At 58.3% G+C, this 57671-nt stretch carries 52 protein-coding genes (2 of these 52 running past the window's edge); 22 read left to right on the top strand and 30 right to left on the bottom strand.

Annotated features, from left to right (window positions below; all coding sequences use genetic code 11):
• Together tilS and accA are read right to left on the bottom strand one after the other, a co-directional pair.
• Positions 1 to 1134 carry the 5' portion of a tRNA lysidine(34) synthetase TilS gene (tilS, locus tag BUQ81_RS04820; protein WP_074201248.1) on the bottom strand. The gene continues 147 nt to the left of window position 1, outside the view, so 1134 of the gene's 1281 nt are visible here — the first part of the coding sequence; it begins with the start codon at positions 1132 to 1134; its stop codon lies off the left edge, out of view.
• Positions 1109 to 2065, bottom strand: coding sequence for an acetyl-CoA carboxylase carboxyl transferase subunit alpha (gene accA / locus BUQ81_RS04815; protein ID WP_074201247.1), 957 nt, complete (start codon positions 2063 to 2065; stop codon positions 1109 to 1111). The genes tilS and accA overlap by 26 nt, the downstream gene beginning before the upstream one ends.
• Positions 2066 to 2237: 172 nt before the next feature.
• On the opposite strand from accA, the gene BUQ81_RS04810 reads away from it, so the two are divergent.
• The gene (locus tag BUQ81_RS04810; RefSeq protein WP_074201246.1) at positions 2238 to 2939 is read left to right on the top strand and encodes a DUF481 domain-containing protein; all 702 of its coding nucleotides are present in this window, start codon (positions 2238 to 2240) and stop codon (positions 2937 to 2939) included.
• Between the two features lie 92 nt (positions 2940 to 3031).
• On the opposite strand, the gene BUQ81_RS04805 is transcribed toward BUQ81_RS04810, so the two are convergent.
• The gene (locus BUQ81_RS04805) at positions 3032 to 4720 is read right to left on the bottom strand and encodes a YcaO-like family protein (protein WP_074201245.1); all 1689 of its coding nucleotides are present in this window, start codon (positions 4718 to 4720) and stop codon (positions 3032 to 3034) included.
• 82 nt (positions 4721 to 4802) lie between these two features.
• Here BUQ81_RS04805 and BUQ81_RS04800 point away from each other — a divergent pair, with 82 nt between their 5' ends.
• The gene (locus BUQ81_RS04800) at positions 4803 to 5120 is read left to right on the top strand and encodes a hypothetical protein (protein ID WP_143598460.1); all 318 of its coding nucleotides are present in this window, start codon (positions 4803 to 4805) and stop codon (positions 5118 to 5120) included.
• A 12-nt stretch (positions 5121 to 5132) separates the two neighbouring features.
• Here BUQ81_RS04800 and BUQ81_RS04795 read toward each other — a convergent pair whose 3' ends face one another.
• The 6 genes from BUQ81_RS04795 to BUQ81_RS04770 all read right to left on the bottom strand — a co-directional run bounded on the left by BUQ81_RS04795 (position 5133) and on the right by BUQ81_RS04770 (position 10689).
• Positions 5133 to 5978 carry a hypothetical protein gene (locus BUQ81_RS04795; RefSeq protein ID WP_074201243.1) on the bottom strand — a complete coding sequence of 282 codons (846 nt, stop codon included), beginning with the start codon at positions 5976 to 5978 and terminating at the stop codon, positions 5133 to 5135.
• A gap of 1 nt (position 5979) precedes the next feature.
• Positions 5980 to 6450: a universal stress protein gene (locus BUQ81_RS04790; protein WP_074201242.1), complete on the bottom strand. Its 471-nt coding sequence runs from the start codon at positions 6448 to 6450 to the stop codon at positions 5980 to 5982.
• Positions 6450 to 7115 (bottom strand): tRNA (adenosine(37)-N6)-threonylcarbamoyltransferase complex dimerization subunit type 1 TsaB, encoded by a 666-nt coding sequence (tsaB, locus tag BUQ81_RS04785; protein WP_074201241.1) that lies wholly within the window; start codon positions 7113 to 7115, stop codon positions 6450 to 6452. The genes BUQ81_RS04790 and tsaB overlap by 1 nt, the downstream gene beginning before the upstream one ends.
• Entirely contained in the window at positions 7112 to 7747 is a 636-nt protein-coding gene (locus tag BUQ81_RS04780; protein ID WP_074201240.1) for a trimeric intracellular cation channel family protein, read from the bottom strand. The genes tsaB and BUQ81_RS04780 overlap by 4 nt, the downstream gene beginning before the upstream one ends.
• Positions 7748 to 8021: 274 nt before the next feature.
• Positions 8022 to 9320, bottom strand: coding sequence for an NAD(P)/FAD-dependent oxidoreductase (locus BUQ81_RS04775; RefSeq protein WP_074201239.1), 1299 nt, complete (start codon positions 9318 to 9320; stop codon positions 8022 to 8024).
• A 151-nt stretch (positions 9321 to 9471) separates the two neighbouring features.
• Complete coding sequence (locus BUQ81_RS04770) at positions 9472 to 10689, bottom strand: hypothetical protein (RefSeq protein WP_074201238.1); 1218 nt, start codon at positions 10687 to 10689, stop codon at positions 9472 to 9474.
• Between the two features lie 52 nt (positions 10690 to 10741).
• On the opposite strand from BUQ81_RS04770, the gene mfd reads away from it, so the two are divergent.
• Both mfd and BUQ81_RS04760 read left to right on the top strand, forming a co-directional pair.
• The gene (gene mfd, locus BUQ81_RS04765; RefSeq protein WP_074201237.1) at positions 10742 to 14191 is read left to right on the top strand and encodes a transcription-repair coupling factor; all 3450 of its coding nucleotides are present in this window, start codon (positions 10742 to 10744) and stop codon (positions 14189 to 14191) included.
• Entirely contained in the window at positions 14184 to 15026 is an 843-nt protein-coding gene (locus BUQ81_RS04760; protein ID WP_074201236.1) for a CsiV family protein, read from the top strand. Before mfd ends, BUQ81_RS04760 begins: the two co-directional genes overlap by 8 nt.
• Before the next feature lie 51 nt (positions 15027 to 15077).
• Here BUQ81_RS04760 and minE read toward each other — a convergent pair whose 3' ends face one another.
• From minE to dapA, 7 genes are all read right to left on the bottom strand, one after another.
• The gene (gene minE / locus BUQ81_RS04755; RefSeq protein ID WP_074201235.1) at positions 15078 to 15338 is read right to left on the bottom strand and encodes a cell division topological specificity factor MinE; all 261 of its coding nucleotides are present in this window, start codon (positions 15336 to 15338) and stop codon (positions 15078 to 15080) included.
• A gap of 3 nt (positions 15339 to 15341) precedes the next feature.
• Positions 15342 to 16154 (bottom strand): septum site-determining protein MinD, encoded by an 813-nt coding sequence (minD, locus tag BUQ81_RS04750; RefSeq protein WP_074201433.1) that lies wholly within the window; start codon positions 16152 to 16154, stop codon positions 15342 to 15344.
• 58 nt (positions 16155 to 16212) lie between these two features.
• Positions 16213 to 16902: a septum site-determining protein MinC gene (gene minC, locus BUQ81_RS04745; RefSeq protein WP_074201234.1), complete on the bottom strand. Its 690-nt coding sequence runs from the start codon at positions 16900 to 16902 to the stop codon at positions 16213 to 16215.
• A gap of 114 nt (positions 16903 to 17016) precedes the next feature.
• The gene (locus tag BUQ81_RS04740) at positions 17017 to 18933 is read right to left on the bottom strand and encodes a 5'-nucleotidase C-terminal domain-containing protein (RefSeq protein WP_074201233.1); all 1917 of its coding nucleotides are present in this window, start codon (positions 18931 to 18933) and stop codon (positions 17017 to 17019) included.
• A 106-nt stretch (positions 18934 to 19039) separates the two neighbouring features.
• Positions 19040 to 22912, bottom strand: a complete 3873-nt coding sequence (gene purL / locus BUQ81_RS04735; RefSeq protein ID WP_074201232.1) for a phosphoribosylformylglycinamidine synthase — start codon at positions 22910 to 22912, stop codon at positions 19040 to 19042.
• Between the two features lie 67 nt (positions 22913 to 22979).
• Positions 22980 to 24116: an outer membrane protein assembly factor BamC gene (gene bamC, locus BUQ81_RS04730; protein WP_074201231.1), complete on the bottom strand. Its 1137-nt coding sequence runs from the start codon at positions 24114 to 24116 to the stop codon at positions 22980 to 22982.
• Positions 24116 to 24994: a 4-hydroxy-tetrahydrodipicolinate synthase gene (dapA, locus tag BUQ81_RS04725; protein ID WP_074201230.1), complete on the bottom strand. Its 879-nt coding sequence runs from the start codon at positions 24992 to 24994 to the stop codon at positions 24116 to 24118. Before dapA ends, bamC begins: the two co-directional genes overlap by 1 nt.
• 144 nt (positions 24995 to 25138) lie before the next feature.
• Here dapA and BUQ81_RS04720 point away from each other — a divergent pair, with 144 nt between their 5' ends.
• The 10 genes from BUQ81_RS04720 (at position 25139) to BUQ81_RS04675 (ending at position 33433) form a co-directional block, all read left to right on the top strand.
• Positions 25139 to 25615 (top strand): peroxiredoxin, encoded by a 477-nt coding sequence (locus BUQ81_RS04720; protein WP_074201229.1) that lies wholly within the window; start codon positions 25139 to 25141, stop codon positions 25613 to 25615.
• Positions 25616 to 27019: a PhoH family protein gene (locus tag BUQ81_RS04715; RefSeq protein ID WP_074201228.1), complete on the top strand. Its 1404-nt coding sequence runs from the start codon at positions 25616 to 25618 to the stop codon at positions 27017 to 27019.
• Complete coding sequence (locus BUQ81_RS04710; protein ID WP_074201227.1) at positions 27019 to 27891, top strand: SDR family NAD(P)-dependent oxidoreductase; 873 nt, start codon at positions 27019 to 27021, stop codon at positions 27889 to 27891. The genes BUQ81_RS04715 and BUQ81_RS04710 overlap by 1 nt, the downstream gene beginning before the upstream one ends.
• Positions 27892 to 27986: 95 nt before the next feature.
• Complete coding sequence (locus BUQ81_RS04705; RefSeq protein WP_074201226.1) at positions 27987 to 28589, top strand: peroxiredoxin; 603 nt, start codon at positions 27987 to 27989, stop codon at positions 28587 to 28589.
• A gap of 102 nt (positions 28590 to 28691) precedes the next feature.
• The gene (locus tag BUQ81_RS04700; protein ID WP_074201225.1) at positions 28692 to 29561 is read left to right on the top strand and encodes a polyprenyl synthetase family protein; all 870 of its coding nucleotides are present in this window, start codon (positions 28692 to 28694) and stop codon (positions 29559 to 29561) included.
• Between the two features lie 17 nt (positions 29562 to 29578).
• Positions 29579 to 29959 carry a 6-carboxytetrahydropterin synthase QueD gene (gene queD, locus BUQ81_RS04695; RefSeq protein ID WP_074201224.1) on the top strand — a complete coding sequence of 127 codons (381 nt, stop codon included), beginning with the start codon at positions 29579 to 29581 and terminating at the stop codon, positions 29957 to 29959.
• Positions 29960 to 30057: 98 nt separating this feature from the next.
• Positions 30058 to 30858 (top strand): prepilin peptidase, encoded by an 801-nt coding sequence (locus BUQ81_RS04690; RefSeq protein ID WP_074201223.1) that lies wholly within the window; start codon positions 30058 to 30060, stop codon positions 30856 to 30858.
• The gene (locus BUQ81_RS04685; protein WP_074201222.1) at positions 30855 to 31847 is read left to right on the top strand and encodes a hypothetical protein; all 993 of its coding nucleotides are present in this window, start codon (positions 30855 to 30857) and stop codon (positions 31845 to 31847) included. The genes BUQ81_RS04690 and BUQ81_RS04685 overlap by 4 nt, the downstream gene beginning before the upstream one ends.
• Positions 31844 to 32134, top strand: coding sequence for an EscU/YscU/HrcU family type III secretion system export apparatus switch protein (locus BUQ81_RS04680; RefSeq protein ID WP_074201221.1), 291 nt, complete (start codon positions 31844 to 31846; stop codon positions 32132 to 32134). Before BUQ81_RS04685 ends, BUQ81_RS04680 begins: the two co-directional genes overlap by 4 nt.
• Positions 32135 to 32191: 57 nt before the next feature.
• Complete coding sequence (locus BUQ81_RS04675; RefSeq protein WP_074201220.1) at positions 32192 to 33433, top strand: EAL and HDOD domain-containing protein; 1242 nt, start codon at positions 32192 to 32194, stop codon at positions 33431 to 33433.
• Here the strand turns inward: BUQ81_RS04675 and BUQ81_RS04670 are convergent.
• Genes BUQ81_RS04670 through BUQ81_RS04650 form a run of 5 tightly spaced genes read right to left on the bottom strand, consistent with a single transcriptional unit; the run spans position 33410 to position 37946 of the window.
• Positions 33410 to 33613 carry a hypothetical protein gene (locus BUQ81_RS04670; protein WP_074201219.1) on the bottom strand — a complete coding sequence of 68 codons (204 nt, stop codon included), beginning with the start codon at positions 33611 to 33613 and terminating at the stop codon, positions 33410 to 33412. The two genes, BUQ81_RS04675 and BUQ81_RS04670, sit on opposite strands and share 24 nt — an antisense overlap.
• Positions 33610 to 34434, bottom strand: a complete 825-nt coding sequence (gene kdsB / locus BUQ81_RS04665; protein ID WP_074201218.1) for a 3-deoxy-manno-octulosonate cytidylyltransferase — start codon at positions 34432 to 34434, stop codon at positions 33610 to 33612. Before kdsB ends, BUQ81_RS04670 begins: the two co-directional genes overlap by 4 nt.
• On the bottom strand, positions 34431 to 34634 hold the full coding sequence (locus BUQ81_RS04660; protein WP_074201217.1) for a Trm112 family protein: 204 nt from the start codon (positions 34632 to 34634) through the stop codon (positions 34431 to 34433). The genes kdsB and BUQ81_RS04660 overlap by 4 nt, the downstream gene beginning before the upstream one ends.
• A complete protein-coding gene (gene lpxK, locus BUQ81_RS04655; RefSeq protein WP_074201216.1) occupies positions 34573 to 35628 on the bottom strand; it encodes a tetraacyldisaccharide 4'-kinase in 1056 nt (351 codons plus the stop codon). Before lpxK ends, BUQ81_RS04660 begins: the two co-directional genes overlap by 62 nt.
• Complete coding sequence (locus tag BUQ81_RS04650) at positions 35625 to 37946, bottom strand: DNA internalization-related competence protein ComEC/Rec2 (protein ID WP_074201215.1); 2322 nt, start codon at positions 37944 to 37946, stop codon at positions 35625 to 35627. Before BUQ81_RS04650 ends, lpxK begins: the two co-directional genes overlap by 4 nt.
• 3 nt (positions 37947 to 37949) lie before the next feature.
• On the opposite strand from BUQ81_RS04650, the gene BUQ81_RS04645 reads away from it, so the two are divergent.
• Positions 37950 to 38477, top strand: coding sequence for a DUF2062 domain-containing protein (locus tag BUQ81_RS04645; RefSeq protein ID WP_074201214.1), 528 nt, complete (start codon positions 37950 to 37952; stop codon positions 38475 to 38477).
• 106 nt (positions 38478 to 38583) lie between these two features.
• Here the strand turns inward: BUQ81_RS04645 and BUQ81_RS04640 are convergent, their stop codons facing one another.
• The 4 genes from BUQ81_RS04640 to BUQ81_RS04625 all read right to left on the bottom strand — a co-directional run bounded on the left by BUQ81_RS04640 (position 38584) and on the right by BUQ81_RS04625 (position 46385).
• Positions 38584 to 40977, bottom strand: coding sequence for a Lon protease family protein (locus BUQ81_RS04640; protein WP_074201213.1), 2394 nt, complete (start codon positions 40975 to 40977; stop codon positions 38584 to 38586).
• A gap of 238 nt (positions 40978 to 41215) precedes the next feature.
• Entirely contained in the window at positions 41216 to 41725 is a 510-nt protein-coding gene (locus tag BUQ81_RS08840) for a c-type cytochrome (protein ID WP_234947347.1), read from the bottom strand.
• Between the two features lie 243 nt (positions 41726 to 41968).
• Positions 41969 to 45952 carry an ATP-dependent RNA helicase HrpA gene (gene hrpA, locus BUQ81_RS04630; RefSeq protein ID WP_084188237.1) on the bottom strand — a complete coding sequence of 1328 codons (3984 nt, stop codon included), beginning with the start codon at positions 45950 to 45952 and terminating at the stop codon, positions 41969 to 41971.
• A 4-nt stretch (positions 45953 to 45956) separates the two neighbouring features.
• Positions 45957 to 46385 (bottom strand): FKBP-type peptidyl-prolyl cis-trans isomerase, encoded by a 429-nt coding sequence (locus BUQ81_RS04625; protein WP_074201212.1) that lies wholly within the window; start codon positions 46383 to 46385, stop codon positions 45957 to 45959.
• Positions 46386 to 46432: 47 nt separating this feature from the next.
• Between BUQ81_RS04625 and dnaQ the strand changes: the two genes are divergently transcribed.
• The 3 genes from dnaQ to sfsA are packed head-to-tail and all read left to right on the top strand — an operon-like array spanning position 46433 to position 49201.
• The gene (dnaQ, locus tag BUQ81_RS04620) at positions 46433 to 47146 is read left to right on the top strand and encodes a DNA polymerase III subunit epsilon (RefSeq protein WP_074201211.1); all 714 of its coding nucleotides are present in this window, start codon (positions 46433 to 46435) and stop codon (positions 47144 to 47146) included.
• Between the two features lie 2 nt (positions 47147 to 47148).
• Entirely contained in the window at positions 47149 to 48507 is a 1359-nt protein-coding gene (locus tag BUQ81_RS04615) for a GGDEF domain-containing protein (protein WP_074201210.1), read from the top strand.
• Entirely contained in the window at positions 48497 to 49201 is a 705-nt protein-coding gene (gene sfsA, locus BUQ81_RS04610) for a DNA/RNA nuclease SfsA (RefSeq protein ID WP_074201209.1), read from the top strand. The genes BUQ81_RS04615 and sfsA overlap by 11 nt, the downstream gene beginning before the upstream one ends.
• Here the strand turns inward: sfsA and BUQ81_RS04605 are convergent.
• Genes BUQ81_RS04605 through BUQ81_RS04595 form a run of 3 tightly spaced genes read right to left on the bottom strand, consistent with a single transcriptional unit; the run spans position 49167 to position 51250 of the window.
• Entirely contained in the window at positions 49167 to 50051 is an 885-nt protein-coding gene (locus BUQ81_RS04605) for a M23 family metallopeptidase (RefSeq protein ID WP_200770550.1), read from the bottom strand. The two genes, sfsA and BUQ81_RS04605, sit on opposite strands and share 35 nt — an antisense overlap.
• Positions 50035 to 50484, bottom strand: coding sequence for a ribonuclease HI (gene rnhA / locus BUQ81_RS04600; RefSeq protein WP_074201208.1), 450 nt, complete (start codon positions 50482 to 50484; stop codon positions 50035 to 50037). Before rnhA ends, BUQ81_RS04605 begins: the two co-directional genes overlap by 17 nt.
• Positions 50471 to 51250 carry a class I SAM-dependent methyltransferase gene (locus BUQ81_RS04595; protein ID WP_159432263.1) on the bottom strand — a complete coding sequence of 260 codons (780 nt, stop codon included), beginning with the start codon at positions 51248 to 51250 and terminating at the stop codon, positions 50471 to 50473. Before BUQ81_RS04595 ends, rnhA begins: the two co-directional genes overlap by 14 nt.
• Before the next feature lie 47 nt (positions 51251 to 51297).
• On the opposite strand from BUQ81_RS04595, the gene gloB reads away from it, so the two are divergent.
• Complete coding sequence (gene gloB / locus BUQ81_RS04590) at positions 51298 to 52080, top strand: hydroxyacylglutathione hydrolase (RefSeq protein WP_074201206.1); 783 nt, start codon at positions 51298 to 51300, stop codon at positions 52078 to 52080.
• The gene (locus BUQ81_RS04585; protein ID WP_074201205.1) at positions 52077 to 53672 is read left to right on the top strand and encodes a lytic transglycosylase; all 1596 of its coding nucleotides are present in this window, start codon (positions 52077 to 52079) and stop codon (positions 53670 to 53672) included. The genes gloB and BUQ81_RS04585 overlap by 4 nt, the downstream gene beginning before the upstream one ends.
• Before the next feature lie 227 nt (positions 53673 to 53899).
• On the opposite strand, the gene cysS is transcribed toward BUQ81_RS04585, so the two are convergent.
• Together cysS and gltX are read right to left on the bottom strand one after the other, a co-directional pair.
• On the bottom strand, positions 53900 to 55276 hold the full coding sequence (gene cysS, locus BUQ81_RS04580) for a cysteine--tRNA ligase (protein WP_074201204.1): 1377 nt from the start codon (positions 55274 to 55276) through the stop codon (positions 53900 to 53902).
• Positions 55273 to 56667: a glutamate--tRNA ligase gene (gene gltX, locus BUQ81_RS04575; protein WP_234947344.1), complete on the bottom strand. Its 1395-nt coding sequence runs from the start codon at positions 56665 to 56667 to the stop codon at positions 55273 to 55275. The genes cysS and gltX overlap by 4 nt, the downstream gene beginning before the upstream one ends.
• 56 nt (positions 56668 to 56723) lie before the next feature.
• Here gltX and BUQ81_RS04570 point away from each other — a divergent pair, with 56 nt between their 5' ends.
• Positions 56724 to 57296, top strand: a complete 573-nt coding sequence (locus tag BUQ81_RS04570; RefSeq protein ID WP_074201203.1) for a peptidylprolyl isomerase — start codon at positions 56724 to 56726, stop codon at positions 57294 to 57296.
• Between the two features lie 9 nt (positions 57297 to 57305).
• Positions 57306 to 57671, top strand: partial view of a peptidylprolyl isomerase gene (locus tag BUQ81_RS04565; RefSeq protein WP_074201202.1) — the 5' portion only. 156 nt of this gene lie beyond the right edge of the window; the window shows 366 of its 522 coding nt (coding positions 1-366); it begins with the start codon at positions 57306 to 57308; its stop codon lies off the right edge, out of view.

The raw sequence follows: 57671 nt of genomic DNA, 5'->3' as shown, positions 1-57671 counted from the left end.
CTTTTTCAGGGGCTTGAGCGCCAGTCCGGCTTCCTGCAGCGGCTGCAACGCATGCGTGGAGATCGGCTCACAGCCCTGAAAGCGAAAGGGGCGCAGGGCTTCAGGTGTCTCGGCATGCCATTCGGGGGAGCGAGTGACCCAATAGAGGGTGTTTTGGAATCGGCGCAGTTGGCCTTCACGCCATCTAAGGACCGGAGTGGCATCTTCACGTGCAGCGATGATGGCCTGCAGAATCCCTTCGATGTGCCGTTCTGCCGGCGGATGTTCAAGATGGTTCAACAGCCAGTGGCGCAGCACATTTTTCTGCCGCGCACTTGACAGGCTTGCCAACCTTTCCAGCGGCAGGCGCCAGTGGGTAGTGCCCAGTGCCTGGAGGTCCTGCTGCGCCACCTCTTCCAGCAGGTCGGCACATTCCGCCTGCCAGCGCGCGGCGGTAGCCAGACGTTCTTCAATATGTGAGACGTCTTCAGCCAGTGTCGGCAACCAGCGCTGGCGGATCGCATTGCGCAGAAAACGCACATCCTGATTGCTCGGGTCCTCCACCCAGCGCAAATCCTGATCCTGCGCATAGCGCAACAGCTCGCTATAGGGCACATTCAGCAGAGGGCGCAGTACCTGCAGAGGGGGGTCCCCGACTTTTTTGAAAGCAGAAAAAATCTGCTCTGGGCGCATGCCCTGCAAGCCGCGCGGGCCAGCCCCCCTGGCAAGGTTCAGCAGTACCGTTTCGGCCTGATCGCGTTGGTGGTGAGCCGTCAACAGGCGCTCATGAGGTTGTAGCGATTTGCTGAAGGCAGTATAACGTGCGCGACGCGCCGCCGCTTCCAGTCCGCATCCTGCCGCCTGTACCGCTACTCGCACAACTTCCAGAGGCAGTCCATAGCGACGGGCGGTCTGTTTGGCAAACGCTGCCCAGGCATCGGCTTCGGGCTGCAGACCGTGGTGCACGTGGATCAGACGCATGGGGTGATTCGGTGCCAGGCGGGTAAGCGCATCCAGCAGCACGCATGAATCCATGCCGCCGCTAAAGGCGAGCACGAAAGGGTGATCGGAGTAAGTATGCAGAAAAGCGGCCAGCGCGTCGTGCAGCGCTGGCACGGATGCAAAGGCGTCAGGACGCTTCTTCGAAGCGGCCATAGTCCATGTAGCGCTGATAGCGCCGCTTGACCAGCTCCTCGGCGGAGAAGGCAGACAGGGTCTTCAGCTGAGACAGGATCGCTTCCTTGAGGTTCTTGGCCGCCTGATCATAGTCACGGTGCGCGCCACCCAACGGCTCGGGAACGATGACATCCACCAGGCCCAGCTCCTTGAGGCGTGGTGCCGTCAGCTGCAGCGCTTCGGCGGCCTCGGGCGCCTTGGCGGCGTCTTTCCACAGGATGGATGCGCACCCTTCCGGCGAGATGACCGAGTAGATGCTGTACTGCAGGATTTGGGTCACATCCCCGACACCAATGGCCAGCGCACCGCCGGAGCCGCCCTCGCCGATGACGTTACAGATGACCGGCACGCGCAATTCGGCCATTTCGATCAGGTTACGCGCGATGGCCTCGCTCTGCCCGCGCTCCTCGGCGTCAATGCCCGGGTAGGCACCCGGTGTGTCGATAAAGGTAATGATGGGCATGTTAAAGCGTTCAGCCATCTTCATCAGGCGCAGCGCCTTGCGATACCCTTCCGGGCGTGGCATGCCAAAGTTGCGTTCCACCTTCTCCTTGGTGTTGCGCCCCTTTTCATGGCCAATTACCATCACCGAGCGGCCATCCAGCCAGGCAATGCCACCAACAATTGCCTTGTCATCTGCAAAGGCCCGGTCGCCATGCAGCTCGCGGAAATCTTCAAAAATGCGCTCGATGTAGTCCAGCGCATGCGGACGATCCGGGTGACGTGCCAGCTGCGATATCTGCCAGTCGGTCAGATTGCTGAAAATCTGCTCAGTCACCTGCTGAACCTTGTTCTCCAGGGTCGCCACTTCCTTGACGATATCAATACCACTGGCATCCTTGAGGTGGCGCAGTTCATTGATCTTGGCTTCCAGTTCTGCGATAGGCTGTTCAAAGTCGAGGAAGTTCAAAACGGCGCTCCTTTCCTTTCAATTCCTGAATTAGGAGAATTTTAGCATGGCCACCTTGTGGCGACATTTGAAACCCACACATCCGATCCCATCAATTCGATCGGACATATACCTAAACCGATCCGGCAACTCACCCTATAATTTCGCCTTTCGATTTAGACGGGAATTCATCATGAAAAAGTCCTTTCTGGCTACTCTACTTGCCATCACCGCCCCCGCCCTGCATGCTCAATGGGCTGGCAACGCGGAACTGGGCTACAGCGAAAGCAGCGGCAACAGCAGTGCCGAAGCGCTGTATCTGGCCGCGGAGGCCACCCACACAGTTGATCTGAATATACTCAAGCTGATCGGTCGTGCCGACCGCCAGCGCACTGACAAGACACTCAGCAAGGAGCTGTATCATCTGGAAGGACAGTTCAGCCACTTCCTGAGCGCGCAACGCAAGAGCTATGTGTATGCGAACGGACTCTATGAACAGGATGAGCCGTCCGGACTGGTCAGCCGTTATAACCTCACCGTAGGACCGGGATGGCGCTGGGCGCCCAATGAACGCTCAGCCATCGATCTGGAACTGGGTGCCGGCTGGCACAATGACGACTACAAAGACAATTCGCGCGATGCGGACGGCTGGATGGGCCGTCTCTATCTCAAGGGCAGCTATGCGTTCAATGAGGCCGTCAAGGGAACGGCCGAAACCACCGAACGCCATGATGCCGAGCGTCGCCTCAACACCACACGTCTTGGTCTCGAAAGTGCCCTCAACGCTCACCTGTCCCTGAGTGCGCAATATGAATATCGCTACAACAGCAAACCGGAAGCTGGCAAGCGCTCGGAAGACAATCTGACACGCATAACATTCAAATATACCTTTTAAAGACCGGACAACAGGCAGAAAGGATGTGGGCCGCGTGCCCACTTCCACCTGTGGCCGCATTACCAATAATGAGGGCCAACTTCGTTATTCTGTTATTCCGTGCCCAGCGCCCGCGCACGGGTTACGACGAGCCGGTTAAATGCGCTCTGCCACGGATCATCCATCAGCGCATCGCTCAGCGGCAGATCCTCCCAGGCATGGCCCTGCAACCACGCCTTTGCCTGTGAAAAGGCATCTTCGCCATACAACAGGGTGAGCGCCTCCCACTCGTCTTCAGGGGCGCCCTCCGCCAGTCGCTGCAGTGCCAGCAGGGTGTTCAGGCGCGGGCTGCCGGCGGCCAGATGCTCAATACCATCCAGCCAGCCAAGCAGTTCATCCAGCTGCTGCAACTGACACAGCGCCCGTATACGCAGCTCGATCACTTTCACACCCCGCCAGGGTGATTCGGGTGCAGTCATCAGGCCTGCAATGGATGCGACGGAGGCATGATCGGCCCAGCCCCATTCGTCCAGCAGGTCAAGCAGCTGCCACGCCCAGCGATCGGAATCCTCATGGGCCATCAAGTGCTTGCGCAGATGACAGCCCGCATTATGGTTGTTTTCCACCAGTTCGTCCGCGGGCAGCACCTCTGAAAGACCGGGCACAATCATGCGGCAGGCATAAAAATCCATAAAGGGAATATCCTGCACATAGAGCGAATGCCCACCTGCATGGAGCCGTTCCACCAGATAGTTCCACTGTTGCTCGAAATCGGCACTCGCCGCAAGACCCCATGGCTTGAAACGCAGGTCCGCCTTGCTGGAGAAAAAGTGCCAGTGAAACTGACCCGAGGCGTCGATAAAGTGCAGCTCGCGATTTTCTGCACTCTGCACCCATTCAAGGTCAGAGCTGGGCGGCTTCCAATCGTCATATTCGCCAGGTCGGCGGCCCTGAAAGGCCTCCGTCAAGGTGCGCTCCAGCGCCACCTCAAAAATTGGGTGGGCGCCAAAGGAAACAAAAGCCCGCCCCTGCTCGCGTGCATACAGGATGATGGCCACCACCGGATAGCCCATTTCCAGCGAGGCATCGCGAATTGACAGAGAAATGCCTTCCGACTCCAGCGCGGCACGGGCTTCAATCACCCGCTCGTTCGCCGACAGCACCACTTCAGGGATTTGCGGCAGACAGAGGTTTTCACTGAGGATGCGATTGCGCACCCAGCGCTCGAAAATCTCCGAAAGCCCCTGAATACGTGCTTCCAGTATGGTATTGCCCGCAGACAGACCATTGCTGGCATACAGGTTGACGAGAATATTCCACGGTATCTCAACCGTTGCGCCTGTCTGGATATCCTCCATGGGAATGCAATGCACTGTCTGCCCGCAGCATCCCAGCTCGGGCATGTGTACGTCTGGAACCAGTTCACCATCCGGGTCCCAGTACGCTTTAAGCGTCCGGGGCAGTGCCTGCCAGGCCGTGTCGGCAGGCAATGCCCGCTCATTGGGTGTATACAGCCAGGGCAACCCTTTCGGCAGCGTGAAATCCGCCAGGTGATAACCGGTTAGAAAACGCTCGAGGAATTCGCCATAGGCACTGGCCAGGGCCGCTTCTCTGGAAATCCCCTTGCCGTTGGAAAAAAGAGCCGGGCAGCTGGCATCATGCACATGCACAGACCAGATAAACGGCGCCGGGTGGAGCCACTTCTCCACCACAGGCTGAATACCAAGATGGGCGAGCGCACTTTCCATTACGGATAGTGCATCCTCAAGACTGCGCGCCTTCCCGGTCAAAAAATGTTTCATGAATTAACCATATCCTTAAGCGTTAGCGGGCAGTACGTGCCCGCGATAGAATCGAAGTGGAACTACTGTGGGGGATCAGCTGATGAAACCGATAAAAATTACCCTTTTGCTTGCAGGCTGCATAACAAGCCTGCCGATACTTGCCGAGACAACGAGCGAAAAACTGCAGATGGGTCGTGCGTTCTTTAACGAGGGCAACTGCATGGCCTGCCATGCAAGTCGGCCCTTCGCCAGCGAAACAAGCCGCATCAAGAACTACCCTGCACTCAACACCATGGTAGAGACTTGCAATACCAACCTGGGCCTTGGCTGGTTTCCGGATGAAGTGGAAGCCGTGAGCCACTTTCTCAACACGCACTACTACAAACTGCCCAATCCTGCACTCGCCAATGAGGATTGAGGCCCGCAAGGCTTAATTGACACGAACCCCCAGGGCCCGCAGGCGTTGCTTGATGGCCTCGATGGTTTTGGGGTCGCCGTTCTTTTCTGCGTCTTCTTCATACAGCACATAATGCGCGTCGTGCACGATCTTGTCGATGGCACGCAAGGTAAACAGCATAAAGGTGCTTTTGCGAATGCTGTCCCACGGGCGCGGTTTGGCAAAGTAGGCTTTCTTTAGTTCTGGATGCGCGTCCAAAACCGCCCGCACACGATCCAGCAACGGAACCAGTCGCGGCAACACTTCATGGGGCCAGTAAGGGCTTCCCAGCGGGCTGTAAAACGCCTTGCGGTGGGCAATGGCCAGCTGAAACGGTAGATCCAGCTCATCAAGCCCCAACGCCTTGAGCTCCTTGCGAGCCTGCTCCAGGTCCTCCACATACAGTACGGGGGCATCCGACAGCCAGCGAGCAAAGCGCGTCCATACGTTATTGCGCGAGATGGCATAGTGGTGCCCCTTGCCTACCGGCATCAGCTTGTCTGCGGAAACGGCATACTCAATATTGGGATCAAGGCGACGGGTGTCATCCCATTTCTCCCAGCCCTTGCCATACTCACTGCTCGCGTTTGCAGGCGGCAGAGGCTCGCAGGACAACCCATAGTCATGCCCTTTCACGTAATCAGTCACCTTGATCCGATAGCGCCCATCCGGCAAGCGCCCCTTGATGATGCCGACGATAAAGGCATCGTTCTGAATATCCGGGGAAGGCAAAAAGACCATTACCTGTTCGCCCGGCCTGAACGTCTCGGCCCTCGCCATCTGGGTAGTCACTATCAGCGCGAACAGCAGCACGCCGAGCCAGTTGAAAGTCAGTTTCATGTCAGGCGGTCTCCTTAGGACGCTCGTCTTCCAGCGTAACGGCCAGCACATCGCAATGGGCATGATGCATCACGCTATCCGTAACTGAACCAATGAGGCTCTCAAAAAAGCCCTCGCCATGTCGCCCCATCACGATTAGATCGGCGGCCACCTGGTCGGCATGCTCGACGATGTCCAGTTTGGCCACACCCACAATGGTATCGCAATTTTCTTCTGGTATTTCAAATCGTTGCGCAATGTTCCTGAGGCGTTTTTCAGATGCCTCCATCAATGCCTGGGTCACCTCCACATCCCACATGCCGGGCAATCCGGCCACGGCAACATCTTCAAGTACAGGATAGGTGGGTGCTTCCACCACATGCAGCAGGCGCAGTGAAGCCCCCGTGGCATCCGCCAACTGCTTGGCGCGATGTACGGCGCGCTCGCTATGGGGTGAAAAGTCCACCGCACAGATAATCAGCTTATAGAGCATTACGCCCTCCTTTTTGGCTTGTCTGCCACATTATTGCGCAAATACAGGGGCACTGGGATCTGCTCCTCCACGGGCAATGCCCTGTCGGTACGGGCACGCGCCACAGCGGCAACCCCAGTGGCCAGCGGCTGTGCATCCAGCCATGCATCAAATGACGCGCCAAGCTGAGGATAAATCGAAGCGATGTCACCAATGCCATGGCTGCAGCCGTGGGATGCGATCAGCTCCAGCGCCGCCTCCGGCTTCAACAGCTGAGGTGACACTATCCCATTGCCCTGGGCGTCATACAGTGCTGCATACACTTCCCCCATGCGTGCATCCAGCAGGGTAAACACCGGTACCGCGCCCCAGCTAGCCCGCCCCTGCCAGGCCAAAGCTTCCAGGGTGTCAATGCCGATCACGGGGAGATTCCAGCCAAGCGCCAGTCCCTGTGCCGTGGCGGTGGCGATGCGCAACCCGGTAAAGGCGCCGGGGCCACGCCCAAAGGCGATCATATCCAATTGATCGGATTCCAGCCCACTGCGTTGCAGTGCCTCATCAACCATTGGCAGTAGTTTGGCCGCATGGGATTGCGGCGCCTGCTCGTGCAGATGCACCTGTCCCTGGGGCGTACACACCACGACAGAGCAGGCCGAGGTGGCGGTTTCAAGCGCCAGTATATTCATGGGTGTGGATCTCCTGGGTGGCGTGGTTGAAACAGGGGTAATGAGAGATTGCCATAAATCCCGCCCAGGCGCAGCAATAACACCGTCGCCATGGCCAGAAGTGTTGCCAGGGTGGCATCCTCAAACAGCGGCCGCATCAGCAGCCAGACACTGGCTCCGGCAAAGGAGGCGGTGGCATAGATTTCCCGGCGCAGGATCAGAGGCACCTCGCCTACGAGAATGTCGCGGATCATGCCGCCCACGACGCCGGTCATGATGCCGGTCATGATGACAATGGCATCGTCATAACCGAGCGCATAGGTTTTTTGCACGCCGATGACGGTAAATGCCGCCAACCCCAGGGCATCAAGCACCAGCAGTAGGCGAACAGGCGCCGTAAAGAAACGCACATAGATAAACATGAGTACGGCGGCAATGACGACCAGATAGACATAAACGGGCGCATGCAGCCAGAAGACGGGCACATCCAGAATCAGGTCCCGCAGCGTGCCGCCGCCAATGGCCGTAACCATGGCAATGACGATGGCACCGAACAGATCCAGCTGCTTGCGGCTGGCCGCCAGCAGGCCAGTGACGGCAAACACCACCGTACCCAACAGATCCAGCCAGTGAAGAAGTGTGTCGATATGCATATCGGTATTATATGAGTGACTTTGAAAGGATATGGCACAAACCCAAGGCGCTGATGCCGGCAACAGCAGAACAGATGCCTGCTCAATTAACAATTGACAGAATGCTCGTGTCACCTGCAATGTGCCCCCTTTCATAATGGGAGTACGCATTGCACCCGCCAATGCCCCCTTCCCCCACACTGTTCGCGTACTTCGGTTTTCAGTTTTTCTGCTCACAACAAAAAACGCCCTCTTGCGAGGGCGTCAAACAATCCTGAACCGAACGGGTCAGAAATCAGTGCTTACCGGACTTCAGACGGCTGATGCCCAGCATCTTCATGATGTACTTCTGATAAATCGGCTCGGCGTTGCCAGATTTCATGTTGCGGATAAAGTACTTCTCAAAGGCGATTTTGGCCAGGTGCACCCACTTACCCTTTTTCGCCCAGGTCAGGTTACGGGGCGGGATCTGTGGCAATGCAACGAAAGCTGCCCCCGTATCCCCCATGTCGGCCAGACAGATGGTGTTCCAAGTGGCCTTCTCGTCCGGCTCCTTGCCTTGCAGGACGTTTTCAATGTTGTGGCAGATGGCAGTCACCATGCCTTCGATCATCAGACCGGTCTTGGGCGTACCAACGGGAACAGGCGTCTGCTCAACCGGCGGAATGGCAATGCCCACACCCAGCGCATAGATATTGGGCCATTTCGGGTTGCGGTTGAACTCGTCCACGATTACAAAACCACGAGGGTTGACCAGCCCTTCCAGCTTCTCGGTATCCCACAGCATCTTGGTGCCCTTGAACGCCGGCAGCATCATGGCGTACTTGAAAGGCAGTTCGTGCTCGTCAATTACATCGCCCTTGCGATTATGTTCCGCCACGTACATCTTGCCGTCTTCGATCTTGGTCACCTTGGCATTGCAGATCCAGCTGATGTGGCGCTCGCGCATGATGGACTCGAGCATGCCCTTGGAATCGCCCACGCCTCCCAGGCCGAGATGGCCGATATAGGGTTCAGAGGTCACAAAAGTCATCGGCACCTGGGCACGGATACCGCGTTTGCGCAGATCGGTTTCCATGATCATGGCAAACTCGTAAGCCGGACCAAAGCAGGATGCGCCCTGTACGGCCCCCACTACGATCGGACCAGGATCCTTGCAGAACGCTTCCCACTGCTCATGGCCTTCAGCCGCGTGCGGCGTGGTACAGACGGAAACCGTGTTACCACCCTGTGACTTGGGCCCGAAACCTTCCACCTCTTCAAAGGCCAGATAAGGACCGGTCGCCAGAATCAGAAAGTCGTAATTCAGTTCTTCCCCATTATCCAGCTTAAGCTTGTTTTCGTCCGGATTCAGCTCGGTCGCAGTAGCATGAATGAACTCGATACCCTTGCGTGTCAGGTGCGGCGCCAGTTTGAAGGAGATGTCTTCAGGCTTCCGCCAGCCCACAGCCACCCAGGGATTGGACGGCACGAAAGTAAAGTCTTCAACGGCATTCACAACTTTAATGGTGTGTTCGCTGCCCAGATGCTTGCGAATGTCGTAAGCCATGGGCAGACCGCCCGTGCTTGAACCAACGATAACGATAGTGGCCATGAATGGACCTCCTCTAGATTAGATTTGAAGCCTGACTATGCAGCCAACCTTAAGAAGTGGGCATAGTGTGCCAGAGGGATATTCAAAAGAGAAATAGAAAAAAACGATGGCAAATAAGGCTGGTTTATTTCACTTGATCATAAAATAAGTTTTACTTATCTCTTGAGATAAGGAAAGCTGGATACCAGACGATCAGAAGCCATGTGGCCACCAGCAGTGCCAAAGCCGTGACCAGGATAGTCTGCTGCAAAACCGGATCACCACTAAACCAAAGGGGGCTTAACGCAGCGATCACAAGCAGCGACGTCATCCAGATGGTGCGCCCCACACTTCCAAGCGCAAAACGGATACGCAATTCCCGGGTGTCGAACAAACCGACACGCCCGGCCCGCACCATGCGAGTAAAGAAATGAATGGCATCATCGATCACCAGACCCAGCGGAACGATCATCGCCAAGGTGCTCACTGACAGGTCGAGCACCAGCAACAGCGCTGCGACCAGCGAAACGGCCAGCCAGTTCATCAGTACTGCCACCGTTGCGGTGCCCACCTGCCGCCACGCCAGCCACAGCAGCAACCAGACCACCGCAAGCATCACCAGAATGCTGCTGACGCTTTCAAACGCTTTCCAGAACACCACGGCATTTGCAACGATAAGCGCCACCATACCGGCAATGCCCAGCAGACGGGTCAGACTCGGATGCACCTTCATCCAGCGAACCAGCCGACTAAAGCCGTGGCGATCACTGTAATGCCCCACGCGGAACTCCAGTCGATAACGCAGCAGCAGCCAGGGCAACCAGGTGAGTGTTACCCACAGGCTCATCAGTGCGCCGGCCGTGACCACCCATGCCAAGGCTTTAAAGTCTGGAGACCACCACGCCACCACCCAGAAGCCCAACAGGGTGGTTAAATTGGCCAGTATAATGGGCGCTGCGTTGTGCTTCAGCGCCTCTGCCACGGCATCATCCTGAAACTGGCCCCGTGCCATTTCACGCAGAATAGTACCCAGTACGTGCACCAGATTACTGGTCAGCATGGTCAGCACCACCACACCGCCGAACATCAGATCACGAGGCTGCATGGGGATAGCTAGCCATCCAAGCCCGCCCAGCATCAGCACCAGAATCAGAAGGGAAAGCACCCCCTGGAGAATGGCCGTACGACGCGTATCAAACAGCCAGGCCATCAAGGGCACCAGCACCGTCAAACTGGCAAGCCACCAGGGTACCGTTTCAGAGATCAGGGATATATCCAGGTGAAAGATGCCTGCCGCGATCAGCAGGCTAACCAGTGCAAATCGCCAGCCCAGGCTGCTCCAGTTATGGGCAATAATCTGAACCCATGCAAATGCCCAGTAGCCTTCCATAAATCCCCCTGTAAAATACCGCAACATTCTATACGCAAGCACGCATACGGTCATGAATCCAGGTTTTTCCGAGGCTCGCACACTCTCTCGCAGCGGCGCCACCAGCCGCTGGGCGCCCTTCAATACCACCGCCATCGGCTGGCTGCTGTCACACTGGCAACAGAAAGCAACCGGCCTGACCCTGCTGGCTGTGCCGGACATGCCTCACGCCCAGCACATCGAAGAGACGCTGCGCTTTTTTGCCCCGGACATGCCGGTCCTGCACTTTCCCGAGTGGGAAACCCTGCCCTACGATCGTTTTTCGCCCCATCAGGACATCATCGCAGAACGCCTGCGTACGCTGAATGCATTAAGCAAGAACACACCTGCACTGTTGATTGCGCCGGTTTCCACCCTGATGCAGCGCATTGCGCCGCCTGCCTTCATGCAGCAGCACGCGCTGATGCTGAAAACCGGCGAGCAGCTGAATGCCGAACAATTTGTCGAGCAGCTGGTACGCAGCGGCTATCAGCGTGTCTCACAGGTCAGCGAACCCGGTGACTTTGCCCAGCGCGGCAGCATTATTGACCTGTGGCCCATGGGCGCAGCACAGCCTATTCGCATTGATCTGTTCGATGATGAAATCGATACCCTGCGCACATTCGATGCAGATACCCAGCTCAGCCAGGAAACCCTGGACGCCTTTGAACTGCTTCCTGGGCGGGAATTTCTGCTGGATGAAGACGGCATCTCGCGTTTCAGACGACAGGCCCGCCAACAACTGGGTAGCGAGATCCGCAGTACCCGCCTCTATCAGGACGTCAGTGAAGGTCGTCCAGTAGGAGGACTTGAATACTACCTGCCCCTCTTTCACGACGAAACCGCAACACTGTTCGACTATCTGCCGGAAAATACCGACCTGTTCCTGCATGGCGATCTACTCAAGGCGGCCAGAACCAACCAGGAAACCTTTCAGGAGCGTTATGAAATTGCGCAGTTGAACCGGGACTTCCCGCCCCTGCCCCCCCAAAGTCTGATTCTTTCGCCCGATGAGCTGATGGCGCGGCTCAAGTTCACCCATCAGATCTGGCTTGAAGAACAGGAAAACCCGCGTACGACCCATGTTTTTGACCACATCCCCCTACCGGATCTGACCCTACAGCAGGCGCATGCCCACCCACTGGCGAAGTTCAATGCCTTTCTGGATCGCTACCCGGGGCGAACCCTGTTGGTGGCGGAAAGCGCCGGGCGGCGCGAAGCCCTGCTGACGTTGCTTCGCCAACACAATATTGTTCCCACGAGTGTTGAAAGCTGGTCAGACTTCCAACAGGACGAGGCGCGACTGGCCATCACCACCGGGGACATTGAAGCGAGTTATGCCACCCATGAAATGGCTGTCATTAGCGAGCAGGCGATACTTGGCCAGATGGTGGTGCAGCGCCGCCGCCGCTTCCAGCGGGCCCACGAAGACTTTGACACCGCCATTCGCAATCTGGCCGAGCTGGAGCCTGGCCAACCGGTGGTGCACATTGATCATGGTGTGGGCCGTTATCGCGGGCTGCAGCGGCTGGATGTGGGTGATCAGGCCGAGGAGTTCGTGGTTATCGAATATGCCGGCGGCGACACCCTGTATGTGCCGGTGACCCAACTGGACCTGATCAGCCGCTATACCGGTGCTTCGCCCGAAAACGCCCCCCTGCACAAGCTGGGCAGCGACCGCTGGCAGAAAGCGCGGGAAAAAGCGGCGCGGCAGGCGCAGGATGTGGCCGCAGAACTGCTGGATATCTACGCACGCCGCGCCGCCCGTGAAGGCGTACGCTACAGCATCGACGAAACCGATTATGCACGCTTTGCGGCCGGTTTCCCCTATGAGGAAACACCAGATCAACAGGCCGCAATCCAAGCCGTTCTGGATGACATGCAGTCCCCTCGCCCAATGGACCGACTGGTATGTGGCGACGTAGGCTTTGGCAAGACCGAAGTGGCCCTGCGCGCAGCCTTTGTAGCGGTTCAGAACGGTCGGCAGGTGGCCGTACTGGTCCCCACCACCCTGCTGGCCCAGCAGCATTTCGATGCCTTTCGCGATCGTTTCGCCGACTGGCCGGTGTGCGTGGGTCTGCTGTCACGCTTCCAGACAGCCAAGGAACAGAAGCAAACGCTGGCAGATCTGGCCGAAGGCAAGGTGGATATCATTATCGGCACCCACAAGCTGCTGCAATCGGACATCCGCTTCAAAAACCTGGGTCTGGTCATTCTCGACGAAGAGCACCGCTTTGGCGTGCGCCAAAAGGAACAGCTCAAGAAGCTGCGGGCCGAAGTGGATGTGCTGACCCTGACCGCGACCCCCATACCGCGCACGCTCAATATGGCCATGAACGAGTTGCGCGACCTGTCCATCATCGCCACCCCGCCGGCTCGCCGTCTGTCGGTAGAGACCTTTGTGCAACCGTGGCAGGATGAAACCGCGCGCGAAGCATGCCTGCGCGAACTGCGCCGCGGCGGTCAGGTATATGTCCTGTTCAACGATGTAGACAAGATCGAGGCCTTTGCCGAACACATGCAGAACCTGGTGCCGGAAGGGCGCGTCGGCATTGCCCACGGCCAGATGCCCGAACGGCAACTGGAACGGGTCATGCAGGATTTCTACCACCAGAAATTCAACATACTGGTTTGCACCACCATTATCGAAACCGGCATCGATGTCCCTTCGGCCAATACCATTCTGATCCACCGCGCCGACAAGTTCGGTCTAGCCCAGCTCCACCAGCTGCGTGGACGGGTTGGACGCTCACATCACCGTGCCTTTGCCTATCTGTTCACGCCGGAGGACAGCAGCCAGATCACCGATGATGCCCAAAAACGGCTTGACGCCATTACGCGCCATCGCTCGCTGGGCGCCGGGTTCATGCTTGCCAGTCACGACATGGAAATTCGCGGCGCCGGTGAATTGCTTGGTGATCGACAGGCGGGCCAGATGCAGGAAGTCGGTTTCAACCTTTACCAGGATCTTCTGGAGCGTGCCGTACGTGCCTACCGCAAGGGCGACGTCCCTGATATGGAAGCCGTCTGGTCGCCACAAACCGTCGAAGTTCATCTCGGCGTGCCGGCGCTGATTCCGGAAGATTATCTGCCTGATGTGGCGACGCGCCTTGTCCTCTACAAGCGCATTGCCAGTGCGGACAGCGCACAGGCCCTGGAGCAGCTGCAGATCGAAATGATCGACCGATTCGGTCTCTTGCCGGACGCGGTAAAAAATCTTTTTGCGACCGCCGAAGTCAAACTGATGGCACGAGAAAAAGGGTTGCATAAAGTCGAAGCCAACGAGTCCCAGTTGAAAATCACGTTTGGCCCGGAACCCCAAATCGATCCGCTCAAGCTGATTCAACTGGTTCAGTCAGCACCACAACACTATCGCCTGAAGGGACAACAGTCGCTGACGGTTTTCGCTACAATGCCGGAACTGGAAACGCGCATTGAAACGTTCAAAAGCACTTTAAACAATATTTCTCAAGACAATGATTAAAAAGCTTTTTCCACTTTTTATAACCTTCCTTGTGCTGGCGTCTGGCAACGCCAGGGCAGCGGAAAAGGTACCGCTCTATCAGGTTGAGGTACTCGTTTTCACGACGGGTGCCCTCCAGGGGTGGACGGAAGAGTACTGGCCGTGGCCGGACGAATTGAAAATGGATACTTTAGAAGATGGGCAGAATGCATTGACCGGAGAGCCAGCACAACATGACCACAATGGTGATGGGCATTCAACCGTTCAACCTCAACAGGCGGGCGAGCAACTTCACGACACGCAAAATTCCACCCCACTGCAGCAGGTGCCACCTGTCAGTTCACCCTTTATCCTGGAGAATAGCGCCGATCTTTTGCTAGACGATCTGTTGGCAGGACAGTTTCCAGAAAGTGCTCCCACATGGATTAGGGAAATTCGTGCTGTACCAACCGAGCATTCTCTTTTGCAAAAAGCTGTTGAACGGCTGTCACCGCAGAAAGGTTACCGCATTGTTTCCCACTACAGCTGGATTCAGCCTGCCATTAATAAAAAGCAGGCGCTTGACTTTACCATCCTTGGTAATACCCCATTTGGTGACGCACTAACGGGACAGGTGCGTTTTTACAAGAATCGCCATGGCCATATCGAGCTCTCTCTCGACATGGAGCGCCGGATTCCGCAAAAGATTCGTGAAGCCTTTGCTCGCCACGAAGGATTGGAACCGGATGAGCTGCCGGACACCTGGACGTTCCACCTGAGTGAAACCCGCAAGGTCAAATCCAACGAATGGCATTACTTCGACCATCCGCTCTTTGGCGCCCTCGCCGTCATTCGTCGGGTTTCCACCGGGCAATAAAAAACCCCGTCTTTAGCGGGGCTCCATCCACTTTGGTCAGCTGCAGGCAAATCACGCCTCCTTTTCTGGAATGACCACATTCAGCTCCAGCACCTCATAGCCATCGGCATGATCCAGATTGATCTGCAACTGCTCGCGATCGATCTCGACATATTTTGAAATGACCGCCAGGATTTCTTCGCGCATCTGCGGCAGAAAATCCGGTGCATTGCGTGCATTACGTTCATGCACCATTACCAGCTGCAGACGCTCCTTGGCCACCCTGGCACTTTTCTTCTGGCGCTTTCCGAGGAAATAATCGAGTACAGACATGTCTTATTTCCCAAACAGTTTCTTCAACAGGCCCTTCTTTTCAGCCGTCAGGAAGCGTTGCGGCCGTTCTTCACCCAGATAACGGGCCACAATGTCCTCGTACGCCTGTGCGGCCGGCGACCCCTCGTGCAAGATTACCGGCACGCCCGCGTTGGACGCATTGAGGACATCTTCGGATTCCGGCACGGCGCCCAGCAAGGGCACACCCAGAAGCTCAACGATGTCATCCCAGGACATCATTTCACCTTCCTCGACCCGTTCCGGGTTGTAGCGGGTCAAGATCAGGTTTTCACGAATGGGCTCCATGCCCTCTTCAGCGCGTTTGGACTTGGCCTGCAGAATCCCGAGAATGCGGTCGGAATCGCGAACAGAGGAGACCTCAGGGTTGGTCACCACCAGCGCATCATCGGCGTAGTACAGCGCCAGTTGCGCGCCCTTTTCAATGCCGGCAGGCGAGTCACAGATGATATATTCAAAGCCCATCTCCTTGAGCCCATCGATGACCTGTCCCACACCCTCCTTGGTGAGCGCATCCTTGTCACGTGTCTGGGACGCGGCCAGAACATACAGGTTCGGGGTGTGCTTGTCCTTGATCAGTGCCTGCTTCAGCGTTGCTTCGCCCTGCACCACATTCACGAAGTCGTAAACCACGCGGCGCTCACAGCCCATGATCAGATCCAGGTTGCGCAGGCCCACATCGAAGTCAATCACCGCGGTCTTGTGGCCCCGCAACGCAAGCCCCATGGAAAAACTGGCGCTGGTGGTGGTCTTGCCGACCCCCCCTTTACCCGAGGTAACCACTATTACACGTGACACACGCATACTCCTTCTGTTCTATCCATTGTTTGCCGTGCATTATAGGCAATGATTGCGTTTATGGGAGTTCGCTGAACTCCACCTTTTCATTTTGCAAAAAAGCTGTCACCGCTTTGCCACGAATCGCTGGAGGAATATCTTCCGCCAGAATATAGAGGCCGGCAATACACACGAGCTCTGCCTCGAGGCGGGATACGAAAATGCGCGCGGTTTCATCACCCTGCGCACCCGCAAAGGCCCGCCCCTTCAGCGCGCCATAAACGTGAATATGGCCATCCGCATACACTTCGGCACCCGGGTTGACACTCCCGATAATGACCAGGTCGCGGTTTTTGGCATATACCTGCTGCCCGGAACGGATTGTCTTCAGCACAAGCTTTCCTGGTGCAGCTGCACAGGACTCGCCTTTCTCCCGTTTGGCACGTTCTGCGCGGGCGCGCTTGCCGGTTTCGATATCGAAAATGCCCAGTCCGGCAAATTCGGCCTGCTGACGAATCGCTTCATCCTGGGTGCGCAAACCGATGGGCATCATGCCATTCTGACGCAGAATCTCCATCAACTGCGCCAGAAACGTTGGTGGCAAAGCTGTTACGGTTGGCTCGATTACTACCGGCACATTCTGAAAAAAGCCCGGTGCCTGCTGCACCTTTTCTGCCAGTGCATGCTGGACCTGTCCAATGTCATCACTGTGCACCTTGAGCACAGTAAAGCTCATTACAGAGCCTTTCAGTTCAATCGGTTGTGTCATGACGGTCTCTCCCATTGGGAAAGGGTTGCACCGTTTGTCAGCCCTTTCCGAATAGAAAAATAGAAAAAGCCCGACACGAATGTCGGGCTTTTGGACACGCCAAATCGGGTTCGATCAGATCAGCTTGCCTTCGTAATCTTCGATACCCGGGTTGTCCTTCACGCCTTTCAGCGTCGGACGGTTGATCTTCTGCAGCTGCTTGTCCAGATCACCCTTGTGACGACGCAGATAATCGGCGACCACGTCCCACATCAAGCGACCGGAGCCCACCTGATCCACCTGAGCCCAGCCCGCAACAGTGTACTTCTTGTTGGGCTCGACCTTGGTGCCATCGTCGAGGGTGATACCAGAAATACGCTTTCCAAACTCTGCATTGGGTTCACAGATGTAGTCCAGACCACCGACACGCACCATGTCGCCCCCGGACTGCAGATACGGATCCTTCTGGAACAGGTTTTCAGCGATACCTTCCAGCATATCCTTGATCTGGGCACCGGTCATTTCACTGCGATAGGTTTCACCATAGGTCATGGATGTCTGATCCATGACGCGCTCCATGGTGATCTTGTCGCCTGCGAGGATAGAGGTACCCCAGCGTACACCGGCAGACAGGGCAATCTGGGTGTCATGCTCTTCACGCAGCGCGTTTACACAGATCTGGTCCCAGGTACCGATAAAATTGCCGCGGCGGTACAGTACCATCGGCGCCGTGCCCAGGTCTTCAGACAGGATCTCGGCATAGGTCTTGCCCAGACGATCCTTGTTGTAGTAGTACTCGGGGTTGCGGGATTCGATGATATTCTTGTCGTACTTGGTGTTGTACAGACGGGTCAGGAAGGCTTCCATCTCCTTGTCTGCCGGCAGCAGGTTGGAGAATACCGGCAACAGGTGGTAATCCACGCCAACCAGCTTGCCGTTCTTGATATCCAGGTCCATCACACCCACGAACTTGCCTTGCGAACCGGCATTGGTCACGTAGCAGATGCCGCCGTCAGGACGCTTCACATTGATGGTGGTCGGGATACCATCGTGCGTGTGGCCGCCGAAGATGGCGTCGATGCCCGGCACGCGGCTGGCCATCTTGTGGTCCACGTCCATGCCGTTGTGGGAAATCATGATGATGGCCGCAGGCTTCTCCTTCTCCTGAATCTTGGCCACCAGATCACGCAGCTCGTCTTCGCGCAGACCGAAGGACCAGTCCGGAAAGTTGGCACGCGGGTTTGCGTTCGCGGTACGCGGGAACGCCTGACCAATAATGGCGATGCGCTCACCATTAACTTCCTTGATGGTGTAAGGCTTGAACGGACGCGCTTCGTCTTCACTGTACAGACCGATGCCGTTGTACTTGGCAACCATCTCCGGATATTCATCACCGAACAGCGCATCTTCCTTCACACGGATGTTCTGCGCCAGGAACTCGCCCTTGAACTTGCTCAGGTTGCGCAGCACTTCTTCTTCGGTGTAAGTGAATTCCCAGTGGCCGGTCATGATGTCCAGACCAAGAATGTTAGAGGCTTCCACCATGTCCTGACCACGCGTCCACAGCGCCGTTGCAGAGCCATGCCACAGGTCACCGCCGTCCATGGTGATGGTGTTCTGCTTGCCGCCAGCCTGATCACGCAGACGATCCAACAGCGTCTTCAGGTGGGCAAAACCGCCAACCTTGCCATACAGTTCCGCCGCTTCCTGGAAGTTCAGGAATGTAAACGCATGCGCTTCAGGCGTTCCTTCCTTGATGCCCAGACGCTTCAGCAGGTGATGGCCAACCACGTGGGGCAGCTTGCCTTCCCAGGGACCAACCCCCAGGTTTACGTTCGGCTCACGGAAGTAAATGGGCTTGAGCTGCGCGTGGGTATCGGTAATGTGCAGGATACGCACCTTGCCCTTCATGGGCAGGTTATACGCTTGCTCCATAGTATCCAAGGGGGCCATACCGCCCTTGCCGGACATCGCCTTGGCAGTGCCAGGCAGCATACCGGCTGCAGCAGCCATGGAAAGAACGTGCATGAATTCGCGGCGGTTCAGAGACATTGAGTGCTCCTTTTCTGAGGTTTAAACATCGAAATCGAATCCTAGTAATTCTATCTGCTCAATACACAGCAATAATCACTTTTTCTTATTTGGTAAATAAATAACCTTATCCGACCCACTTGCGGGCGTTTTCGAACAGGCGCCGCCATGGTGCACGCTCCTGCCATTCATCCGGCGCCCAGCTGTGCTGTACGGCACGGAAAACCCGTTCAGGGTGCGGCATCATGATGGTGACACGCCCATCGGTGGTGGTAAAGCCGGTCATGCCCTGCTGCGAGCCGTTGGGGTTCAGCGGATACTGTTCAGTGGGCTCTCCCAGACCGTCCACATAGCGAATCGCCAGCTGTGCGCTGTCGGGATCACTGCCGGCCGCTTCAAAGTCGACACGCCCTTCACCATGGGCTACAGCAACAGGGATGATGGAACCGGCCATGCCGTCCAACAGAATGGATGGCGAGTCAGTGACTTCTACCAGCGACAGACGCGCTTCAAACTGTTCAGAGCGGTTGCGTACAAAACGTGGCCAGTGTTCGGCACCCGGGATCAGTTCCTTCAGATTGGAAAGCATCTGACAGCCGTTGCACACACCCAGTGCAAAGGTATCCTCACGATGGAAGAAGGTTTCAAAGCGCGCCCGCGCCTGGTCATTGAACAGAATGGCGCTGGCCCAGCCACGTCCGGCACCGAGCACGTCCCCATAGGAGAAACCGCCACAGGCCACCAGCCCCTTGAAACGGGTTAGATCCTCGCCACCACGCAGCACATCTTCCATGTGCACGTCCACGGCTTCGAAGCCGGCCAGATCAAATGCCGCGGCCATTTCCTGCTGCCCGTTCACGCCCTGCTCGCGCAAAATAGCGACAGCGGGGCGCACACCGGTGGCGATATAGGGTGCGGCCACATTCTCTTCAATATCAAAGCTCGGCTTGGCAACCAGACGTGTGCGTGCAGCATCGTCCGCCAGCAGCGTTTCAGCTTGGGCAACCACATCGGCATTATCGCGCGCTGCCTGCATGCGCAGCGTAGTTTCGGACCACATGCGCCGCCAATCGCTTACAGTGGCTTCATGCCAGATCTGTCCATCACGGCGCAGGACGATGCGTCCATCCGTGCGCGGTTCGCCCAGCCAGTGACTGCACGCCGACAGGTTGTGATCATGAAGAATGCGCTCGACCGCTTTCACCTGATCTGCGGGCACCTGCAGCACGGCTCCTGGCTCCTCAGCGCACAGGGCCGCAATGGTGCGATTGCCCAGCGGTATCAGTTCCACATCGAGGCCACACTGTCCTGCAAAGGCCATTTCAGCCAGTGTCACCAGCAGACCACCATCGGAACGGTCGTGATAGGCCCAGATCAGGTCAGCTTCATTGAGCGCCTGCACTGCGTTGAACAGGTTGCGTAGATCTTCTGCCTGATCCAGGTCGGCAGTCTCATCCCCCACCTGGTTGTACACCTGCGCCAGGCAACTGCCGCCGATGCGGTGCTTGCCACGCCCCAGATCGATCAGAAGCAGGCGGCTCTCGCCCTTGTCATTGCGCAGCTGCGGGGTCAGTGTACGCCGCGCATCCACCACCGGCGCAAACGCAGAAATGACCAGGGTCACCGGCGACGTCACCGCCTTCTGCTCGCCCTCCTCTTCCCACACGGTCTTCATGGACAGCGAGTCCTTGCCCACCGGCACGGTTAGATCCAGCGCGGGGCACAGCTCCATGCCAACGGCTTCAACGGCATCATAAAGCTTGGCATCCTCGCCGGGGTGGCCCGCCGCCGCCATCCAGTTGGCGGACAGCTTGATATCGCTCAGCTGACGGATACGTGCCGCCGCCATGTTGGTGATGGCCTCGGCAATGGCAAGACGGGCGGACGCCTTGGGATTCACCAGAGCAACGGCAGGACGCTCGCCCATGCTCATGGCCTCTCCTGCATAGCCGGTGTAATCGGTCAGGGTCACGGCGCAGTCGGCTACCGGCACCTGCCACGGACCCACCATCTGATCACGGGCCACCATGCCTGTAATGGTGCGGTCTCCGATTGTGATCAGGAAGGACTTGTCCGCAATGGTGGGCAGCCGCAGCAGACGCTGCACCACATCCTCGAAATCCAGCACTTCAGTTTCAAAGCCGGGCTGCGGCAAATCACGGCGCTGCACGTCGCGATGCATGCGCGGCGGCTTGCCGAGCAGTACGCTCAGCGGCAGATCGACCGGATTATTGTCGAAATAGCGATCGTGCACGCGCAGACGCTGGTCTTCCGTTGCCTCGCCGACGACGGCATAGGGACAGCGCTCCCGTTCACAGATGGCTGCAAACTCATCCAGTCGATCCGGATAAATGGCAATGACATAGCGCTCCTGCGACTCGTTACACCAGATCTCCATGGGCGACATGCCGGGCTCATCACACGGGATATCGCGCAATTCGAAAGCACCGCCACGACCGGCGTCATTCACCAGCTCCGGGAAGGCATTGGACAGACCGCCTGCGCCCACATCATGGATCGAGGCAATGGGGTTGTCTTTTCCCAGCCAGCAGCAGCGGTCGATCACCTCCTGGGCACGCCGTTCCATTTCTGGGTTATCCCGCTGCACGGAGGCGAAATCCAGATCTTCGCTACCGGTGCCGGTATCCACTGAGGAGGCCGCACCGCCGCCCAGACCGATCAGCATGGCAGGGCCGCCCAGCACCACAAGTTTTGCACCGACCGGAATGGGCTGTTTCTGCACGTGAATTTCACGGATATTGCCCAGTCCGCCCGCCAGCATGACCGGCTTGTGATACCCGCGCATTTCAGTGCCTTCGTGGGTCATGAAAGGCGTTTCAAAGGTGCGGAAGTAGCCGCAGATGGCGGGTCTACCGAACTCGTTGTTGTAGCCGGCCGCACCGAGGGGCCCTTCCAGCATGATTTCGAAAGCCGAGGCAATGCGTGCCGGCTTGCCGTAATCCAGTTCCCACGGCTGTCTGAAGCCGGGAATATTCAGGTTGGAGACGGTAAAGCCCGTCAGTCCTGCCTTGGGTTTGGCGCCCTGCCCTGTGGCACCCTCATCGCGAATCTCGCCGCCGGCCCCTGTCGCCGCACCGGGCCAGGGGGAAATGGCGGTGGGATGGTTGTGAGTTTCCACCTTGATCTGGATGTGCACCGGCTCACGATGCGCACCGTACACGCGGGAATCCGGCAATGGAAAAAAGCGCTCGGCCTCGTGCCCGACGATCACCGCCGCATTGTCGGAATAGGCTGACAGGATGCCTTCGCTGTGATGATGATAGGTGTTGCGGATCATGCCGAACAGCGTATGCGGCTTTTCTTCGCCGTCGATGGTCCAGCGCGCATTGAAGATCTTGTGTCGACAGTGTTCGGAATTGGCCTGCGCGAACATCATCAGCTCGGCATCCGTGGGGTTGCGCCCCAGGGCCTGGTAATTCTGCATCAGGTAATCGATTTCATCATCGCTCAGGGCCAGTCCCATTTCGCGGTTGGCACGCTCGAGTGCAATGCGCCCCTCGCCAACAATGTCCACGGAAACCAGCGGCTTGGGTTCGTGCACCTCGAAAAGGCGCTCAGCCTCGTGCGCATCGGTAATGACGGTCTGCATCATACGGTCATGCAGCAGGTCAGCCACCTCACGAATAACACTCGCATCCGCCCCTTCGAGCCAGACGGCCATGCCGCGCTCGATACGCTGAATACCGTCAAGGCCACACGTATGGGCAATATCCGTCGCCTTGCTGGCCCAGGGAGAAATGGTGCCGAAACGGGGAATCACGATCAGCGTGGGCTGACGGTTAATCTCAATGGGGAGCACCTGGTCATTCAGCAGGCGGTGCAGCACTGCCTGTGCGCGGTCGTCATGGGGGGGATTGTCGACGAAATAGACGTGGCGAGTTCGCACACGTTCCACGGCAGACACGCGCTGCTGAACGCGTGCGGTCAGATTGCGTTCACGGAAATCGGTCAGTGCCTGATGGCCCCAAATGATCTGCATACTCTCTTCCCCAAATAAAACAAGCCCCTAGGGGCTTGTATTCACGTTAATTTCTCACACGTCCGGCTTACTCACCCAACAGCCCCAGCCTGGCAAAGATTTTCTTGCGCTGCTCAGCCGTCAGGGGTGAATCACCCTCAAGCGCGGAGACTGTCAGCTCGGTATGGTTGGGCTGCGCCTCGGCCGGTTTCAAGGTCAGCAGGACACGCTTGGGCAAACTGGAGCTGCTGCGCCAGAACGCCAGCGAGGACCAGAAGCCCTTGTCCTCGCTCTTTCTATCCAGACGGACGATCAGCTGATGACGTTCCGGAATCACCTTCTCCACGTCCCAGTCGGCTCGCCAGATCATGGACTGCACATACGCCCACGCTTCCGACAACGGTGCATGCAGGATCAAACCGGCGAACTCGCTGCCCTTGACAATTTCCATCTGCTTGGCGGAAACAGCCACCTGCTTGAAGGCCTGCTCACCCTTGGCGCCAAAGAAGATGGCGGACTGATAGAGCATTTCCAGCTCCTTGACTGGATCGTAGGGCTTGACCCTGTATACGTCGATATCGCCATCATCCGTATGGAACACCTGATGGTGGTGGAACAGCACTTTTGCCTTGCCGCTCTCCCCGTCCACGGTCACATGCACAATAAAGCGGTCCATGGCCCCTTCTGCCGTTTCCGGACGCCAGCTGTTGAACAGCTTGGTCAGCGGACTGACGTCAACCAGCGGCACCACTTCCTTGCGCGGCACATATTCGGTCCGAATGATGCCTGTGGCACGATTAGCTTCCTGAATGGGGTACCCCAGCGAGCGCAGGAACTTCTGCACACCGACCCAGACGTTGTCCGCGCTGGCATTCTCCAGTTCAAGCCAGCGTTCACACAGATTGCCTTTGACAAGAATTCCCTTCGCCTTGTAGGAAGGGATATCGGCCTTGCTCAGGGAGGCGATATCACTGGCTGTGCCGCCCTTGGCCAGGGCTTCGGAATACTTGCCATTAAGCAGGCCCATCTGTTGAGACTTGGGACGCACCAGCGTGGGCGGCACCTCCAGCTTTTCGGCAAGCTGCTCTTCCTGTTCTCGGTAGTTCTTGTCTGAACTGCCCCATACGCTGTCACCCCAGTTGAGCGCCTTGGAAAAGGAAGAACAGCCAGTCAGCACGGTCGCACCGACGGCCACCGCGATCAGTTTGGTCTTGAAGTGAGGCATCACAGGGCAACTCCCGCTTTAATCAAAGCATTTCGCAGCGTCGGACGTGCATCCTCGGACAGCGGCGTAAGCGGCAGGCGAATGGCGGGGCCAATCAGGCCCATTTCATGCAATGCCCACTTCACCGGAATGGGATTGGACTCCACGAACAGGGCGGCATGGAGGTCGCGCAGCGGAGCATCGATTTCCTGAGCGATCAGTTCATTGCCGCTCATGGCAGCCAGATAGGCTTCATGCACCGCTTTCGGCACCACGTTGGCTGTCACGGAAATACCGCCGTGCCCGCCCTGCAGGATAAAGTCGATGGCTGTGCCGTCATCGCCGGTATAGAGCAGAAAATCCCCTTCCACGCGACGCAGAATCTCGCGCACACGTGATAGATCACCGGTGGCTTCCTTGATGCCGATTATGTTGGGATGCTGCGCAAGACGGCCAACGGTTTCCGGGAGGATGTCGCAGGCTGTACGTCCCGGTACGTTATAGAGAATCTGCGGGATGGCAACCGCATCGGCGATGGCCTTGTAGTGCTGATACAGCCCTTCCTGAGTGGGCTTGTTGTAATAGGGCGCCACCAGCAGGCAGGCATCGGCGCCCATCTCCTTGGCGCAGCGGGTCAGCTCGATGGCTTCGCGTGTGGAGTTGGAGCCTGTGCCTGCAATCACGGGAATACGGCCAGCCACCTTGTCGATGGTAAAGCGCATGACATCGCAGTGTTCCTGGTGGTCGAGCGTGGCAGATTCACCGGTGGTCCCTACGGAAACGATGCCATCCGTCCCCTGCTCGATGTGAAATTCAATAAGGCGTTCCAGCGCCTCATAATCCACCTGTTCGTCATCGCGCATGGGGGTCACCAGCGCTACGATGCTGCCTTTAATCACTCGACGCTCCTTGGCTTGCCGATTAAACGGGGCTAATCTTACTCGCTGCCACACTGGCAGACAAGAAATAGAATTGCTTTCTATTATAGCGGCTGGCGGTGTAGCATAGCGTTGACCCCACGCTTACAACACAGGAGTAAAGTCATGGTCGAAATCGGTCAACCCATCCCCTCTTTCGAAGCCCAGGCCACGGGTGACAAGATCATCACCCAGGACGATTTCCGCGGACACTGGACCGTCCTTTACTTCTACCCCAAGGACAACACGCCCGGCTGCACGAAAGAAGGCGAAGGCTTTCGCGACCACTATGCCGAGTTTCAGGCATTGAACTGCGAGATATACGGCTGCTCGCGCGACTCGCTCAAGTCCCACGAAAACTTCAAGGCCAAATATCAGTTTCCTTTTGACCTGATCTCCGATCCGAACGAAACCCTGTGCCGCCTGTTCGACGTAATCAAGTTGAAAAAGAACTATGGTCGCGAATACATGGGCATCGAGCGCAGTACCTTCCTGATTGACCCTGACCTGATTCTCCGTTACGAATGGCGCAAGGTGCGCGTGCCCGGTCACGTGGAAGCCGTGCTGGAAAAACTGAAGGAACTTCAGGCAGGAGCCGAGTAAATGGACAATACAAAACGCATTTTTGTGCTGGACACCAATGTCCTCATCCACGACCCCATGGCCCTGTTCAATTTCGACGAGCACGACGTCTATCTGCCCATGACCGTGCTCGAGGAGCTGGACAACCACAAGAAGGGCATGTCGGAAGTGGCCCGCAATGCTCGCGAAGCCAACCGCATTCTCGATCAGCTCATCAGCGGAGAAAATTTCGACAGCATCCAGCAAGGCATTCCGCTGAGCAAATATGCCGGACCCGGCACGCAGGATACCGACCGACTGGGCAAACTCTTCTTCGAAACCGAACCGCAGGAAATGGAGCTGCCGCCCGGGCTCTCCTCCGCCAAGGCGGATACGCGCATTCTCGAAGCGGGACTCGCGCTCAAGGAGCGCCACCCGGATCAGGATGTTACCCTGGTCACCAAAGACATCAACATGCGCATCAAGGCCGCGGCCGTCGGTCTGCATTCGGAAGACTACTACAACGACCGGGTACTGGAAGACACCGACCTGCTTTACACCGGCTGGACGCGCCTGCCCGAAGACTTCTACAGCCAGCATGCCCAGGACATGGAATCCTGGCAGGAAGACGGACACACCTACTACCGCCTCAAGCTGGAAGAGGAACCCGGCTGGTTTCCCAATGAATTTCTCATCAGCGAGAACGATGCCGGCTTCAGCGCCATCGTGCGCGAAATCAATGGCACCGAAGTGGTGCTGGAATATCCGGACGACTATCAGAGCAAGGCGGTGTGGGGCATCCATGCCCTCAACCCCGAGCAGAACATGGCGCTCAACCATCTGATGAACCCGGATATCGACTTCGTCACCCTCGTTGGCCAGGCCGGCACCGGCAAGACCCTGCTCACGCTGGCGGCCGCGCTGGAACAGACACTGGAAGAGAATCGCTTCCGAGAAATCATCATGACCCGGGCCACCATCCCCATCGCCGAGGATATCGGTTTCCTTCCGGGCACCGAGGAAGAGAAGATGACGCCCTGGATGGGCGCGCTGCTGGACAACATGGAAGTGCTGCTTGGTATGGACAAGGGCGGACACAACCAGTGGCAGCGCCAGGCCACGCAGGACCTGCTCAATGACCGCGTCAAGATCAAGTCCATGAACTTCATGCGCGGGCGCACTTTCGTCAACAAGTTCATCATCATCGACGAAGCGCAGAACCTCACCCCCAAGCAGATGAAGACCATGATCACCCGTGCGGGGCCGGGCACCAAGATGGTCTGTCTCGGCAACCTGGCACAGATCGACACGCCCTATCTGACCGAAACCACCAGCGGGCTCACCTATGTGGTGGATCGTTCCAAGCGCTGGGATCACAGTGCACACGTCACCCTGCAGAAGGGGGAACGCTCGCGCCTGGCTGAATGGGCGGCGGAGCATCTGTAATGAAGCATGCACCCCCGCTTCAACCCGGCGACAGCGTGCTGATCACCGGCTGTTCCAGTGGCATCGGCTACCACGCCGCCCATGCGCTCAATCAGGCGGGCTTCGACGTCATCGCTTCGGCGCGCAAGGCGAAAGATGTCACGCGCCTGCAACAGGAAGGGCTCAAGAGTGTCCAGCTGGATCTGGACGACGATACCTCGATTGCGACGGGATTCGACGCTGCATTGAGTCTGTGCGAAAGCGGGCGACTACGTGGCCTGTTCAACAATGGCGCCTTTGGCTTGCCGGGGGCGGTGGAGGACCTGAGTCGGGAGGCATTGCTGGCCCAGTTCCATACCAACGTGTTCGGCACGCAGGTGCTCACCAACCACATGATCGCCCACCTGCGCCAGCATCCTGACGGCGGCCGCATCGTGCACAACAGCTCGGTGCTTGGCTTTGCTGCCATGGCCTATCGCGGCGCCTATAACGCCTCCAAGTTCGCACTGGAGGGGTTGGCCGACACGCAGCGCCTTGAGCTGTGGGATGAGCCCATCGATGTGGTGCTGATCGAGCCGGGCCCCATAACCTCACGCTTCCGCGAAAACGCCTACGCCGCCTTCCAGCGCTGGATCGACGCCGAACACAGTGCCCACCGCGCCCAGTACGAGGCCATGATTCAGCGCCTGAAAAAGGAAGGCCCAGCAGCCCCCTTTACGCTGGGACCGGAAGCGGTCAGCGACAAGCTGCTGCTTGCGCTGACCCGTCGTGCACCAGCGGCACGCTATCCGGTCACGGTTCCCACCCATGCCTTTGCCTGGCTGAAACGCCTGCTGCCCACCCCCTTGCTGGATCGGCTGCTACTGAAGGCGGGCGGGAATGGGAAAAGGTAATGATAGAAAAATGCAAACATTGTTTGCTTGAGTGATTGTTTTTTTTGTGGCAAAATCCGCCTGAACCTCAACCATCAAATCAAGGAGAGCATCCCATGTCAGTACTGGTTACCAAACCGGCGCCCGACTTTACCGCTGCAGCGGTGCTGGAAGACGGCACCATCGTAGAAAACTTCAACCTGAAGGAGTACCTGAACGGCTCCTACGGTGTGGTTTTCTTCTACCCGCTGGACTTCACCTTTGTGTGCCCTTCCGAAATTCTGGCATTCGATCACCGCATCGACAAGTTCAAGGAGCTGAATACCAAGGTCGTGGGCATCTCCATCGACTCCCAGTTCACCCACAACGCCTACCGCAACACCCCGGTTAACGAAGGTGGTCTCGGCCCCGTACGCTTCCCGCTGGTGGCGGATGTAGGCGGCAGCATCATGGACGCCTATGGCGTGCGCCATCCAGGCAATGTGGCTCTGCGTGCCACCTTCCTCATCGATCGCGACGGCATCGTGCGCCACGAAGTGGTCAACGATCTGCCACTGGGCCGCAATGTGGACGAAACCATCCGCATGGTCGAAGCCCTGCAGTTCTTCGAAACCCACGGCGAAGTGTGCCCGGCCGGCTGGCAGAAAGGCAAGCCCGGCATGAAGGACACCCCCGAAGGCGTTGCCGAATACCTGTCCAAACACGCCGACGAACTGTAAGTCGCTTTACAGCGCAAGTCGAAAAGCCGCATCCTGTGATGCGGCTTTTTTATTGCCCGCAATTCCGGCATAATCCCAGATTCCGCAACGCCGAGACATGAGATGCTAGCCCTCAAGCCCTACCAGCAAAGGGTGGAAGACCTGCTCCACCGCCACTTTCATCCCCACTGCGCACCCGACCCGCTGGCCTCGGCCATGCGGTATGCTACGCTGGATGGCGGCAAGCGCATTCGTGCCGCGCTAGTGTGGCTGACGGGCGAAGCCTGCGGGCTGCCGCCGGAACCGCTCGATCCCGCCGCCATGGCCATCGAGCTGGTGCACGCCTACTCCCTGGTGCACGATGACCTGCCCGCCATGGACGACGACGACCTGCGCCGTGGCAAACCCACCGTGCACCGTGCCTTTGATGAAGCCACCGCCATTCTGGCGGGTGATGCCCTGCTCAACGAGGCCTTTGAATTACTGGCGCATGCAGATGATCTCGACGACACCATTCGCCTGCGCCAACTGCGCACGCTTACGGCCGCTGCCGGCAGCTGCGGCATGGTCGCCGGGCAGATGCTGGATGTGGAGACGACCGGCAAGCCCATCTCGAAAGCCGAACTGGAACATATCCACACCCTCAAGACCGGCCGACTCATTCAGGCCGCACTAGTGATGGGCGCAGCCCCTTCTAACGACTACGAAACCCTCGCGCCCACCCTTGAAAAGCTGGGCAAGACGCTGGGGCTCGCCTTTCAGGTACATGATGACATTCTCGACGTGGAGCAGAGCAGCGAGATACTCGGCAAGCCCGCCGGCAGTGATGCCGCGCTTGACAAAAACACCTATCCGGCGCTGATGGGTCTGGAAGCCGCCAAGGTCTATCGCGATGAACTGATTGCAGACTGCCACCACCTGCTGGATACCCTGCCGTTTCGCCAGCCGGTATTTCACCAGCTCATCGATTACATCGCCAAACGCAGCCACTGAGGGTATAATCCCCCGCCATGAAAAAACGCTTTACCCTCAAGACCCTACTGGATTTCGCTGCCGCCCATCGCCTGCACGGCTACGACGGCGACTGCGCCAAGCTGCACGGCCACAACTGGAAAGTTGAGGTCATGGTGACGGGTGAGCAGCTCGATGACGTGGGCATGGTGATCGACTTCAAGGAAATCAAGCGCCATGCCAAGGCGGTGGTGGCCGAGCTGGATCACACTTACCTCAACGACCACCCCGCTTTTCAGAACCAGAATCCTACCGCGGAAAACATCGCCGCCTATCTGTTCGAACGCCTCGCCGAACGCATCGATACCCCGCAGCGGCAGGTCAGTGCCATTACCGTGTGGGAAAACGACCGCAACTGCGTGACCTTCTCGGTCGAGTAAAAAACGCCCCTTGAAAAAGTCGGGGACCCCTCTGGTTCCCCCATCCGCGCCTTTCTGCTACCCTGTGCAGTATTCGCACAATCTGGCAGACACCCGTTATGCACGATCCGCCTATTCTTTTCGCGGCCTTTGTAATCGGCCTGATTTTCGGCAGTTTTTTCAGCATGCTCAGCTGGCGCTGGCCGCGCAAGCTCATTGCCGAATACGAAGGCAACGAGGTGCCCCCTATTCTCGATCTGAAAACCCGTTCGCAGTGCCTGGCCTGCCACACCGAACTGCCACCCACTCGACTCATTCCCCTGTTCAGCTGGCTGGCCAGTCGCGGGCGCTGCCATGCCTGCGGCACCCCTATCTCGCTCCGCTATCCCCTGATTGAGCTGGCCACGGCGCTGCTGACCGTGCTGGCGGTGTATCAATTTGGAATGACCCTGCAGGGCGCACTGGCTGTTGCCTTCAGCTGGCTGCTGCTGCTTATCACCGTCATCGACCTGGAGCATCAGCTCATTCTCGATGCTCTCTCCCTGCCCCTGCTGTGGCTCGGACTGGTGGCCAGCGCCTTCGGCTGGTGGTCCATCTCAGCGCAGGAGGCCATTTTCGGTGCGGCGCTGGGCTATCTCATCCTGTGGGGCACCTACTGGGTGTTCAGACTCGTCACTGGCAAGGAGGGCATGGGCTATGGCGATTTCAAACTGCTCGCCGCGCTGGGCGCCTGGTTTGGTCCTGAAGCCATCCCTGCCCTGATTCTGATCTCGGCCCTGTCCGGTCTGGTTATCCAGCTAAGCCTGCGTCTGATCGGCCGGGGCAGCGTACGCTTTGCCTTTGGCCCCTATCTGGCCCTGGCCGGACTGATGTGGCTCTACTGGGGTGAAGCCATCAATCGACAGCTGCTGATGCCATGAACCTGCCCATTCAGCCCACACCTCCACCGCTGCAGACGCTGTCGCTCAGCAGCCGGCTGGTGGACACGCTGGCGCTGAAACCGGGTCAACTGATCGAGGCAGAGGTGGTGAGCGTGCGCCCCGAACAGGTGACCCTCAAAATCGGTGATCAACTGCTTACCGCCCGGTCCGAGCGCCCACTTGCTGCGGGACAGCACTACACCTTGCGCGTGCAGTTCAGCCAGGGGCAGTGGCAACTGATTCCCCAGCCATCCGCTCAGGGCACTGCCACTTCACCCCTCGCATCCTTGCTGACGCCCGCGGCCCAGCCGGTTGCCACGGCGCTGACGCAGGTTCTGCAGCAGATTCCCCTGTCAGCGCTCCCGGCGAGCTTGCAACCGCTGGTGCAGCAGCTGCGCCAGCATTTGATTGCCCCTGACCGCCTGTCCGGTAAGACGCTGGAAAAGGCCGTCAACGAAAGCGGCCTCTTTTTTGAAAATCGCCTCGCCGCCACTCGCCAGCCGCCTCAGGACATCAAGTCCACTCTGCTCAAGCTTCTTGCTGAGGCGCAGGAGAAGGAGGAAGCGCTGGTAGCACCCATTCGCGCCATGCTGCGCCATATCGGTCACCATCAGGCGCGCACGCTCAGCGAGCAGCACCTGGTGGTGCCGCTGCTGTTTGCCCCCGACAGTGGCGTCCTGCAGGGCACACTGGTCATTGAGCCCGATGCGGACACGGCAACTTCAGCAGACAGCGCCAAAGCCTGGCGTGCATTGCTTGAACTGGATTTTGACAAGGAAGGCACCTTGCAGCTGGGCATCCAACTGCTGAATCATTCACTGACCCTGCAGGCCTGGAGCGACCACCCCTTCTGGCAGCCCCAACTGGAACAACATCTTTCAGAGCTGAAAGCATGGATGGCCGAAAGCGGGTTCGAGGTGGCCGCACTGCACTGGCAACAGACCCCGCTGCTGCAGCCGGCCGCACCAAAGGTATCCATCAAGGCATGAGCAACCGGACAGACCCCGATGCGCGCAAAAAGGCGGTCGCCCTCAAGTATGAGGGCAAGGGCGCCCCGCGCGTGGTGGCCAAGGGCCAGGGACTGATTGCGCAGCAGATTATCGAGCTGGCGCGGCAGGCCGGCGTTCCGGTGCAACACGATGAAGCGCTACTCGCGTTGTTGTCGCAAATTGAGCTGGATCAAGAAATCCCCCGGGAACTCTATGAAGCCGTAGCGCAGCTGCTTGCATTCGTTTACCGTATTAAGCAAGATACACATTCCCCAAAAAACAATTAGCGCCGTGATGACACTGCACCCGCTCCATGGCCCCTCCAGCCTGTCCGTTTCTGCACCATGACGCGTTCTCACCCCGGCAGAGATGCACTGCGCCCCAGTCTCATCGGTCGTCAGCCCATCTATAATCGGGAGGGGAGCGTGTTTGCCTATGAGTTCCTGTTCCGGGATCACGCCCTCAGTGTTCAGGATGTTGATCCGGATCGGGCCACTGCACAGGTGCTGGATACGTTTCTCATGGCCAATGGCGTCCGCAGGCTGACCGGCGGCAAAAAGGCCTTCATCAACTTTCCGCCCGCCTTTTTTGAAGGCCCCTTTCAACCGCCTGCTTTCGGGCCGCAGACGATTGTCATCGAAATTCTCGAAACGGTACCAGCAACTGAAAAGGTGATGCAGACCCTGCGAGCGCTCAAGCGCATGGGCTATACGCTGGCACTTGATGACTTTGTCCTTAAAAGCGAGCACCAGTCGCTACTGAATCTGGCCGATATCATCAAGGTGGAAATTCTCGGCCTGACCCCCCAGCAGATCCGCCATGTTGCAAAAACGGTGCGCAAATATACGGACGCAGCCCTGCTGGCCGAAAAGGTGGAAACCCCGGAGATTCATCGGGCCTGTCTGGACGGCGGCTATGATTACTTCCAAGGCTATTTTTATGCCAAACCGGTCACCCTGAAAACGGAAACCATCGAGGCTTCCAAACTGGTTTTGCTGCAGCTGTTGGGCCGAATCAACAACCCGAATGCTCATCTTCAGGAGTTGGCAGGCCTGGTCGGCAACGACCCCGGCCTATCTTCACGGCTGTTGCTGCTGGCCAATCAGCAGAACACCGACAGCGCACAAGACCTGCATTTCCACTCCATCTTTCAGGTACTGCACTTTTTTGGCATTAACCGGGTTAAGGCGTGGGTGAGCATGATCAGCCTGGCGCAGTTTGAAGATCTGGACCCTGAAGTGCTGCGCCTGGCGCTGATCCGCGCCCACTTCATGGCTCGCAGCGCCGCGGAAAATGGCGAGGACGAGGACAGCTATTATCTGGCCGGCCTTTTGTCAAAGCTGGATGTCATCACCCAAGTGGATATGGCCACCCTGCTCCAGCAGATGCCGCTGGATGAAGCACTCAAACTGGCGCTGCTGGAAAAGCAGGGCCCCATGGGGCAGCTGTTGTTATCCGTTGAAAAGATGGAACAGAACAAGGGAGATACCCTGCCCTCATCCCTGCAACAGCGCTATCTGGAAAGCGTGGTATCCGCCAATGAAGAGTTCCATGAGCTGATGTCAGCTGCTGCTGCGACTGAGTAGATGAAACAGCATGTAGCCGCCGTACATGCCCAGCATCAGCAGCGCCAGAATGGTAATGGGCCGCATGCCAGCCGATGGCTCAATCACCACACCCTCGCGCTCCAGCCGCCGCTGCTGCAGTTTGCGGCGTACCATGTAATACAGAAACCCGGCAATCAGCAGGGCACTGAGCAACTTCATCCACACGGCAGCGCCTCGCCCGGTTGACGTCCTGCCAGCAACGCATTTACGCGCGCCAGATCCTGCAGCGTATCTACCCCCACCCCGGCACTGCACAGTGCATCCAGCACCAGAATCTTTTCGCCATGATGGAGCACGCGCAGCTGCTCGAGATTTTCCAGCTGCTCCGCCATACAGGCCGGCCAGCGTACATACTGGCGCACAAAGCCGGCACGATAGGCATACAGGCCGATATGGCGGCGATAGGGCGACAGATTCAGCAGGGCATTTTTTTCGTCCTGCAAAAAGTCGGGGACCCCCCTCTGCAACAGGTCGGAAAAGGCATCTCGCGCCCATGGATTCGGAGCCCGGGTAAAGATCATGGCGTGATCGTTGATATCCCGCAGCACCTTGACCGCATTGGGATCCAGCAGTGTCTGCAGCGAGTCGATGGGTTCACACAGCGTGGCCATGCGTGCTACCGCATCATGGGCCACCCCCCTGGCCACCTGACGGACCAGCTGCGGCGGCAGCATGGGCTCGTCCGCCTGCACATTCACCACGATGGCATCCGCATCCCAGCCGTAATGCTCCACCACCTCAGCCAGGCGAGCGGTGCCAGAAGGATGCGCCGGGTCGGTCATGCACACCACGGCCCCCAGCTGCTCGCACAGTGCCGCCACCTTGTCACTGTCCGTGGCCACCACCACCTCATCCGCACCACTGGCCACCGCATTGCGCCAGGTCCACTCCAGCATGGGATGACCGGCCACATCCAGCAGCACCTTGCCCGGCAATCGTGATGACGCCAGACGTGCAGGAATGACAACCTTGAAGTTCATGCGGACTTCAGCTTGCGGTAGTGTTCCACCTGCGCCTCATCAAGCTGAATCGCTTCGTCTTCGAGCATGATGGGAATGTCGTCACGAATGGGATAGGCCAACTTGGCGGCCGTCGAGACCAGCCACTGCCTGTCCCTGTCATACACCAGCTTCGTCTTGGTGAGCGGGCAGACCAGAATTTCCAGCAGGCGTGGGTTCATATTTTTCCTCGAGCAGTTGATCGATGCGTTGCAAAAAGGCGGTCCGGAAAGCATCTGCAAGACGCGCTTCCACTTCCAGCGCCCAGACATTCGCCAGTGGTTTCGGGCATTTTACCGCATCCTTTGCCGTCATCAGCCAGGGACCGTCGTGGCTGGCCAAGGCCGCTCGGATGGCCTCCGCGGGGGCATGATCCGGCAGAGGTTCGGTGCGCGCCAGCTGCACGCCCAGACGCCTGAGCGTGTCAAAAAAGCGCTCAGGCTGCCCGATGCCGGCCAGTGCCGCCGCCGACTGCCCCGAAAAGTTATCCAAGGGCACGCAATGCCCATCCTCCAGACTGCGAAAGGCCACCGGCTCCAGCGTGAACGGCTGCGCCTGCACACCTGAAAAAGCGGCCTCCCCTTGCACCAGCACGGCATCCACCTGCTGCAGCCGGTTCACAGGCTCGCGCAAGGGTCCGGCGGGCAAGCAGGCGCCATTACCCAGCCCAACCCGCGCATCCACCACCGCGATTTCATAATCGCGCGGTAGGCGATAATGCTGCAGCCCGTCATCACTGAGCACGATGCGCACCTGCGGGTTCGCTTCCAGCAGGGTCCAGACGGCGCGATCCCGTCGGGGATCCACCACCACCGGCACACCTGTCGCCTGGGCCAGCAGTACCGGTTCATCCCCGGCCAGAGCAGGATCCGTATCAGCCGTTACGTGCAATGGGTATTGCGCTGCACGCCCCCCATAGCCTCGACTGACAATGCCATGGGCAATACCTTGCTCGGTAAGCAGGCGCGACAGTGCCAGCAAAACTGGCGTCTTGCCGCTGCCGCCGACGGTGATATTGCCCACCACGACAACGCCAGCGGTGGGAAAGTCCGGAATAAAGGCGTTGCGAAAATGCTGCAGACGCCGCTGAGCGGTGTGGCAGGTCAACCAACCCAAGGGGCTCAGCACGCGACTTCGCCAGTCATCGCGCTTCAGCCAGAATGAAGGCCAGCTCACGGCAGGCTCCTGTTGCAATAATGTCTGAAAATTGTACGCCGTGCCCAGCGTTCCCGTCGCACCAATTGCACCCCGGAGGCATCCACGTGATACTGCAAGGCGCCCTCACAGCCGGTGCAGTGCACGGCAATATCGCGTTGCAGCCAGCGGACTTTCGCAGCGGACGAAGGAAAGTGATAAAAATTGCGGTACCCTGCTGATACGGCCACCTGACGAAGCCTGACGGTGTCCAGCAGTTGCGCGCTGTTTGAATGGGCCGAGCCATGGTGGCCTGCCAGCATCCAGACGCTTCTCAACTGCTCACCATGGCGCCTTATCAATGCGCGTTCCTGTGAGGTCGGCAGATCCCCCGTCAGCAGAAGTCGAGTCTGCCCAACAGACACCTGCAGCACGCAGCTGTGGGCATTATCCTGACGGTTGTGAAAATCCTGCGGCGGCCACAGAAAGCGAAAATCGACGCCATCCCATTGCCATGCTTCACCCGCCTTGCAGGCTAGCGCGCCCTCGAAGCGCTCGGGCTGACCACTATAGACACGCGCTTGCGGAAACGCGCGACGCAGCGCTGCGAGTCCGCCCGCATGATCCACATCATCATGGCTGGCAATCAGGCGATCCACTCGGAAATGACCGCGGTCATGCAGAAACGGCACCACCACCGACGCGCCCGTATCCAGTCGTTCCCAGCGTGGCCCCAGATCATACACCAGCACATGATGACGTGTCTCCAGCACCACTGCCTGTCCCTGCCCCACATCCAGCACCGTCACCCACAACTGACCCGTGTGCGGCCGCGACAACCACAGCGGCAAACTCAACCATAGCGCTGTAAACAGAGCGGCAACGCCTGCCGCTACACGGTAGCGCTTTAGCGCCCAGGCCACCAGCACGACCATGAACAAAACCAGCATCCATGGTCGTGGCGGCGGCAATGCGATGCCTGCTGGCTGTTGCGTCACCCCTTCCAGCAGCTGCCAGAATGGCGCCCATAACGGATCCAGCCAGGGGGACACAGCCTGCAAAGTCTGTGGGGCGATCAGGCCGAGCATGGCACCCAGCAGGAGCATTGGCAGATAGAAGAAGGAAACCAGCGGCACTGCAATCAGATTGATCAGCCCGCGCCAACCCGCCGCCTGATTGAAGAAAAACGCCGTCAATGGCCACAATGCAAGCAGGAGGGCCAACTGCACAATAAGAAACTGCTGCCAGCCAGGACGCGCCTTGACCCAAGGGTTTTGCAGTGTCAGCACAATGACTGCAACCGCGGTAAAGGACAGCCAGAAGCTGGCGCTCAATACACTGGCTGGCTGCCACAGCACGATGAGCAGCGCCGCCAGTGCGAGGGCATTGAAGGTGAGAAACGGGCGGCGCAACCACACCAGTCCAACGGCCACCCCCACCATCAGAAATGCCCGCTGCGCTGGCAATGCAGCCCCCGACAACCATAGATAGACGGCAGCAAAGACCACTGCGCCCAGTGCTGCCCACTGTGGACGCGCCAGACGCTGAACGGGCACGATAAACCGCCACAGCAATGCAAACAGGCCCGCACCCAACGCAGCCGCAAGCCCAATGTGCAGACCCGAAATGGCCATCAGATGCGTCGTCCCCGTCTGCTGCAGCACCTGCCATTGCGCAGGTGTCAGCCGACTGCGCTCGCCGAACGTGAGCGCATCGTAAAAGCCTGCATAGGGACTGCTCTGCCATGCGTTCGCCACGCGCTCTGAAAAGGCCTGACGCAACCGCTGCCAGTGCCACGTCTGCCCCAGCAACTTCCCACCAGCAACTGTTCCACGCATGCGCCACCCCTGTGTCAGCGCCCACGCCTCATAATCAAATCCGCCTGGATTGAGCATGCCATGCACGGGATACAGGCGCACCAGCAGATGCCAATGCTGCCCCGGTTCAAGTTGGGGTGGATTTCGCCAGTTCAGCTGCACACGCTGGTGGAGAAGGGCTTGAGGCACGGTCACATCATTTCCGACCGCATCAATCTTGAATATGAAACGATAATAGATTCGGTCACTGGCTGTGGAGATCGCTTCGGGCAGGGAAACCACCGTGCCTTGCAGTTCAATGGGCTTGCCCACAAGGGCCGCTGGCAGGGCTGGATGCTGCGCCATCCAGAAAATACCGACAACCAATCCAAGCGATAAGCCGGCTGCAAGGTTGAGTACCGCGGCTCGAACAGCGCGAAAGCGCACTGCCAAAACGGTTAAAATACCTGCGCCACCGAGAGCAAGGATCACAGCCAGCTCCGGTGCAAGGGTAAACCATGCAGTCAGTGCCAGCAGTGTGCCGGCCACAAACAGTACAAACACGCCATGCCCAAGAAACTGTTCAAAAAAATGGCGCCGGATCCAACCAAAATCAGGAACGCCAAAGGGTTCGGTTGGCTGGCGCACTGGATCGCCAACCCGGCATTATGGCACTTTCACCGCCACTCGGTGAAAAAGGCCTTCGCCATCGGGTTGTTCTGGATGAGCATCCCGATTCCGTGGCAGATGATTGCATCCGCGCTGACGGCCATTCCGGCACGCGCCAACCTGCCGCTGAGCGTTGCACTGGTCTGGATCAGTAACCCCATTACCATGCCACCCATCTTCTATTTCAATTACCTTGTCGGCACCTGGCTTCTGCATGAAAAGCCGCAAGACATTCACTGGAGTTTTGAGCCCAGCGCACTATGGCACATCATCGAACAGGTCGGCGCACCACTGTATCTGGGCAGTGCCGTGGTTGGCCTCGTGCTGGGTGGCCTCAGCTATATCGGGCTGGAGTGTTTCTGGCGCTGGCACGTGGGGCGGACATGGGCGCAACGCCGTGCCAAGCGGCAGAATGCCGCGCACTGAAAGGCATATCAATATGAAAAGTACAGGAATTCGTTCCCTTTAGGAGACCTTCCTTAGGCTGGCAAGTCGATTCAAGCCCCTATTCACCTCGGCAAACGCCTTGCGCTTACCCCTCGCCATGCTCGTCATCCTTTTCATGCCACTGGCGCAGCCGTTCCAGCACGCGCCCATGCAGGCTTTTTTCCGGAAACGCGCCTTTTTCGTCTGCCACGCCCGGCGTGATGCCGGAAAGCAGCTCCAGCGCGTCATCCACATGCCCGAGCGCATAAATATGGAACGTACCCGCCGCCACTGCATCGCGCACGGCCTGATTGAGCATCAGGTGGCGTTGATTGGCAAGCGGAATAATCACACCCTGTTCACCGGTCAACCCCTTGGCCCTGCAGATCTCGAAAAAGCCTTCGATCTTTTCATTGACGCCGCCTACCGGCTGCACTTCCCCGTACTGGTTGACCGAGCCGGTAATGGCCAGATCCTGCCGCACCGGCGTCTGCGACAGGGCAGAGATCAGCGCACACAACTCTGCCAGTGAGGCGCTGTCGCCCTCAATGCCATCGTAGGTCTGCTCCATCACCACGGACGCCGAAAAGCCGTAGTTGCGCTGCTGCAGATACTGACCGCGAATATAACCGGACAGAATCAGCACCCCCTTGCTATGGATCGGCCCGGCCATTTCCACCTCACGCTCAATGTCCACCACGCCTTCGTCACCGGCCGACGCCTGCGCGGTAATGCGCACCGGCTGGCCAAAGGCATGCTTGCCAATGGAAATCCACGTCAGGCCATTTACCTGACCGATACGACGACCCTGCAGGGCCAGCAGAATCTGCTCATCCGTAATGGCGCGATGGTAATAGTGCTCTACCAGCCCGGTGTGAAAGGCGCGCTGGGCAATGGCCGCTTCCACCACGTCTCGCGTCACGGCTGAACGGTCATTGGCACGCGCCCAGGCATTGGCTTCGGCCATCATGTCCCGCAGGGCCGCCTTGTTGGCATACAGGCGGTGCTGATCTTCTGCCAGCCGAGCGGCATACTCCACAATGCGTTCCAGCGCACTCACCTCCAGCGGAAGATCGTTCCAGCGCCCCACCTCATCCGCCAGTCGGACAGCCAGCGCCGCTTCAAATTCGGCTGTGCGCTCCAGCTCGCTTTCGAACTCCACCTGCACCTTGAAAATGCGATCAAACTCGCTGTCCAGTTGCTGCAGCGCATAGAAGTGCGCCGGCTCACCCACCAGTACCAAGGTCAGCTCCAACGGAAAATCCGGCAGGTGATACGGCACCACCGCATTACCCTGTGGAACGGCAAAGCTGAGGCGCTTGCCCATCAGCGCCGCTTTCAGCTGCGCCCAGATTTCGCCATCCGCCAGCACCTTTTCAACCGGCAGCATCAGAAAGCCGCCGTGCGCCTCCTGCAGCAGACCCGCCCGATGGTTCATCGCCAGCGCCAGCGTATCGCCAGTGCTGTTCTGCGCCTGCGCATGAATGGTATAGCCCATCAGTTTCGCCAGGCTGATGTTGTCTTCGTAGATCACCGGCGCATGAGTCAGGCCGCTGTTATCCACCAGCAGGTTGACGCCAAAAATGGCCATGCCCTGCTGTTCGTTGATCAGTTCGTCCAGGCTGGTTTCCGGTGCAAAGGTGGTGACCTGGTCAGCATTCTGATCCCAGAACAGATGCAGGCGCGCCACCACAGCCTTTTTCAGGTCGTCCAGATAGGTCTGCGTCGCCTGCCGGTCGCCAAAACGCGCCTTGAGCTTTTCCACCAGCGGCTCCACCTGGGCCAGTGCCGTTTCCGTATTAAGCTTCTTGCCTGCTTCCAGATATTCGTGCTGCAGCTGTGGAAAGTGACTCAAGCCTTCGTTGAGAGCCCGTTCAACTTCGTCAATGGCTTTTTCGTACTTCTCGTACAGCGCCTCATCCTTGGCCTTGAGTTCACTGAGGCGATAGCGCTCGCCTTCATGGAGCACATAGAGCATGAAGCTGTTGTCACCCTGACTGATCTCGACACCCAGTTTCTTGGCCAGCTCGAAGGCGGGCTGAAGCACCGCTTCCTGGCGTTCGTTCAGCCACTGCTCCAGCTCGTGACTGCGGCGCTGGTAGGCAACGCCGTCAAAAATGACTGGCAACTGGGTTTTCAGCTGGGCGATAAACGACTCCACTGCCGTCTTGAAGGCTACGCCCTGCCCCGCCGGAAAGTAGAGATAGCGTGTCTGGTTGCGCTGGTTGAAATCAGCCACCAGCACCACATCATCCGGTGCGGGCCGTTCCGATGCGGCCTGCTCCAGCATGGCACGCACCATTCCGATGCGGCCAACGCCCGGCTCACCTAGCACAAATATGTGATTCTGATTGCGCTTGAGATGCAGCCCGAACGCCAGCGACTGATAGGCCCGTGGATGCACCTGACGCATGTACTCGCGCAGATCGCACTTCTTTTGACGCGGATCCTTCTCGAAACGGGTGGGACGATACAGCTGCTCAGCGCTCAATGCTTTCAAGTGTGAAACTCCTTAAACGAAAACAGGCCCATGCAGGCCTGTCAAAACTTGATTGGGGCATTTTATCACCACTCACTGCTGGGCGGCTTGGCACGAATATGGTGCAACTTCCTTCACGAAAGAGTAGGACTGAAGGCGTAACGCCAGATGGGGACACGACAACTGTCAAAGGTGGCTATCCCCATGAAAACAAAAACCCGGCAGATGCCGGGTTTTGACCAACAGAGTGACGACAAACTTATTTGAAATTCGTCGCGATATAGTTGGCTACAGCTTCAATATCTTCATCCGACAGGCCTTGTGCAATGGGGGCCATCATGGCCGTTTGCGGACCAATCTGTTTGCCCGCCTTGTAGTCCTTCAGCGTGGATGCGAGGGTATCCTTGGACTGACCCGACAGCTTGGGACCCACGCCACCGCCTCCGGTGGGGCCATGACAACCGACACACTGACCATAGATTTCTGCCCCCTTGTCAGCCGGTGGCTTTGGCTGAGCCGGAATGGCTGGCGTCATGGCTTCAGCTACAGCCTGTTTAGCAGCTTCCACCTTCTCACCTACAGCCGCGGAAGCACTCTGAGCCGCTTCGGTTGCGGTCTGCTTTTCAGCGGCCTGCGTAGCAGGCGCTGCTGCCTGCTCGGCCGGCGCCGCCGCTTCATTTGAAGCCTGCTGCCCCTTGTCGCCACAGGCGCTCAGCATCAGCGCGCCACTGGTCATGCCCAGTGCCAGTACGAGTGTTTTAAGTTTCATGCATGTATCCCCCTAGCGTTAAAGGTGACTCAAATTTATCACACTCTGACTGACATAAGTAAGAAAAAACATGGAGAAACCTTGTACGCCGTACCACACTGAATGCTCCCGCGCTGCACAGTAAAAGCGTGGGGCGCAATCTCTAGTGGCATCAAGCCAGAACGTGCAATGCAGACAGTACCATTATCCCACCAACCTCTGGGGAAAATCACAGCCCGCAAGAAATTATGTGGCCGTGCCAGACTAACCTGCAGGTTCTTTACGGGCCTGTTCGATCTTCTGCTGCATCCGCTTCACTGATACCGGTTGCACCGGTTTGAGTGGCGGGGAAAACAGCTGGAGGCGCAGTTCTTCGATCAGCCAACGAATCTCTATGACGTGCTCATCGTCTTCATCACGCTGCTGGGCGAGTTGAGCCCACCCTGTCAGCAGGGGGGTCAGTTCGGCCTGTGCCTGCTGATCCTTGCCAGGGTTATTCTCAACCCGTTCCAGTCGCTTTTCAATACCGTGCAGATAGGTTTCAAGTCGACCGAACCAAGGATCCGGAACCCGGCGGACAAAATCGGGGGTAATCAATTCTTCGAGCTGCCGGCGGATATCGTCAAGCGCCACCAGCCAGCGCGGATTGGCCTTGCGCAGGCGCGCCTGCAACTGCTGATGCTGAGCCAGTACGCTGTCCACGTTTTCAGCCAGCTGCTGCGCATCAGAAATCCAGTGTGCGCGCAGGGTTTCCAGCGCCTGTTCATAAGTTTCACGCGTGCGGATATTGGCAAGCTCGCTAATGCGCTGCTTTAGCGCCCGTTCGATAATCGCCTGCTTCAGATCATCACAGCTGCCATAGGGCGCATAGCGCAGGCACGCTTGCTTGAGCGGCAGTTTTTTGCGCAGATAGTCCGCCTTGTCCTTGAGCTGCTGCATCAGCAAGGCCTGTACGCCCTCTGCATGGGCGCGGCGTGCCTCGTCTGCGCGGGGAAAGGTTTTCAGCACTACACCCTTTTCTGTTTTCACCAGCGCAGGATAGAGCACCAGGGTCTGGCCACCCCGACGCTCCTCGATGTGGTCGGGGATGGCGGACTGCATCCATTCCTTCCACGGCTGGGCGTCATTGAACGTCGAACGGGATAGATTAGCCAGCTTGGCGGCAAATCGGGTGCGCAGTTCCTTCAGAGATTCACTGACCCCAATCACCTTACCCTTGCTGTCGCGCAGAACAAATTTGGGAATGAGGTGGGCGGGCAGCTCGACTCCGTGAAAAAGGTCGAGAGCAATCGGGTCACCCAGTTCCCGCTGCACCAGCTTCTGCAACTGACTGAGAAAATCGCCCTCTTCCGGCCTCATGGCAGCAGCGATCCCTTTCGCACTCTCCGGCAGGGGCACCAGCCGCTTGCGCAACCGACCGGGCAACGCCTTGAGATAGTGCTGTACCTTTTCCGGCAGCAGTCCCGGTGTCAGAAAGCCAAAGGGGCGTTCATCCAGCCAGGTCAGCGCTTCAATGGGCACCTGTATGTGCATGCCATCCTTGCGCTCACCCGGTGAAAAGGTGTAGCGCACCTTGAGCGGCAGGCGGTTACCCACGGCGATCTGATCGGGAAAGTCCGCTTCCCAGTCCGTGTCCGGCGTGCGCTTGAGCAGCTGCTCGCGGGTCAGCTTGAGCGCTTCTTGCGCCTGACGGGACAGGCCGCGGTACCACTTTTCAAACGCTGGCTGGCTGTAGATGTGCTCGGGGATGCGCGCCTTGTAGAAGTCGAAGAGGACGTCCTCTTCCACCAGCAGGTCGGGTCGGCGGATCTTGTGTTCCAGCCGCTCGATCTCACGACGCAGCCGCTGATTGTGCACGATAGCATCTGCCCTGGTGCGCACCTCCCCTGCTGCCAGCGCACGCAGAAAGATTTCATGGGCCGCCTTCGGATTGACGCGGCCATAATTGATCTTGCGGCGCGACACCAACGGCAGACCATACAGGGTGACGTTTTCATAGGCCCCCACTTGCCCCGGCTTCGCCTCCCAGTGCGGATCCTGATAATTGCGCTTGACCAGATGGCCGGCCAGCGCCTCGACCCAACGGGGATCGATGGGGGCATTATTGCGTGCCCACAGTTTTGTCGTCTCCACACGCTCCGCCGAGACGATCCATTTGGGCTTCTGCTTGAACAGCACCGAGCTGGGATGAATATACAGCCGGCTATTGCGCGCGCCCAGATAGGCGTGCTGCTCGTCGCGCATGGCGATGCCGCCCAGCAGACCGGCAAGCAACGTGCGGTGCAGGTTGAGCGCATGGTTATCGCTCAGACGCATGTCTGGCGTATCCGGCGCATCGCAGGCCTCCAGCGGATGGGGGTCGGGCACGGCAATGCCCATCTGCTTGAGCGACTGCTTGAGCTGCATGAACAGGTCGTGCCATTCGCGCATGCGCAGCCACGACAGATAGTTGGTGCGACACAGCTTGCGCAGCTTGTTCTGGCTCAGATGGCGCTTCTGATACTCGTAAAAATGCCACAGATGAATGAAAAACAGAAAATCGGAGCGCGGATCCTGCCACTTGGCGTGGGCACGACTGGCCGCAGCCTGGGTCTGCTCGTTGATGTCGCGTGGATCCTGAATGGACAACGCTGCCACCACAATCAGCGTTTCCGCGAGCACGTCGTTTTTCTGCGCTTCCAGAATCATGCGCCCGAAATGGGGATCCACCGGCAGCTTGGCCAGCTGGCGCCCGATCTCGGTCAAGCGCCCTTTCGGCGTGAGCGCATTGAGCTCGTGCAATGCCTTGAGGCCATCGTTAATCTGCTTGCTCGCAGGCGGCTCGATAAAGGGAAAGCGATCGATATCCCCCAGCCCCAGCTGCTTCATGCGCAGGATCGCCGTAGCGAGGCTGGTGCGCTTGATTTCCGGGTCGGTAAATCGTGGACGCGCAAGAAAATCTTCTTCCGAATACAAACGGATACACACACCACTTGAGACGCGACCGCAACGCCCCGCACGCTGATTGGCGGACGCCTGCGAAATCTTTTCGATAGGCAGGCGCATCACCTTCAGGTTGGGCGAATAGCGGCTGATGCGCACCAGGCCGGTGTCGATGACAAACTTGATACCGGGCACGGTCAGGCTGGTTTCCGCCACGTTGGTGGCGAGGATCACGCGCCGCTTGTGCGGGTTGGGCTGAAAGATCTTCTGCTGCTCGGCCAAGCTCTGGCGTGCATACAGGCCCATCACCTCGGTATTTTTCAGCCCATGCTTGCGGATCGCCTCGGCCGCCTCCTTGATGTCGCGCTCCCCCACCAGAAACACCAGTACATCGCCGAAGGGATCGATCTGCGCCAGTTCGTCCAGCGCATCCACAATGGCGTCGTTCACGGTGGGTTCAAAGGTGTTGCCGGCATCGTCGCTGACCGCCTCGAGCGGCCGATAGCGGATCTCCACCGGATAGGTGCGCCCGGACACCTCAATCACCGGCGCATTGTCAAAGTGTCGCGAAAAGGCCGCGGTGTCGATGGTGGCAGAGGTAATGATGACCTTCAGATCCGGGCGCTTGGGCAGCAGCTGCTTCAGGTAGCCGAGGAGAAAATCGATATTGAGGCTGCGCTCGTGCGCCTCGTCGATAATGATGGTGTCGTAGCGGCTCAGGTAGCGGTCGTTCTGGATCTCCGCCAGCAGGATGCCGTCGGTCATCACCTTGATGAGCGGTTCCTTGCCCACCTGCGCATGAAAACGCACCTGATAGCCCACCTTGTCGCCCAGCATGGACTCCAGCTCGTCGGCAATGCGCTGCGCCACGGAGCGCGCCGCCAATCGCCGCGGCTGGGTGCAGCCGATCATGCCGCGACGCCCCAGCCCCGCCTCGAGACACAGCTTGGGAATCTGCGTGGTCTTGCCCGACCCCGTTTCGCCGGCGATCACCACCACCTGATGCGTGCGAATCAGCTCGACAATTTCGTCACGACGACCGCAAATGGGCAGATTTTCATCACAGGAGAGACTTTCGGGCACCAGGGCGGCCCGTTGAGCCGTTTTTTCCAGCGCTGAAAAAACGCGCTCGCGAAAAAGTCGGGGACCCCCCTCCTTCAGGGCCTCGTCCGGTACCTTTTCCAATGCACGCAGCAGGCCATGACGCTGATGCGTAGGCGCCTGCGTTTCAATCAGTTTGCGCCACGCGTCGCGGCTTTTCGGAAGTGAATCGGGTAAAGAAAAAGGCGCCGCTGCGCCCTTTTCACGTGTCGCGTTTGAACCCATCGGCTTAGCTGACTTCAACCACTTCCACCTTAAATTCCAGCGTCTTGCCGGCCAACGGATGGTTGCCGTCAAGATAGACCTTGTCGTCGGTAATCTCGATGATGCGGAACTGCACCGGATTGCCGTCTGGGTCTTCCGTCTCCACCACCTCGCCTTCCTTCAGCTCGACGCTGTCATCGAAGTTTTCCGGCCCGGCATACACCACCAGCTCGGGACGGTGTTCACCATAGGCTTTCTCCGGCGGCAGGGTCACGCGCCCTTCAAAGCCGGGCTCTTCGCCTTCAAGATAGTCTTCCAGTCCCTCGATCAGCTGACCTTCGCCGTGTACATAGTCCAGCGGCTCGCCCCCGAAGGTAGACTCGATCACCTTGCCCTTTTCATCGCGCAGCTCGTAGTGAAACTTCACATAGCTGCCCTTTCGAATACGCGGCATACTCTTTCCTTTATAATTAATAAATAAATTAACGGCAATTATACCCCATGCGACAGATCGTCCTCGATACCGAAACCACCGGCATGAACAAGGGCCAGACCAATTTCTGGGAGGGTCATCGCATCATCGAAATCGGCGCCGTGGAGCTGGTGAAACGCCGCCCAACGGGCGATCACTATCACCAATACATCAACCCGGAACGGGAAGTCGAGGCCGAAGCGCTCCAGGTGCACGGCATCAGCAATGAATTTCTGGCCGATAAGCCCACCTTTGCCGACATTGTTGATGACTTCATGAACTGGATCAAGGGCGCGGAGCTGCTGATCCACAACGCCCAGTTCGATGTCGCCTTTATCAACTACGAACTGTCGCTGCTGGGCAAGAAAAACAAATGGGGACGGGTGGAAGACCACTGTACCATTACCGATACCCTGGCGCTGGCCCGCAAGCAGTATCCGGGACAGCGCGCCAACCTGGATGCCCTGTGCAAGCGGCTCGGCATCGACAACAGCAACCGCACCCTTCACGGCGCCCTGCTGGATGCCGAGATTCTCGCTGACGTCTATCTGGCCATGACGGGGGGACAGAGCGCCCTGCTGCTGGATGCCGAAACCACAGCGGATACTGCTGCCCACGCCGCAACAAGGCAGGCACGCTTCAAGGTACCCGTCCGCCGTGCCACTGCTGACGAGCTGGCCGCACATCAGGATTATCTGGCGAAGCTGCGCAGCAGCAGCCAGCAGACAAATCTGGACTGGTAAAGATGGAACGCTTTTTGATCAACACCGATAGCGAAGGCTGCCTTGAAGTCCCGCAGCAGCTGTTCGACCACCTGCTAAACAAAACCCTGCTGCATCTGAATGAAATGCTGGAGCAATCTGGAAATCTGCAAGAACTGCTGACGGATATTCTGGATTTCTTTCGTGAAGTACTGGCGACGGATTGTGCTGAAATCCGCTTATACGTAGAGGAGCGCTGCCTTTTTCACTTGAGTGAGGGCATGCCGTGCGATGAAGAAGACGACACTCGCTTTGAGCAGATCCCGCCAAGCCTTCAGCTGGCGCAGCTGGACAACGATGATGTCTTCGAGTGCTTTCCCGTCCAGCTTGACAACACCCCTGCCCACCTGGTGCTGCGTGCCCACAATGTGGATGCCAACATCTTTCGTGCCGTAAAGGCCATCCTCGCAGCAATGGCCCCGCTGGTGGAAAAGGTTATCCGGGAAAAACATATTCTCTACCAGTTGCAGGAAGCCTATCGCGCCATCAGCAGTCACGCCCTTTTTCTCCGCATCGATAGCACGTGCCACATCGACCAGGTGAGTGAGGCGCTTGCCCAACTATTGCAACGCGATGCAGACGCCATGTTGGGCAAGCCGCTTGAAGCGGTGCTGGGGGAAAAGCCTGCTGAAATCCTGTGTAGTGGCTGTGACGATCCACTCACAATCCATGTAGAAGCCAACAATCAATCCCTGGCGCTGCGGGCCACACGCATTGCCATCAAGGACGAAATGGGCGATCCGTATACCCTGTTTGTGTATGAAGATATTACTGCGCTGGTTGAAGCGGAGCGCCTTGCCCTGCACGACCCCCTGACGGGACTGTACAACCGCATCATGTTTGATGAAATCATTCAGCGCGAACTGCGCTATAACCTTCGCTACAAGCGCCTGACCGCCTTTGTGATACTCGATCTGGATCACTTTAAGGCGTTTAATGATACCTTGGGCCATCAGGCAGGAGATGCGGTGCTGAAGGCCTTTGTAGACGGCTTGTCGCAAACCTTTGCACGCCCCCACGACTTTCTCTTCCGCCTCGGCGGCGAAGAATTTGCCCTGCTGTTCAGCAGCTCAAAAGTAGAGCATATTCACAAGCAGATCCAACGGCTGTTTACCCATTTTGAAGCACACCCGATTGACCATCCTGCAAATCCGCCCTGGAACCGGCTCACCTTCTCGGCCGGTGCCGTGGTCGTTCCGCCACATTGTGCAAACACCATTGACACGGCACACCTGTATCAGCATGCCGACTCACTGCTATACGCCGCCAAGCACGCAGGGCGCAATACCTACCGGCTCGAAACGCTGGACTGCTCAGCCGAAAACTCCGCAGATGACCTTTGATCCACCCCTGTTTCCGGGGAGATTGCTGCGCCGCTACAAGCGCTTTCTCGCCGATGTGGAACTGGAAGATGGCGAGATCATCGTGGCGCACAGCCCCAATACCGGCAGAATGCTGGGCGTCTCTGACCCTGGCAGCCGCATCTGGATGAGCTATCACCCCGACCCGAAACGCAAGACCCACTACACGTGGGAGCTGACTCAGGTGGACGACATTTGCGTGGGCGTCAATACGGCTCGCAGCAATGCGTTGGTACAGGAAGTGCTGGAGTCAGGCGTGCTGGAGTTCTTTCGCGGCTATAGCCGCATCGAACGGGAGGTGCGCTACGGTAGCGAACGCAGTCGCATTGATCTGCTGCTGAAGGGGGAAGGTCTGCCGGACTGTTATGTGGAAGTCAAGAATGTCACCGCCGTGGATGAGCATGGTACGGCCATCTTCCCCGATGCAGTCACCCTGCGTGGGCAGAAGCACATGCGCGAACTGGGGCGCATGGTGGAAGCGGGACACCGAGCGGTCGTGGCCTATACCATTCAGCGCAGCGACGCCACAGCCTTTCGCCCTGCCGACGAAATCGATCCCGCCTATGGCGACGCGCTGCGTGAGGCGGTGGCAGCCGGCGTCGAGGTGCTGCCGCTCCAGTTTGACGCCAGCGCGCAGGCCATCACTTTTCGGAAACCGCTCGCGTTTTTGCCTTGACGCGAGCACCAGGCTTCAGGTCTGGCACATCCATAAAGGTAGCCGGGTCGAGACGGGTATTAAACCAGCTCATGCCCCAGTGCAGGTGCGGTCCCGTGGCGCGACCCGTCGCACCCACTTCGCCCACTTTCTGCCCCTTTTTGACAAGCTCGCCTTCGTGTACTGTCATATTCGAAAGGTGCATGAAGGTGGAACGCACGCCGCGGCCATGGTCGATCATCAGCGTATTGCCGCTCAGCACCATGGGGGTTGCCAACGTCACTTTCCCCCCTGCCGGGGCATAGACGGGCGTGCCGGTGGGTGCGGCGATATCCACACCATAGTGGGGCCGACGCGGCTTGCCGTTGAGAATGCGCTGTGACCCATAGACGCCGGAAATAATCCCGCTCGTCGGCCAGATGAAACGGTCACGCCAGCCCGCAAAGGGCAGGTCCAGCCTGCGTGCGGCACGCGCCCTGGCGATATCTTCGCGGATCTTTTTCAACGTTGCCTTGTCCGGTGACACATAACGCTTTTTCAGGCCATTGATACGCTGAATGGCGTACTTGCGCGGCGCCAGAGTAATTTCTCGGATAATGGTGCGGCCATCTGGCAACCGAACGCTAATCTCCTGTCGCGTCGCTGCATCACGGCTGAAACCGATGGGCCGCGCACCGCTTTCATCAACAATAAGCGTGCGTTTCGCATAGGAAATGCGGCTCCCAGGCGATGCGGTGACAATGGCATAGCCACCCTGCGTAAGCTGGCCACTGACCTGAATGGGGGTTTTCTGGTCATACGTGCCTGCTGTCGCGACAGTGCTGCAAAAGCCAGCCAGCAGGCAAAGTGTTCGTTTAAGCATGGGTTTCATTCAGCAATTCATCCATGGCCTTGTTAGCGAGCGCATCCGCACGTTCATTCTCCGGATGCCCTGCATGCCCCTTGACCCACTGCCAATGGACGCGATGGCGCTGCAGTTCCCGGTCCAGCGCTTCCCACAGGTCCCGGTTCTTGACCGGCTGTTTGTTGGCTGTCTTCCAGCCGTTGCGCTTCCAGTTGGGCATCCACTGGGTCACCCCATTTTTTACGTACTGGGAATCCGTGTATATTGTCACCTCCACTGGTTCTTTCAGGGCCTTGAGCGCCTCGATGACCGCAGTGAGCTCCATGCGATTATTTGTCGTTTCCGCTGCGCTGCCCCACAGCTCCTTTTCGTGCTCGCCATAACGCAATAACGCCCCCCAGCCGCCTGGGCCGGGATTGCCGCGGCAACCGCCGTCGGTAAAGATCTCAACCTTTTTCATGTACACTCCGATGCTGCAATCTGCGCGAGGGAATCCACGCACCTTTATTAATCGGCAGCCAGTTGGCCAGCTTCCAGTCCAGCCGCGTGGGATTCAACGGCACACTGCGTTTTTGTGCCACCACACAGTAGAAGCGTCCACTGTGCAGATAAGCCTTTTCCAGACCATATTCCAGCTGCTCCTTCCAGCGCGACCAGCGTCCTTCTTCATCCCTGCCCTCGGGCAGCCACCCCAGCGGCGTATGCTGCGCAAGAATGATTTCATAGCCCAGCAGGTTCAGCCAATCCACCACGCGGTGCATGCCGATCCAGTTGGCCGCTTTAAAGCGATCCTTGTCCCGGCCGAAATGACGCAGGCGCTGATTGGCCAGACTGAAGGGATTGAATCCGCAGATGGCCACATGACCGTCCAGCACCAGCATGCGATCCACCTGCCGCAGCAGATGATAGGGGTCGCTGATCGTTTCCAGCGTGTGCGGCAGCACGGCCACATCCACACTCTCCCGCCCGAAGGGCAGCAAATCAAAATCGGCCACTACGGTTTCAAAGCCGGGTGCCTTGCGTGGCCGTCCTTCCACCAGCACATGGGTGCTTACCTTGACATGCGTGGCGGGCGAGTCGGGCCACGGCGCACCCAGCTGCACCAGATAGTAGCCGAAAGCGCGCTCCAGCCCGGTCTGCAGCAACGCCGCCTGGGCATCCAGCAGGCCGCGCAAACGCGGCTGCCGGTACCAGTGATTGAGGAACTGCTGAAACTGAAACTGCATGACAGGAGCGGTTAAAATGATTAGGTTCAACATTATAGGGGGCTTTCGTGGACATACGTCCGATTCGCGCACTGGAAGACAATCTGATCTGGCTACTGATCCATGACAACCGCACCTGGGTCGTGGACCCCGGCGATGCCGTACCCGTCATGGAGGCACTGGAAGACAATGGGCTCACGCTGGAAGGCGTGCTCATCACCCATCACCATTACGATCACGTGCAGGGCGTGCAGGATCTGCTGGACCACTGCGGCACTGTCCCCGTATACGGTCCCGCCAACTCCCATTTCAGTGGCATTACCCATCCGCTGCGTGAAGGAGACACCGTAACCGTCGGCCCCTGGCTGTTCGATATTCTGGAAATACCCGGCCATACGCTGGATCACATCGCCTACGTTCATCCTCAGGCCGCATTTGTGGGCGACACTCTGTTTACCGCGGGCTGTGGACGCCTGTTTGAAGGCACCCCCGAGCAGATGGCCGCCTCGCTGTTAAAACTGCGCACTCTGCCGGACGAAACCCTGATCTACTGCGGTCATGAATATACGTGGGCGAATAGCCATTTCGCCGCCATTGCCGAGCCGGACAATGCAGCGGTAGCGTTACGCCGCAACCGTACCGTCGCCTGTTATCAGCGCGACGAGCTGTGTGTGCCGGAGATGCTGGCGGTCGAAAAGGCCACCAACCCTTTTCTGCGCTTCGACCGGCCCGCGCTCAAAGCATGTCTTCTCGATCGGGGCGCAGACGCCTCCGATGCCAGCCTGTTCGCCACCCTGCGTGGGTGGAAAGATGAACTGGATGCCACTGGCGAACTGGAGCCCCGCTCATGAAGCGCATTGCCCTTGCCGTCGCCATAACCAGCCTTCTGAGCGCCTGTCAGAGCCTGCCACAACGCAATGCAGGTTCGAGCGAACAGAGCAGAACGAAAACGCTGGCCCCGACAAATAAACAGACGCTGGCCCCGACAATTAAACAGACAACCAATACGTCGATAAACGCGGCGGACAAAAACGAAACGGCCAGCACCCCCTCGAAGGCACACCCCACCCAGCCGCCGGCACCACCGCGGGATCTGATCGAAAGGATTACCCGCGAGTTTACGCTGCTGCCGCAGCAGGATCGGGATTTCTCCACCTATGTCCGTTTCTACGAGCGCTACCCCATGCATCTGCAGCGTGTGCTGACCCGCGCCAAGCCGTTTCTGCCCATGATCTATGCCGAAATCAAGAAACGGAACATGCCAACGGAAATCACCCTGCTGCCCGCTGTGGAAAGCGCCTTCAACCCGAAGGCATACTCCTGGCAGGGGGCATCCGGCCTGTGGCAGTTTACCGCCAGCACCGCACGTATCGAGGGGCTGAAAATGAACTGGTGGTACGATGCCCGCCGCGATCCTTATGTCAGCACGCAGGCCGCACTGGATTATCTGGAAAAGCTGCACGGAATGACCGGCGACTGGCTGCTGGCGCTGGCCGCCTACAACGGTGGCATCGGCACCGTGCTCAATGCCATGAAACGCGTGCGCAAGCGACTTGGCCGTGAGGAGGTGACCTTCTGGGACATCCGCAAGGACCTACCCAGGGAAACCCAGAAATATGTGCCGCAACTGATGGCCATCTGCACGCTGCTCAAGACGCCGGAGCGGATCAGGACCGATCTTCCCACCATTCCGCTGCAGCCCGAGCATCAACTGCTCACCTTCAAACACCAGATCGATCTGGACACGGCACGGAAACTGAGCACGCTGGATAGCAAAACCTTTTATCACCTGAACGCCGGCTACAAGCGCACCGCCACCCCGCCCGACGGCCCGCACCATCTGCTGCTGCCCAAATCCTCGGCGGAGCGAATTCTGGCTGCGATGCAGAAAAAGCCTACCCTGCTGGCGGTCAAGTTGCGTCACCACCGCATTCGCCCGGGCGAAAGTCTGATTCTGTTGGCCAAGCGCTACGGCACCACCGTGAAAACGCTGAAGCGCCTCAATGACCTCACGAGCAATACGCTGATTGCAGGCCGCACTCTGATCGTGCCCAACACGCCGGTCAAAGCAACCCAGCTGGCGAAAACGAAGCCTGCGCGCTCAGCGGGGCACAAAGTTACCGTGCAACGCGGGGAAACCCTGTGGGAGATCGCCAGGCGCTATGGCATGAAAGTGAGCACCCTGGCGCAGGTCAACGGTCTGTCGGTACACAAGCCGCTGCGTCCTGGACAGACACTGCGCATTCCGCCCCAATACGCCAAGGCACGCATTTTGCACAAAGTCAAAGCGGGTGAAAGCCTGTGGCTGGTGGCGCGCCGGTACAACACCTCCACTGAGCAGCTCAAGCGCTGGAACGATCTGAAAAAAACCATGCTCAAGCCGGGACAGGAGCTGGTGATCTGGCTTGATCGCGCCAATAAACTGGCGTCCAATAACGGCTGAGATGCATGGATGCCCTTGCAAAAAGGCAGGCATAAAAAAACCCGCTGCAATGCAGCGGGTTAACAGGATCAAATCAGAGGAGGATACTCATGAAGAAACGTGAGTATGTTTTTCATGATACTTTCATGACAAATGCATGTCAAGTATTTTTTATGGCCATCAAAAGTAAAACTTATAGCCGTTAACAATCAAAATATTAGCGTTTATATCAGACTTTCCTGATGCGCTTATACGCGCCGCCAGCGGGTGCCTTCCGGTCCATCCAGCAGCTCGATCCCAGCCGCCTTCAGTTCATCCCGAATCTGATCCGCCCGCGCGAAATCCCGGTCCTTGCGCGCCTGATTGCGTGCCTCGATCAGCCGTTCGATCTCTTCTTCGCTCAGATCCGCCCCGGCGTCGCTGCGAAAGAAGGCTTCAGGTGTATCGTAGAGAATACCCAGCCGCTGTCCCAGCTTGACCAGCAGGCCCGCCAGCGCAGGCTCCTGCGACTTGTTCACGTCACGCGCCAGTTCAAACAGCACGGCAAAGGCCTGCGGGGTATTGAGGTCGTCATTCAGGGCGGCATCGAAACGGCGTTCATAGTCCGTATCAGCGACCGCCTCCCCCGGCATAATGTTCTCCAGCGCGCCATACAGGCGCTGCAGCTCCGCCTTTGCCTTTTCCAGATTGTCTTCCGAATAGTTTACCGGCGAACGATAGTGGGCCGACAAAAGAAAGGTGCGCAGCACTTCCGGATGGTAGGCCTTGATCACATCGCGGATGGTGAAGAAGTTGCCCAGCGACTTGGACATCTTCTCGTCATTGATGCGCACGAAGCCCACGTGCATCCAGTAGTTGACGAAATGCTCACCGGTGGCGCACTCGCTCTGGGCGATCTCGTTTTCGTGGTGGGGGAACTGCAGGTCCATGCCGCCCCCGTGGATATCGAAATGGGGCCCCAGGCAGCGGGTGGACATGGCGGAGCACTCAATGTGCCAGCCAGGCCGACCAAGGCCAAACGGCGCCGACCACTTGGCCTCCTCCGGCTCCTCGGGCTTGGCCGCTTTCCACAGCACAAAGTCCAGCGGGTCCTTCTTGGCCGCGTTGACATCGATGCGGGCACCCGCCTCCAGATCTTCCAGTTTCTTGTGAGACAGACGGCCGTAGTCGGGGAAGTCGCGCACGCTGAAATAGACGTCGCCGTTGTCAGCACGATAGGCGCACCCCTTGCCCAGCAGGGTTTCGATCATCTGCAGAATATCCTGCATGTACTCAGTGGCGCGCGGCTCCTCATCCGGCGGCAGGACATTCAGCGCCCGCTCGTCCTCGTGCATCGCGTCGATAAAGCGTGCCGTCAGTGCATTAATAGACTCGCCACGCTCGAGCGCTCGGTTGATGATCTTGTCATCGATATCGGTAATGTTGCGCACATACTTCACATCATAGCCTTGGGCGCGCAGATGGCGCACAAAGGTATCGAACACCACCATCACGCGGGCATGGCCCACGTGGCAGTAGTCATAAACGGTGACGCCACACACATATAGCCCCACCTTGCCAGGCTGAATGGGCTTGAAGGTTTCCTTCCGGCGGGATTCGGTGTTGTAGATCTGCAGTTCGCTCATGCCGCGGCCTCCGCTGCCTGACGGAAGCGGCGCAACGCTTCCTCGCGCCCCATCAGTTCAAACAGCACCGGCAGCTCCGGCCCATGCAGCTGGCCGGTGAGCGCCCAGCGCAACGGCTGGAACAATTGCTTGCCCTTGGCACCGGTCGCCTTGAGCGCTTCGGTCAGCTGCTTGAAGTCCGCACCCTGCGCCAGCGCTTCGGCCCCCGCCTCGAAAAAGCCCGGTGCAACTTCCACCGACAGTTCAGTCTGTGGCAACGGCACAGGCTCGAACAGGCGCTCGGCCCACGCCACCGCTTCGTCCGGCAGGGTAATGTTATCGCGCATCAGCGCGGCAAACGCCGGCCATTTTTCTGCCGGCACTTTGTCCTGCGCAAACGGTGCCAGCCATTGCGCCGCCGCTTCGTCGCTCAGGGCCTGTACCGCTTCCTTCTGCCAGAAGCGCAGCTGATTCTCATCGTAACGGGCCGGGGCCGTGCCGCACTGGCTCAGTTCAAAGCCATCGGCCAGCTGCTGCAGATCCATGAGCGTGTTGTCTGCATCCTTGTAGGTGTGCCCCAGTCGCGCCATGTAGTTGGTCAACGCCTGCGGCAGGAAGCCCTCTTCGCGCAACTGACGGATGGAACGGCTACCGTGACGCTTGGACAGCGGGCTGCCGTCCGGGCCGACGATCATGCTCATGTGCGCATACTCGGGCACCGGCAGCCCCAGGGCCTCCAGCAGCAGAATCTGTCGCGGGGTGTTGGTGAGGTGATCCTCGCCGCGAATGACGTGGGTGACGCCCATTAGCGCATCGTCAATGGCGTTGGAAAAGAAGAACGCCGCAGCCCCATCCGCCTTGCGAATAATGAAATCGCCAATGTCATCGGTCTTGAAACGCTGCCGCCCCTTAATGGCGTCCATGAACACCACCTCTTCGCCCTTGGGCACCTTGAAACGCAGGGTGTAAGGAATGCCCTCTGCCTTTTTCTGCGCCACCTGCTCCGGCGTCAATCGGCTACAGCGGCCATCATAGCGCGGCGGCTGGCCGGCCTGGGCCTGTGCCTTGCGCATGACTTCCAGTTCGGTGGGCGTACAGAAGCAGGGATAGGCCAGACCCGCATCCAGCAGCTGCTGATAGTATTTTTCGTAGATATCGCCGCGCTGGCTCTGGAAATAGGGACCGTTCGGCCCTTCCACGTCAGGCCCTTCCTGCCAGTCCAGCCCCAGCCACTTGAGATCTTCCTTCAGCGCATCAACATACTGCATGTCGCTGCGCTCGGTATCCGTATCCTCAATACGCAACAGAAAGGTGGCGCCGCGCTTGTGGCCCATCAGGGCGTTGAACAGGGCGGTACGCGCATTGCCCATGTGAATGTAGCCCGTGGGCGACGGTGCAAAACGGGTTTTCAAGATCCGATTCCTTTTATAATTCGTGACGAATCTGCATATTTTAACAGGAGGGCACCATGCTTCGACGCGGCCTGCTGACATTCCTGCTGACGCTGCCTTTGCTCGTTTCCGCAGCCGACGCAACCAAGCACCCGCAGGTGCTGCTGGAAACCAATTACGGCAACATTATTATCGAGTTGTTCCCGGAAAAGGCTCCGAAAACAGTGGAGAACTTCCTGCAGTATGTCAACGAGGGCTTTTATGACGGCACCATCTTTCACCGCGTGATCAAGGACTTCATGATTCAGGGCGGCGGCTATACGCAGGACATGCAGCGCAAGATTACCCGCGCACCCATCCCCAATGAAGCAGACAACGGCCTGCACAACCGTATCGGTTACGTGGCCATGGCGCGCACCAGTGATCCCCACTCCGCCACCAGCCAGTTCTTTATCAATGTGGCCAACAACAGCTTTCTGGACTTCCGCGAAAAGCATGGCCGCGGCTGGGGCTATGCTGTCTTTGGTCGCGTGATCAAGGGCATGCGCGTGGTCAACAAGATTCGCCAGGTTCAGACCGGCCGGAAAAACGGCATGAAGGATGTGCCGGTGAAGCCGGTCATCATTCTTAAGGCACGCCAGATTCAATAGGAGGCATTCATGAGCAACCCCAAGGTCATTTTTCACACCAACAAGGGCGATATCACCATCGAACTCTACCCCGAGAAGGCACCCAAAACGGTAGAGAACTTCCTGCGCTATGCGAAAGAGGGGTTCTATAACGGCACCATTTTCCACCGCGTCATTCCTGGCTTCGTGATTCAGGGTGGCGGCCATACTCCCGACATGGACCGCAAGCCGACGCACGAGCCCATTGAAAACGAAGCCGACAATGGCCTGAAAAACGAGAAATACACCCTGTCCATGGCCCGCACCATGGATCCGCACTCGGCCACCAGCCAGTTCTTCATCAACCTGAACGACAACGCCTTCCTCGACTTCCGCAGCAAGGACATGGACGGCTGG

The sequence above is a fragment of the Sulfurivirga caldicuralii genome (assembly GCF_900141795.1).
Taxonomy (GTDB): Bacteria; Pseudomonadota; Gammaproteobacteria; order Thiomicrospirales; family Thiomicrospiraceae; genus Sulfurivirga; species Sulfurivirga caldicuralii.
This window is presented reverse-complemented; position numbering and strand designations above follow the sequence as displayed.

Bases quoted from the DNA above. Each gene is read 5' to 3' on its own strand.
- BUQ81_RS04810 (WP_074201246.1), top strand. From the start codon at position 2,238: ATGAAAAAGTCCTTTCTGGCTACTCTACTTGCCATCACCGCCCCCGCC.
- BUQ81_RS04805 (WP_074201245.1), bottom strand. From the start codon at position 4,720: ATGAAACATTTTTTGACCGGGAAGGCGCGCAGTCTTGAGGATGCACTA.
- BUQ81_RS04800 (WP_143598460.1), top strand. From the start codon at position 4,803: ATGAAACCGATAAAAATTACCCTTTTGCTTGCAGGCTGCATAACAAGC.
- BUQ81_RS04795 (WP_074201243.1), bottom strand. From the start codon at position 5,978: ATGAAACTGACTTTCAACTGGCTCGGCGTGCTGCTGTTCGCGCTGATA.
- BUQ81_RS04790 (WP_074201242.1), bottom strand. From the start codon at position 6,450: ATGCTCTATAAGCTGATTATCTGTGCGGTGGACTTTTCACCCCATAGC.
- tsaB (WP_074201241.1), bottom strand. From the start codon at position 7,115: ATGAATATACTGGCGCTTGAAACCGCCACCTCGGCCTGCTCTGTCGTG.
- BUQ81_RS04780 (WP_074201240.1), bottom strand. From the start codon at position 7,747: ATGCATATCGACACACTTCTTCACTGGCTGGATCTGTTGGGTACGGTG.
- BUQ81_RS04775 (WP_074201239.1), bottom strand. From the start codon at position 9,320: ATGGCCACTATCGTTATCGTTGGTTCAAGCACGGGCGGTCTGCCCATG.
- BUQ81_RS04770 (WP_074201238.1), bottom strand. From the start codon at position 10,689: ATGGAAGGCTACTGGGCATTTGCATGGGTTCAGATTATTGCCCATAAC.
- mfd (WP_074201237.1), top strand. From the start codon at position 10,742: ATGAATCCAGGTTTTTCCGAGGCTCGCACACTCTCTCGCAGCGGCGCC.
- BUQ81_RS04760 (WP_074201236.1), top strand. From the start codon at position 14,184: ATGATTAAAAAGCTTTTTCCACTTTTTATAACCTTCCTTGTGCTGGCG.
- minE (WP_074201235.1), bottom strand. From the start codon at position 15,338: ATGTCTGTACTCGATTATTTCCTCGGAAAGCGCCAGAAGAAAAGTGCC.
- minC (WP_074201234.1), bottom strand. From the start codon at position 16,902: ATGACACAACCGATTGAACTGAAAGGCTCTGTAATGAGCTTTACTGTG.
- BUQ81_RS04740 (WP_074201233.1), bottom strand. From the start codon at position 18,933: ATGTCTCTGAACCGCCGCGAATTCATGCACGTTCTTTCCATGGCTGCT.
- purL (WP_074201232.1), bottom strand. From the start codon at position 22,912: ATGCAGATCATTTGGGGCCATCAGGCACTGACCGATTTCCGTGAACGC.
- bamC (WP_074201231.1), bottom strand. From the start codon at position 24,116: ATGCCTCACTTCAAGACCAAACTGATCGCGGTGGCCGTCGGTGCGACC.
- BUQ81_RS04720 (WP_074201229.1), top strand. From the start codon at position 25,139: ATGGTCGAAATCGGTCAACCCATCCCCTCTTTCGAAGCCCAGGCCACG.
- BUQ81_RS04715 (WP_074201228.1), top strand. From the start codon at position 25,616: ATGGACAATACAAAACGCATTTTTGTGCTGGACACCAATGTCCTCATC.
- BUQ81_RS04710 (WP_074201227.1), top strand. From the start codon at position 27,019: ATGAAGCATGCACCCCCGCTTCAACCCGGCGACAGCGTGCTGATCACC.
- BUQ81_RS04705 (WP_074201226.1), top strand. From the start codon at position 27,987: ATGTCAGTACTGGTTACCAAACCGGCGCCCGACTTTACCGCTGCAGCG.
- BUQ81_RS04700 (WP_074201225.1), top strand. From the start codon at position 28,692: ATGCTAGCCCTCAAGCCCTACCAGCAAAGGGTGGAAGACCTGCTCCAC.
- queD (WP_074201224.1), top strand. From the start codon at position 29,579: ATGAAAAAACGCTTTACCCTCAAGACCCTACTGGATTTCGCTGCCGCC.
- BUQ81_RS04690 (WP_074201223.1), top strand. From the start codon at position 30,058: ATGCACGATCCGCCTATTCTTTTCGCGGCCTTTGTAATCGGCCTGATT.
- BUQ81_RS04685 (WP_074201222.1), top strand. From the start codon at position 30,855: ATGAACCTGCCCATTCAGCCCACACCTCCACCGCTGCAGACGCTGTCG.
- BUQ81_RS04680 (WP_074201221.1), top strand. From the start codon at position 31,844: ATGAGCAACCGGACAGACCCCGATGCGCGCAAAAAGGCGGTCGCCCTC.
- BUQ81_RS04675 (WP_074201220.1), top strand. From the start codon at position 32,192: ATGACGCGTTCTCACCCCGGCAGAGATGCACTGCGCCCCAGTCTCATC.
- BUQ81_RS04670 (WP_074201219.1), bottom strand. From the start codon at position 33,613: ATGAAGTTGCTCAGTGCCCTGCTGATTGCCGGGTTTCTGTATTACATG.
- kdsB (WP_074201218.1), bottom strand. From the start codon at position 34,434: ATGAACTTCAAGGTTGTCATTCCTGCACGTCTGGCGTCATCACGATTG.
- BUQ81_RS04660 (WP_074201217.1), bottom strand. From the start codon at position 34,634: ATGAACCCACGCCTGCTGGAAATTCTGGTCTGCCCGCTCACCAAGACG.
- BUQ81_RS04645 (WP_074201214.1), top strand. From the start codon at position 37,950: ATGCCCAAGAAACTGTTCAAAAAAATGGCGCCGGATCCAACCAAAATC.
- BUQ81_RS08840 (WP_234947347.1), bottom strand. From the start codon at position 41,725: ATGAAACTTAAAACACTCGTACTGGCACTGGGCATGACCAGTGGCGCG.
- hrpA (WP_084188237.1), bottom strand. From the start codon at position 45,952: ATGGGTTCAAACGCGACACGTGAAAAGGGCGCAGCGGCGCCTTTTTCT.
- BUQ81_RS04625 (WP_074201212.1), bottom strand. From the start codon at position 46,385: ATGCCGCGTATTCGAAAGGGCAGCTATGTGAAGTTTCACTACGAGCTG.
- dnaQ (WP_074201211.1), top strand. From the start codon at position 46,433: ATGCGACAGATCGTCCTCGATACCGAAACCACCGGCATGAACAAGGGC.
- BUQ81_RS04615 (WP_074201210.1), top strand. From the start codon at position 47,149: ATGGAACGCTTTTTGATCAACACCGATAGCGAAGGCTGCCTTGAAGTC.
- sfsA (WP_074201209.1), top strand. From the start codon at position 48,497: ATGACCTTTGATCCACCCCTGTTTCCGGGGAGATTGCTGCGCCGCTAC.
- BUQ81_RS04605 (WP_200770550.1), bottom strand. From the start codon at position 50,051: ATGAAACCCATGCTTAAACGAACACTTTGCCTGCTGGCTGGCTTTTGC.
- rnhA (WP_074201208.1), bottom strand. From the start codon at position 50,484: ATGAAAAAGGTTGAGATCTTTACCGACGGCGGTTGCCGCGGCAATCCC.
- BUQ81_RS04595 (WP_159432263.1), bottom strand. From the start codon at position 51,250: ATGCAGTTTCAGTTTCAGCAGTTCCTCAATCACTGGTACCGGCAGCCG.
- BUQ81_RS04585 (WP_074201205.1), top strand. From the start codon at position 52,077: ATGAAGCGCATTGCCCTTGCCGTCGCCATAACCAGCCTTCTGAGCGCC.
- cysS (WP_074201204.1), bottom strand. From the start codon at position 55,276: ATGAGCGAACTGCAGATCTACAACACCGAATCCCGCCGGAAGGAAACC.
- BUQ81_RS04570 (WP_074201203.1), top strand. From the start codon at position 56,724: ATGCTTCGACGCGGCCTGCTGACATTCCTGCTGACGCTGCCTTTGCTC.